The sequence below is a fragment of the Nitrospiraceae bacterium genome (assembly GCA_035623075.1).
Classification (GTDB): Bacteria; Nitrospirota; Nitrospiria; order Nitrospirales; family Nitrospiraceae; genus DASPUC01.
This window is the reverse complement of sequence record DASPUC010000020.1, coordinates 115,344-173,014: the sequence shown is the minus strand read 5'-3', so window position 1 is coordinate 173,014 and position 57,671 is coordinate 115,344. Positions and strand designations below refer to the sequence as shown.

General features: G+C 52.9%; 57 protein-coding genes (2 of these 57 cut by a window edge). 10 read left to right on the top strand and 47 right to left on the bottom strand.

The genetic code is table 11. The annotated features are described in order from the left end of the window. The 26 genes from wecB to VEI50_04505 all read right to left on the bottom strand — a co-directional run. On the bottom strand, nt 1-772 hold the 5' portion of the coding sequence (gene wecB / locus VEI50_04630) for a UDP-N-acetylglucosamine 2-epimerase (non-hydrolyzing) (GenBank protein ID HXX74391.1). It extends 344 nt beyond the left edge of the window; the window shows 772 of its 1,116 coding nt (coding positions 1-772); it begins with the start codon at nt 770-772; its stop codon lies beyond the left edge, outside the window. Nucleotides 773-1,093: 321 nt separating this feature from the next. Next, nucleotides 1,094-2,284: a hypothetical protein gene (locus VEI50_04625; protein ID HXX74390.1), complete on the bottom strand. Its 1,191-nt coding sequence runs from the start codon at nt 2,282-2,284 to the stop codon at nt 1,094-1,096. 362 nt (nt 2,285-2,646) lie between these two features. Further along, nucleotides 2,647-4,149 (bottom strand): lipopolysaccharide biosynthesis protein, encoded by a 1,503-nt coding sequence (locus VEI50_04620; GenBank protein HXX74389.1) that lies wholly within the window; start codon nt 4,147-4,149, stop codon nt 2,647-2,649. A gap of 93 nt (nt 4,150-4,242) precedes the next feature. Beyond that, nucleotides 4,243-5,163, bottom strand: coding sequence for a glycosyltransferase (locus VEI50_04615; GenBank protein HXX74388.1), 921 nt, complete (start codon nt 5,161-5,163; stop codon nt 4,243-4,245). Between the two features lie 38 nt (nt 5,164-5,201). Continuing rightward, nucleotides 5,202-5,855 carry a PIG-L deacetylase family protein gene (locus VEI50_04610; protein HXX74387.1) on the bottom strand — a complete coding sequence of 218 codons (654 nt, stop codon included), beginning with the start codon at nt 5,853-5,855 and terminating at the stop codon, nt 5,202-5,204. An 89-nt stretch (nt 5,856-5,944) separates the two neighbouring features. Then, nucleotides 5,945-6,718, bottom strand: coding sequence for a sugar phosphate nucleotidyltransferase (locus VEI50_04605; protein ID HXX74386.1), 774 nt, complete (start codon nt 6,716-6,718; stop codon nt 5,945-5,947). A 36-nt stretch (nt 6,719-6,754) separates the two neighbouring features. Further along, entirely contained in the window at nt 6,755-7,681 is a 927-nt protein-coding gene (locus VEI50_04600; GenBank protein HXX74385.1) for an NAD(P)-dependent oxidoreductase, read from the bottom strand. 40 nt (nt 7,682-7,721) lie between these two features. Beyond that, nucleotides 7,722-8,630 carry a hypothetical protein gene (locus VEI50_04595; protein ID HXX74384.1) on the bottom strand — a complete coding sequence of 303 codons (909 nt, stop codon included), beginning with the start codon at nt 8,628-8,630 and terminating at the stop codon, nt 7,722-7,724. Nucleotides 8,631-8,646: 16 nt separating this feature from the next. Then, nucleotides 8,647-9,987, bottom strand: a complete 1,341-nt coding sequence (locus VEI50_04590) for a DUF4910 domain-containing protein (GenBank protein ID HXX74383.1) — start codon at nt 9,985-9,987, stop codon at nt 8,647-8,649. A 47-nt stretch (nt 9,988-10,034) separates the two neighbouring features. Continuing rightward, nucleotides 10,035-10,595 (bottom strand): dTDP-4-dehydrorhamnose 3,5-epimerase, encoded by a 561-nt coding sequence (gene rfbC, locus VEI50_04585; protein ID HXX74382.1) that lies wholly within the window; start codon nt 10,593-10,595, stop codon nt 10,035-10,037. A gap of 41 nt (nt 10,596-10,636) precedes the next feature. Next, nucleotides 10,637-11,827 (bottom strand): L-2-hydroxyglutarate oxidase, encoded by a 1,191-nt coding sequence (gene lhgO / locus VEI50_04580; GenBank protein ID HXX74381.1) that lies wholly within the window; start codon nt 11,825-11,827, stop codon nt 10,637-10,639. Further along, nucleotides 11,827-13,080 (bottom strand): class I SAM-dependent methyltransferase, encoded by a 1,254-nt coding sequence (locus VEI50_04575; GenBank protein HXX74380.1) that lies wholly within the window; start codon nt 13,078-13,080, stop codon nt 11,827-11,829. Before VEI50_04575 ends, lhgO begins: the two co-directional genes overlap by 1 nt. 82 nt (nt 13,081-13,162) lie before the next feature. Next, nucleotides 13,163-14,248, bottom strand: a complete 1,086-nt coding sequence (locus VEI50_04570; GenBank protein ID HXX74379.1) for an SDR family oxidoreductase — start codon at nt 14,246-14,248, stop codon at nt 13,163-13,165. Between the two features lie 53 nt (nt 14,249-14,301). Then, a complete protein-coding gene (locus VEI50_04565; protein HXX74378.1) occupies nt 14,302-15,372 on the bottom strand; it encodes a hypothetical protein in 1,071 nt (356 codons plus the stop codon). A 789-nt stretch (nt 15,373-16,161) separates the two neighbouring features. Continuing rightward, nucleotides 16,162-16,299: a hypothetical protein gene (locus VEI50_04560; GenBank protein ID HXX74377.1), complete on the bottom strand. Its 138-nt coding sequence runs from the start codon at nt 16,297-16,299 to the stop codon at nt 16,162-16,164. Between the two features lie 195 nt (nt 16,300-16,494). Further along, complete coding sequence (locus VEI50_04555; protein ID HXX74376.1) at nt 16,495-16,647, bottom strand: DUF5989 family protein; 153 nt, start codon at nt 16,645-16,647, stop codon at nt 16,495-16,497. A 21-nt stretch (nt 16,648-16,668) separates the two neighbouring features. Further along, complete coding sequence (locus VEI50_04550) at nt 16,669-17,064, bottom strand: SxtJ family membrane protein (GenBank protein ID HXX74375.1); 396 nt, start codon at nt 17,062-17,064, stop codon at nt 16,669-16,671. A gap of 13 nt (nt 17,065-17,077) precedes the next feature. Next, the gene (locus tag VEI50_04545) at nt 17,078-18,952 is read right to left on the bottom strand and encodes a carbamoyltransferase (protein HXX74374.1); all 1,875 of its coding nucleotides are present in this window, start codon (nt 18,950-18,952) and stop codon (nt 17,078-17,080) included. Nucleotides 18,953-19,454: 502 nt separating this feature from the next. After that, nucleotides 19,455-19,949 carry a transcription termination/antitermination NusG family protein gene (locus VEI50_04540; protein HXX74373.1) on the bottom strand — a complete coding sequence of 165 codons (495 nt, stop codon included), beginning with the start codon at nt 19,947-19,949 and terminating at the stop codon, nt 19,455-19,457. 50 nt (nt 19,950-19,999) lie between these two features. Next, nucleotides 20,000-21,019: an XrtA system polysaccharide deacetylase gene (locus VEI50_04535; GenBank protein HXX74372.1), complete on the bottom strand. Its 1,020-nt coding sequence runs from the start codon at nt 21,017-21,019 to the stop codon at nt 20,000-20,002. A gap of 22 nt (nt 21,020-21,041) precedes the next feature. Continuing rightward, complete coding sequence (locus tag VEI50_04530; GenBank protein ID HXX74371.1) at nt 21,042-22,127, bottom strand: TIGR03013 family XrtA/PEP-CTERM system glycosyltransferase; 1,086 nt, start codon at nt 22,125-22,127, stop codon at nt 21,042-21,044. Further along, nucleotides 22,099-24,426, bottom strand: a complete 2,328-nt coding sequence (locus VEI50_04525; GenBank protein HXX74370.1) for an XrtA system polysaccharide chain length determinant — start codon at nt 24,424-24,426, stop codon at nt 22,099-22,101. Before VEI50_04525 ends, VEI50_04530 begins: the two co-directional genes overlap by 29 nt. A gap of 8 nt (nt 24,427-24,434) precedes the next feature. Further along, nucleotides 24,435-25,802: a hypothetical protein gene (locus tag VEI50_04520; GenBank protein ID HXX74369.1), complete on the bottom strand. Its 1,368-nt coding sequence runs from the start codon at nt 25,800-25,802 to the stop codon at nt 24,435-24,437. A 64-nt stretch (nt 25,803-25,866) separates the two neighbouring features. Next, nucleotides 25,867-26,394, bottom strand: a complete 528-nt coding sequence (locus tag VEI50_04515; GenBank protein ID HXX74368.1) for a polysaccharide biosynthesis/export family protein — start codon at nt 26,392-26,394, stop codon at nt 25,867-25,869. 169 nt (nt 26,395-26,563) lie between these two features. After that, on the bottom strand, nt 26,564-27,229 hold the full coding sequence (locus VEI50_04510) for a polysaccharide biosynthesis/export family protein (protein HXX74367.1): 666 nt from the start codon (nt 27,227-27,229) through the stop codon (nt 26,564-26,566). Between the two features lie 157 nt (nt 27,230-27,386). After that, nucleotides 27,387-27,734, bottom strand: coding sequence for a PilZ domain-containing protein (locus VEI50_04505; GenBank protein HXX74366.1), 348 nt, complete (start codon nt 27,732-27,734; stop codon nt 27,387-27,389). Nucleotides 27,735-28,097: 363 nt separating this feature from the next. Between VEI50_04505 and VEI50_04500 the strand changes: the two genes are divergently transcribed. Both VEI50_04500 and VEI50_04495 read left to right on the top strand, forming a co-directional pair. Further along, nucleotides 28,098-28,706, top strand: a complete 609-nt coding sequence (locus VEI50_04500) for a LuxR C-terminal-related transcriptional regulator (protein ID HXX74365.1) — start codon at nt 28,098-28,100, stop codon at nt 28,704-28,706. 195 nt (nt 28,707-28,901) lie between these two features. Further along, nucleotides 28,902-29,381: a hypothetical protein gene (locus tag VEI50_04495; GenBank protein ID HXX74364.1), complete on the top strand. Its 480-nt coding sequence runs from the start codon at nt 28,902-28,904 to the stop codon at nt 29,379-29,381. Between the two features lie 37 nt (nt 29,382-29,418). On the opposite strand, the gene glgA is transcribed toward VEI50_04495, so the two are convergent. The 17 genes from glgA to VEI50_04410 all read right to left on the bottom strand — a co-directional run bounded on the left by glgA (nt 29,419) and on the right by VEI50_04410 (nt 45,290). After that, entirely contained in the window at nt 29,419-30,927 is a 1,509-nt protein-coding gene (glgA, locus tag VEI50_04490; protein HXX74363.1) for a glycogen synthase GlgA, read from the bottom strand. Between the two features lie 20 nt (nt 30,928-30,947). Further along, nucleotides 30,948-31,403, bottom strand: a complete 456-nt coding sequence (locus tag VEI50_04485; GenBank protein ID HXX74362.1) for a hypothetical protein — start codon at nt 31,401-31,403, stop codon at nt 30,948-30,950. 59 nt (nt 31,404-31,462) lie between these two features. After that, nucleotides 31,463-31,819: a DUF971 domain-containing protein gene (locus tag VEI50_04480; GenBank protein ID HXX74361.1), complete on the bottom strand. Its 357-nt coding sequence runs from the start codon at nt 31,817-31,819 to the stop codon at nt 31,463-31,465. A 46-nt stretch (nt 31,820-31,865) separates the two neighbouring features. Further along, nucleotides 31,866-32,618 (bottom strand): DNA repair protein RecO, encoded by a 753-nt coding sequence (recO, locus tag VEI50_04475; protein HXX74360.1) that lies wholly within the window; start codon nt 32,616-32,618, stop codon nt 31,866-31,868. A gap of 61 nt (nt 32,619-32,679) precedes the next feature. Next, nucleotides 32,680-34,140 carry a magnesium transporter gene (gene mgtE, locus VEI50_04470; GenBank protein ID HXX74359.1) on the bottom strand — a complete coding sequence of 487 codons (1,461 nt, stop codon included), beginning with the start codon at nt 34,138-34,140 and terminating at the stop codon, nt 32,680-32,682. A gap of 10 nt (nt 34,141-34,150) precedes the next feature. After that, a complete protein-coding gene (gene era, locus VEI50_04465) occupies nt 34,151-35,035 on the bottom strand; it encodes a GTPase Era (GenBank protein HXX74358.1) in 885 nt (294 codons plus the stop codon). 4 nt (nt 35,036-35,039) lie between these two features. Beyond that, nucleotides 35,040-35,390, bottom strand: a complete 351-nt coding sequence (locus tag VEI50_04460) for a septum formation initiator family protein (GenBank protein ID HXX74357.1) — start codon at nt 35,388-35,390, stop codon at nt 35,040-35,042. Between the two features lie 17 nt (nt 35,391-35,407). Further along, nucleotides 35,408-36,694, bottom strand: coding sequence for a phosphopyruvate hydratase (gene eno / locus VEI50_04455; protein ID HXX74356.1), 1,287 nt, complete (start codon nt 36,692-36,694; stop codon nt 35,408-35,410). Between the two features lie 20 nt (nt 36,695-36,714). Then, nucleotides 36,715-38,172, bottom strand: a complete 1,458-nt coding sequence (gatB, locus tag VEI50_04450; GenBank protein HXX74355.1) for an Asp-tRNA(Asn)/Glu-tRNA(Gln) amidotransferase subunit GatB — start codon at nt 38,170-38,172, stop codon at nt 36,715-36,717. Between the two features lie 2 nt (nt 38,173-38,174). Continuing rightward, the gene (locus VEI50_04445) at nt 38,175-38,492 is read right to left on the bottom strand and encodes a YtxH domain-containing protein (GenBank protein ID HXX74354.1); all 318 of its coding nucleotides are present in this window, start codon (nt 38,490-38,492) and stop codon (nt 38,175-38,177) included. Continuing rightward, on the bottom strand, nt 38,482-38,889 hold the full coding sequence (locus VEI50_04440; protein HXX74353.1) for a DUF948 domain-containing protein: 408 nt from the start codon (nt 38,887-38,889) through the stop codon (nt 38,482-38,484). The genes VEI50_04445 and VEI50_04440 overlap by 11 nt, the downstream gene beginning before the upstream one ends. Nucleotides 38,890-38,930: 41 nt before the next feature. After that, nucleotides 38,931-40,397 (bottom strand): Asp-tRNA(Asn)/Glu-tRNA(Gln) amidotransferase subunit GatA, encoded by a 1,467-nt coding sequence (gene gatA, locus VEI50_04435; GenBank protein HXX74352.1) that lies wholly within the window; start codon nt 40,395-40,397, stop codon nt 38,931-38,933. 14 nt (nt 40,398-40,411) lie between these two features. Next, nucleotides 40,412-40,762 carry an aspartate 1-decarboxylase gene (gene panD / locus VEI50_04430; protein ID HXX74351.1) on the bottom strand — a complete coding sequence of 117 codons (351 nt, stop codon included), beginning with the start codon at nt 40,760-40,762 and terminating at the stop codon, nt 40,412-40,414. 20 nt (nt 40,763-40,782) lie between these two features. Further along, a complete protein-coding gene (gatC, locus tag VEI50_04425; protein ID HXX74350.1) occupies nt 40,783-41,076 on the bottom strand; it encodes an Asp-tRNA(Asn)/Glu-tRNA(Gln) amidotransferase subunit GatC in 294 nt (97 codons plus the stop codon). Between the two features lie 91 nt (nt 41,077-41,167). Then, nucleotides 41,168-42,997: a glutamine--fructose-6-phosphate transaminase (isomerizing) gene (gene glmS / locus VEI50_04420; protein ID HXX74349.1), complete on the bottom strand. Its 1,830-nt coding sequence runs from the start codon at nt 42,995-42,997 to the stop codon at nt 41,168-41,170. A 2-nt stretch (nt 42,998-42,999) separates the two neighbouring features. Continuing rightward, entirely contained in the window at nt 43,000-44,625 is a 1,626-nt protein-coding gene (gene glmU / locus VEI50_04415; protein HXX74348.1) for a bifunctional UDP-N-acetylglucosamine diphosphorylase/glucosamine-1-phosphate N-acetyltransferase GlmU, read from the bottom strand. Beyond that, a complete protein-coding gene (locus VEI50_04410; GenBank protein HXX74347.1) occupies nt 44,622-45,290 on the bottom strand; it encodes a DUF502 domain-containing protein in 669 nt (222 codons plus the stop codon). Before VEI50_04410 ends, glmU begins: the two co-directional genes overlap by 4 nt. Before the next feature lie 132 nt (nt 45,291-45,422). On the opposite strand from VEI50_04410, the gene tmk reads away from it, so the two are divergent. The 7 genes from tmk to VEI50_04375 all read left to right on the top strand — a co-directional run bounded on the left by tmk (nt 45,423) and on the right by VEI50_04375 (nt 52,877). Next, nucleotides 45,423-46,100, top strand: coding sequence for a dTMP kinase (tmk, locus tag VEI50_04405; GenBank protein ID HXX74346.1), 678 nt, complete (start codon nt 45,423-45,425; stop codon nt 46,098-46,100). Beyond that, the gene (holB, locus tag VEI50_04400) at nt 46,101-47,129 is read left to right on the top strand and encodes a DNA polymerase III subunit delta' (GenBank protein ID HXX74345.1); all 1,029 of its coding nucleotides are present in this window, start codon (nt 46,101-46,103) and stop codon (nt 47,127-47,129) included. A gap of 38 nt (nt 47,130-47,167) precedes the next feature. Further along, a complete protein-coding gene (metG, locus tag VEI50_04395; protein ID HXX74344.1) occupies nt 47,168-49,264 on the top strand; it encodes a methionine--tRNA ligase in 2,097 nt (698 codons plus the stop codon). Continuing rightward, nucleotides 49,261-50,115 carry a hypothetical protein gene (locus tag VEI50_04390; protein ID HXX74343.1) on the top strand — a complete coding sequence of 285 codons (855 nt, stop codon included), beginning with the start codon at nt 49,261-49,263 and terminating at the stop codon, nt 50,113-50,115. The genes metG and VEI50_04390 overlap by 4 nt, the downstream gene beginning before the upstream one ends. An 8-nt stretch (nt 50,116-50,123) precedes the next feature. After that, nucleotides 50,124-50,822, top strand: a complete 699-nt coding sequence (locus VEI50_04385) for a class I SAM-dependent methyltransferase (protein HXX74342.1) — start codon at nt 50,124-50,126, stop codon at nt 50,820-50,822. Between the two features lie 62 nt (nt 50,823-50,884). After that, nucleotides 50,885-51,835: a cation diffusion facilitator family transporter gene (locus tag VEI50_04380; GenBank protein ID HXX74341.1), complete on the top strand. Its 951-nt coding sequence runs from the start codon at nt 50,885-50,887 to the stop codon at nt 51,833-51,835. An 82-nt stretch (nt 51,836-51,917) separates the two neighbouring features. Next, nucleotides 51,918-52,877, top strand: a complete 960-nt coding sequence (locus tag VEI50_04375; protein ID HXX74340.1) for a GTP-binding protein — start codon at nt 51,918-51,920, stop codon at nt 52,875-52,877. Here the strand turns inward: VEI50_04375 and VEI50_04370 are convergent. The 4 genes from VEI50_04370 to VEI50_04355 all read right to left on the bottom strand — a co-directional run bounded on the left by VEI50_04370 (nt 52,874) and on the right by VEI50_04355 (nt 56,930). Continuing rightward, a complete protein-coding gene (locus VEI50_04370) occupies nt 52,874-53,467 on the bottom strand; it encodes a phosphatase PAP2 family protein (protein HXX74339.1) in 594 nt (197 codons plus the stop codon). The genes VEI50_04375 and VEI50_04370 overlap by 4 nt on opposite strands. A 75-nt stretch (nt 53,468-53,542) precedes the next feature. Continuing rightward, nucleotides 53,543-53,980, bottom strand: coding sequence for an energy transducer TonB (locus VEI50_04365; protein HXX74338.1), 438 nt, complete (start codon nt 53,978-53,980; stop codon nt 53,543-53,545). A 106-nt stretch (nt 53,981-54,086) separates the two neighbouring features. Next, complete coding sequence (locus tag VEI50_04360) at nt 54,087-56,501, bottom strand: TonB-dependent receptor (GenBank protein HXX74337.1); 2,415 nt, start codon at nt 56,499-56,501, stop codon at nt 54,087-54,089. A gap of 96 nt (nt 56,502-56,597) precedes the next feature. Then, entirely contained in the window at nt 56,598-56,930 is a 333-nt protein-coding gene (locus VEI50_04355; protein ID HXX74336.1) for a hypothetical protein, read from the bottom strand. Between the two features lie 237 nt (nt 56,931-57,167). On the opposite strand from VEI50_04355, the gene VEI50_04350 reads away from it, so the two are divergent. Next, nucleotides 57,168-57,671 carry the start of a 3-deoxy-7-phosphoheptulonate synthase gene (locus tag VEI50_04350; GenBank protein HXX74335.1) on the top strand. Its footprint extends 555 nt past the window's final position, so 504 of the gene's 1,059 nt are visible here — the first part of the coding sequence; its start codon is at nt 57,168-57,170; its stop codon lies beyond the right edge, outside the window.

The window sequence follows — 57,671 nt, the reverse complement described above, 5'->3', positions numbered from 1 at the left end:
CGACAGATTGCAGCAAGGCTTTCAATTCATCTGTTTCTTCAAGCCGTTTTCGAGTTCGAGGATGAATTGGAAAAATGATGGGTTGTTCACGGCCGACTTCGGCAATGGCTCCCAGTAATCGGCGCAGAACAAAAGGTTGGTCCACATTCGAAGGCCTGTGCAACGTCAAAACAGCGTATTGTCCTTTCGTCACGCCGAGGTGCTCTTGAATCGATGACTGCTGCCACATACGGCGAGACGCCTCCAAAGAATCAATCATGACGTTCCCGACGTAGAACACCTTGGCCATATCAACACCTTCCGCAGCAAGGTTCCGCATCCCGCTTTCCTCACTTACGAAGAGATAGTCGGACACGGCATCGGTCACCAGTCGATTGATTTCTTCCGGCATGGTCCGGTCAAAACTTCGCAATCCTGCCTCTACATGAGCCACTGGAATTTGGAGTTTTGCGGCTGTCACTGCTCCGGCCAAAGTCGAGTTGACATCGCCGACCACCACTACCAAGTCTGGCCGCTCCTTTTCAAGAATTGGTTCGAGTCGCTTCATGACTTCCGCTGTCTGCCAAGCATGCGATCCCGAACCAACCTCCAAGGAGATATCTGGAGGAGGAATCTTGAGATCATCAAAGAACTGGCCTGCCATACCTGCATCATAATGCTGGCCTGTGTGGACGAGGAGAGGCACTATCTCGGCAGATCTCTTCATTTCTCTCATAAGAGGGGCAATCTTCATGAAGTTTGGGCGAGCTCCAACAACGTTAATAATTTTCATAAGTTTACTGCCAGCCTCCCCATAGAATCGTCAGAAAGAACCTCTATCGTAACAATCCAGCCGTGGAAGGATTACTGCAAAAGGACCCTGTGAAAGGAGCGTTCTGTGTAAACATACATTTCCAAATGATCCCGTCCGAAGCTGCGTGAATAATGCAGGAGAAAGCTCAGCGTCAGCGATGTCTTCGTCTTTTGGATTTGGTGATCATACGCACGTTGCCAACCTCTTCCTGAGAAACGTGCTAACTGGCTATCGAATGGCTGGGTATGAGTTTGGCCTAAATAAACATCGATCTTTCCCACATACCAGCTGAATTGCTTATCATTTGATTTCGGGGAAGACCGAAGCAGCGTAGCTCTCCTTATTGTGATCCGGAAGCAACCTGGACCCTGTCAAAACATCATGAAGAACTTTTGCCATCAATTGATGGCCATATGGAGTGAAGTGACCAACGTTGTTCCAGAAGATGGGCGGACCTTTCGAAGCCTCCTGAAATTCTTTGTAAGGTTGAATTAGTGGAATGTGCTGCTCACGCGTAAACACCCTCAGTCGATTCTCAGGACCCTCTGGGTCCCAATCTGCACCCATCATGGAAGGATAGGTAGCTATAACACTTTGCCACGCGCCGCCGTTCACCACATAGGGGGAAGGGACACTTAACAGCACGAACTGAGTCTGTTGACGTTTGGCTTCTTCGGCAAACTCGAGAAGAGCCCGCTGGGAGAAACTCCAAGCTTGCTCCCATTTAGCTTGTATAGCTTTCTGATAAACCTGATAGCGTTCTGGGGCGGTGTTCCTAGGTACTGCTTCGCTCCTTGCTTGTTCTCCTCGGCGCCAGAGCCAAGTGCTTACCAGTCTATAGATCCCTGAATGGCTTCGTAGCCAGAAAAAGGGCTGCCTCTGATAATCTTCGACGGATTGGTTTGTCCGTGCAAAGTCAAATTCAACAGCTTCACCATTCATTGCCAGGAAAGGAGGCCCACTTCGGCTAGCTGACAGTTGGGGGTGGCTATCACGAATGTCGTTGTCCAAGAAGACAGCTAAGATTACGAGGTCCGGATGATACCGAGGCCCCTCCTGTTTAAATAGAAGCAGCTCTTGGATCGGCGAGTAGCCGCTTACGCCAAAATTAAGAACCTCAACGCGGTGGCCGGATTTGCCGAGACTTTCCTCCAGCAAATGAGTAAACGTCTGGTCTAGGTTCACCTGAAAGGCTTCCGTCATGGAATCGCCGAAGACGGCTATTCTAAAAGTGCCGGGGTGCTTCTCTAACGTTCGTTCATGATCCCTGTAGCCGAGCTTATTAATCTCGACCCACCCTCTTCCCTCTTCAGTCCAGAGCTTACGAGCTCCTGGCACGTGGCGCCAGCCAACTCTTTGATCAGGTTGCCACACCAGCGCGTAATCCAAACCAGCAAGGTACATACTAAGCTCTACCATCGCAATTCCGAAAAATAAAGACCCGATCACAATAACAAGATTCAGTAGTAGCTGATGGCTCCATTTAGACATATGCTCACCTGAGATATCCTCTCTCCAACCATTGGATTCGCTGGATAATACTTAGTGCATTAAGATCTCTGCCAAGGATATCTGTAATCCTCCATAGAACCGCTAAATCAGACTGGCAATGTAGCACCCTCTGCAGCACGGACCTCCGTAAGGCAACTTTCGAAATACATTCGGATCTGCTTGATCAAGAAAGTAATCCTAGTATACTTTGAACGGCTCTCTACTGAATTTAAAACGACGATCTCCACACAGATACCTTCAAATGTATAACTTTTTACATGCGTCAGGATAAGTCAAAAGCGCTTGACATGATTCAGTAGCACTTCACAACAAATGGAACTGGTGTATGAAGCCTGCTGGTCTCAACTTCGTAGCGAATTGATGAGTTGTAAGAACCGATTGACGCGATCACGGTGGAGGAGCAGTATCGAAAGAGCAAACGCTGCGCATCCACCAATCACTTGAAAACCAAGGTGAATCGGAAGTGGCCATGGTGGTAGAATCTGCTTCACTAACAAGACGACAGCCGCCATCAGAACCGATCCGCTGAGAGCCGGCCATAGAGCTCTGAGGTACTGGTTGACGGGTAGGCCGATTGATCGAAACACATGCCAGTAGATCGGAATGGTAGTAAAGGGAAAGGTGACAAGCCAGGCAACGGCAATCCCAACGATGCCCCACTTACTGCCAATATAGAATGCCGGCACAAGCAGGACAACGGACCAGAAACCATTGAGCATTCCAAGTCGCGATTTGCCAGTTACCAGCACTGTCGGGGAGAGAACCGTCATGATAGAATTGTACGCAGCGTACAGAGCAAGCACTCGTAATGGGGCCACAACGCTCTCCCAGCGTTCACCCAGAACCAGAGGCACAAACTCATCGGCGACAAGTGCTAGGCCGATTGTTGTTGGGAATGTAAACAAGGCCAGGCCCTCCGTGAGCGTAAGTAGATAGCGCCGCAAATCGGCATGCTCGGTCTGGATAGCAGAGAATACTGCGGGGGTGACACGGTTGATCAATCCGGCCACTTTCTCGACCGGGACGCTCGCCAGTGTAGATGCAAACGTATAGGCGCCAAGCGCAGCCTGGCCCAGCAACTTTCCAGCTATGAGGCGATCGGCATTACTATACAGATACCATGTGAGACGCATAAGAATTAGGTGCCAACTGAACGTGATTGCTTCCCTGATTGATTGAAAAACTGGTTTTACAAAACGGTGGCGGCGGAGGATAAGCGTGAGAACGGTCCAGACCGTAGTCGATAAGAGCCCGCCAAGCACAAGCGCCCAGTAGCCGAATCCGCTAAGAGCCATAGCGACCACGCCGAGAGAGCCCGTCAGTGCTTGTGCCCCCTCCATGAGCGCCAGCAGCCTGAACTGAAGATCCTTCTCGATCAACGCCGCAGGGACAGTCCTAAACCCGGTCATCAGGAACCCTATCGCCGTTACGACAACTACCCAACCGAGATCCGGCATTCCAAAGAATCGACTGAGAGGAACCGCAATAGCACCTGATATAACAAAGGCAACAACGCCGAGGATTACAGCTAGGCAGTTTAGTTGCGCGATCTGCTGATCACTAAGGTCGCGCTTGGTAATGACGGCAGTCCCTAAACCGAACTCGTTAACCATGGTCACAAATCCGAAGAAGGTGATGGCAATGGCGACTAAACCGTAATCCGCTGGAGTAAGCAACCGGGCAACGACGATCGTCGATGCCCAAGACAGAATTTGCGTGCCCCATTTTACGACGCCCGTCCACGCGATGCCTTGTGCGAGGGAGCGATCAAGAGTCTGTCTTTCGCTCTGGATAGCAGAATCGGGTTGGACTCTTGCTGCAGTCAGAGTTTGTGTGCCGGGCATTCTGCTCTCTTCTGTAGAAGTCCGTTATTTGACTCACTTGCGACGAAATAGACAGAACGGAAAGTCGTAGTTCTCGAATCCACTGGGAGGATGTCAGCGCGATGCGGTTCTTGTGCCCCCACGACATGCCACTCGGATCTTTCGGCTAAAACCCGCCCCAAGCTCTGTCAGCAGTTGCTGACGATTCCATATGGCTGTGCGGGCCACGATGCCTAGCAGGCGGGCCTTCTCCATAGACTGCAGCGGGCTGCGGAGAATTGAGACTAGGTGGTGGAAATAATGGGTCCATAAACGCAGGAAGATCTTGCCCCTCGTTTGAGGATCATGGAACTCCTGTTGATCTTGCAGGCTCCGCTTGCTACTCGACGCTTGGGCATGGACGCGCCTGAAATACAGTCGTTCTGGTACTTCCCACAACTGACCATATAGCGTGAGCTCAACGAGCAAGATTTCGTCGGCTCCGGGGAAGTTTCCCATCACTGAAGTTTTCCGTAACACGTCACGCCGGATAAGACCATACATGGGATTACACAAGTTCGTTCGAAAGAGAGCCACTTTGAAACGCTCTACAACACTGTAGGAACGGATATCCAGGTTGTCTTCGTGGGGTCGTACGATCTGACTGTTCTCATCGATGATCAAGGACTTCGGATAGCAGAGAACTACTCCTGGCTGTTCATCAAGAACAGTCACACACTTTTGCAAGTAGTCGGGAGCACAGAGATCATCTGCGTCCCACCATTTGAAGTACTCGCCTGAGGATAGTGCAAAGACTCGCTTATGATTTCTGGATGAACCAACGTTTGTTTCATTTCGAAAGTAGCGTATCCGTCTGTCTCTGCGTGCGTATTCGTGACTGATCTCTGCGGTATCATCCGTAGAAGCGTTGTCTGAGATAATTAGTTCAAAATCGGTAAAGCTCTGGGCCAAAACAGAATCCAAGGTCTCTCTGAGAAACCGTTCGCCATTGTAAACAGGCATTCCAATGCTCACTCGAGGGCTCTGATCACGCATCATCGGTGCCGTTAATCCTAGCAGTGAAGAATACATGTCTAGATGACCATCTTCCGACCATAAAACCCTTCTGCATACTTGCTGGGGGCATTCGACTCAATTCCTCGGAGTCTCATCATCGACATAAAGGCATCTTCCGTAAACCAGTGTTTTGTTCTCTGGGTCTTAAAACAGTTTATGATGTACTGCGTTTTCATTCGGCAATGCGATTCATCCAAATGGACAAAGCAATTGGGTGCACCAACATCTCCATCGTATTTGAGAATTTCATACTCTAGGACAAGATGATTTCGAAACGTATTCCAGGTCAGTTCAGAGATCACACGATGATCCTGGTGTAGATCATTTCTATAATGAGTGAAGATTATGTCGGGGTTACATTCTCGTTTGATTTGTTCAAAGCATTCCTTAATCCGCTCGCCACAGAAGGGAAAAAAACTTCCCCTAAAATTCTTCACCAGCACGGTCTTTCGCTTGATATTCCTGAGAAATCGATTGGCACTTTCCTGTGCTTCGCGTCTCCTTTCTCCTTCAGAACTAAATACCACCCAGTGAACTCGGAGCTTCTTATAGGTTTCCGAAAGTCGAAGAATCGTGCCCCCACACCCAATCTCGATATCATCCGAATGTGCACCAAGGCAAAGCACCTTTGGGTCCGCTCCATCTTTGTTATCAAAAGTTATTCGAAGCACGAGGTTCTCCTCATCGTTTGGACAGTTCTTGATTCAAATAAGGAGCTCCAGAGTAGTTCTGGACAACCTCAAAAATGTTCTATAGATGACTATTTCCACACTTCCCAGGGGGTTTCTCCCCTGGAATACATGTCGTCCAAGCGTTGCTTGTCCTTAAAGGTGTCCATGCTGATCCAGAAACCGTCATATTTGTAAGTGATCAGTTGGTTCTCCTTAATGAGTCGTTGAAACGGCTCATGAACAAGCTCCTCTCCTTCTCGCAGATAGTGAAAAATGTCCTTTCGGAGAACGAAGAAACCACCGTTGATCCAGATGCCAGACTTTGCCAAGTCCTGAATATCTCCGACATAACCATCAGGACGAATGTCCACTACGTGAAAGCTATGATGTGGCGTTACGCTGAGGAAGGCAGCGGTCTTCTCCTGCTTGAGGCAATGGTCCACGAGGTTGGGGAGGTAGAGGTCTGTCAGACCGTCCGTGTAGTTCGCCAGGAAGACGTCCTCCCCTTCCAGATGCTTTTCTACTCCCTTAAGCCTTTGACCAATGTTCGAAGTTAAGCCAGTGTCCGCAAAGGTGATGTTCCAATCCTGGATGTCCGTATTCGACAAGTGCACTGTCTTGCCGCCATTTGAAAGAGTGAAGTCGTTTGAAAGGCATTCGTCATAGTTCAAGAAATAGTTTTTTATCATATCTCCCTTGTGCCCAAGACAGAGAATGAAATCTTTGTGGCCAAAATGGGCATAATACTTCATCAGGTGCCACAGGATGGGACGATACCCGATATTCACCATGGGCTTGGGAATAGAATCCGAGTATTCGCGTAACCGCATTCCTAACCCTCCACAAAACAGCACCACCTTCATTGGATACTCTCCTTGTTTTTCGTTGAGGTGGTCGACCTACGCAGAAACTGTGGACCTTGTCATATTCTCGCGGTACCATTGTATGGTCAGCTTCAGTCCATCGGCGAGCGAGGTATATGGCTGCCAGCCCAACTTGCTATAGGTTTGGGCAATGTCCGCAACGCGCGCCCATTCCAGCGGTCGATCCGATAACGCACCGTAGTCAGGTTCAATCGACAACCCGCTGAGTTCGACGATCTTACGGACGATGTCTTGCATGGACACTAATGTGCCTGAACCGAGATCGAGCGAGCAGCCTTCCACGCCCGGTTTCCAGGCTGCAGCCAGTAAGCCGTCAATCACATCTTGGACGTAGATCCAATCTGCTTCCCATTGCCCGCTCGAAAGTCGTGGTTTTTCCCCCCGCAACAGAGATTGGATCACTTGCGGGATGATCTTCTGTTCTTCCTGCCCGGGACCATAGGTCATAAATGGGCGAAGAATAACCACGGGAGTCCGATACAAGGCGTTGAACATTCGGGCGTATGCGTTGCTCGCCCATTTGGCTGTGGCGTAGGGCGAACCTGGGGCCTCGTCAGTCCTTGTTCCCGCTGGTTCCGTCAGCGATCCTGCCAAGACTATTCGTCGGCACCCTCGATCGTTTGCAACGGACAACAGATGAACGGTACTCATGAGGAGACTGCGGAACGTGGGTATGACATGCTCGATCTTAGGCGAAGCTGTCACATGACCCGACAGGTGAAAAATTATATCTGGCTTGATGCATTCCATGAGATGCCGCGCAGTCGATAGGTCCTCGAAAGATCCTTGCCACCACCGAATCTTAATGTTACCGGAGGTCTGTGTTGCTCGGGAGACGCCGTGCACCTGGGCTCCCACTTTGTCCAGACGTCGCATGAGATGGGAACCGAGAAATCCGGTGGCACCTGTGACCATAACTTTCAAGTTCGACAACTGTTCCATAATAAGCTGTCCTTGCCTCCAGAGAATCCCGAGGCGCCGATCACAAAACGGGTTTCGTGATCTGAGAGCCCCTCTGATCGTATTCCAGCACGATCTCTTCAGGAATATGAGCCAAATCCACAGCCCGCAAATAATCGTTCATCGTAGTTCCGGTGCACGCCGCATCAACATTCGGTGCTCCACGAAAAGCTGTGACATCATCGATGTGCACAGTTCTGAAATCGATGCTGAACCGCGTGACGCCGGATGTGTTCGGGACGCTCGAGTGCATCTGCGCAGCTGAAAACAAGATAATTCCCCCGGCCGGACAGATAAGCCGGATCTGCGGGTTCAGCTCCATCGGTTCGGTCGCGCGCGGAAGTGGCCGCGGATCCTCTTTGAGGTATTGTGCCGCGTTATAACGGAAAGTTTTATTCCATTCGGTGTAGTTGTATTTCGCGGAATCGTTAACTATTGGCTGCGTCCAATACCGAGGATGGAAAGCCATAGTGTTTTCTGAGACGATTTCGCAAATTGGAATCCACCAGTTAATCTGACAAGTCGGGGCTGAATACCATGTATCCCGATGTGGGTGCCACGCGTAGGCAATTCCGGTAGTGAGGTAGCCGTCGCTCGTGGAACTCCTCATTCGGGGAACATCGAAGTAAGTTTTCTCAAGATCGCAACCCATTTCGACGAGAAGTTTCTGAATGTACTCTTTCGATTTTTGGTGATGTATGAAGTTTGGCTTTATTTTTCCGAGAATTGCTGCATATTCCTCGACAGGCATCATTCGCTGTGCCACACGTGGGTCGAGACCTCCAAATCCTTCTTTGATGATTGTCAGCGCGAATTCGCAGAACGCTATGCTACTCGGGCGTGGTGAATAAACGAACAGTTGGCCTTCATAGAGCTGTTGTCTTCTGATGTCATCGCTGGCCGGCGAGTCAAAGTACACCGTGTTCATCATAACGGACCTCCGAGTCTTAAGAGGTATGGGAGCCGCTGCAATTCCTTAAAAGTCCTCGACCGACTAGTGCATCTGCCGCAGCAAGTATAACTCTGAAGGGTAGGCCTGCACGTTCTGCAATGTCCAAGAGGAAATGCTGTCCGTCCGATAAGTTAAGCGTCCACAGCATTGCAGATTCATTCAGCGGTTGATCGGTCTGTCCTCCCATGGAGCGATAGAGTCCGCGTTTCCCTAATTGGGGTTCGCATTTGGGATTCTGGTTGAGATAGCATTGGTTTTGATCCAATACCTGCATGACGTTGAGATACATTTCGAGCGACTCCCCCAGGGAGTCGGGCTGGACAAACTCCAGATTGTCCGCTGAGGTATGGTACTGGGGGAACTCAGCGTGAGGAGTTCTGGTCAGCGATCCAACCGCAAGGTTGAATCCAGGGGAGCAGTATTGCCGTTCGTCATATCCGTAAGGTGAGAATTCCCGAATTTGGTACCGTTGACCAGAATGCTTCAAGACATGTTCGACCGCCCTATCAATTTCGGCATTCCCATGACGGCTCTTCTTATAGGTGAAAGGTCCGGAATCTCCCACGCAGGCAACGACGAGGCCGTGCTTGATTCGGGCACAACGACTTTCATTGCGCGAAAGCCAGGTGATGGATCCAATTGCGCCAGGAATGAACAGAAACCGGAAAGAGTGGTGCCTGTCACAGCCCGATAGATTTACAGCGAGAAAGGTAGCCAATGCGAGGCCTGAAAGATTATCGTTGCACAACGAGGGGTGGCAGCTATGACATGAAATCAGGATTTCGTCGGCCTTTTCTCCTGGAAGGAGGTATTCCCCGTAAGTGAGATGTCCATCAGTGAGCGTTGAATCGATAACGACCTCGTAATCTCCTGGTTCAAGGGTTTCCAGTTGCGCGTTGCTGAGACAAAAGCCCCAGTTTTCCTTATAGTAGGAAGTCCGATAAGGGATCCAGTTAGGGTGTAGCGGAAGAGAAAAAAGGTGTGGTTTCAGTTCTTCAAGCGACACCCTAGCCCGAATAGGAACGCTGTAATTGACCACATGGAGATTCGACTGTTTGAAGTCGACGATTTTTTCTCCTTTTGGATCCCTTATGTAGGCGTCCCGGATATTCCATTCCTTGGGTACTATCCAGTCAAACACCTGAGTGCCGGACGGCACTTCGTGAACCTGCAGGGGAATATGTCGCTGGAGCACCCGTAGCGTATCCCGCACTCCATCTCCGGTGATGCTTCTGCAGATCGGGTAGAGTTCGGCGGCAAGCCTGTGCATATCCGTCCCGTTTTTTTTCCGATCAAAGCGCTCAATTAAATTGGTTAAAAGCATTGGGTTGGTCACCCCTCACATGGGGCTCATTTATGAGGCCACTGGGGCCATGCCGATTCTTATTCCAAGCCTGCCGCAGTCAAGAACTGGCCTTTCGAAGAATCCTGATACTTTTGGTCTTTCGGGGAAATGATGCTGGGAGCTTCGGGCCACTGGATCTGGAACAGCGGATCATTCCAACGAACCCCGCGTGCATAATTGGGTGAGTAGAACTCAGATATTTGGTAGAACACTTCCGTGTCCTCCTTAAGGGTCAGAAACCCGTGGGCGAAAAGCTTTGGGATGTACAACATTCTCCTGTTTTGCGATGTAAGCTCGACACTCAGCCACTGGAGAAAGGTCGAGGAATCCTGGCGAAGGTCAAGAATAACGTCGTAGATCGCTCCCTTGGTGCAACGAACCAGTTTGGATTCTGCGAATGGGGGAACTTGATAGTGCATCCCGCGTAGCGTCCCCCTCTTCTTGTTGAATGAGACACTGCACTGGACCAGGTTAGGATCGAGGCCGTATTTGTGGAACTCGCGCCGGCACCAGGAACGTGCGAAGAAGCCGCGATCGTCCTCCAAACGTTCCATTTCGACGATGTACGCTCCCTTGAGCTTGGTTTCAGTAAAGAACATGTCCGTCACGCGGTTCGAGACAGATAGGTCTCCGCGAAAGACTACTCCATAATCTGGCTCACGATCGCCTTGCCGATTGCGATAGAGGCGGTGGCCGCTGGCGACGGTGCGTTGCAGACGTGAATGGACTTTTGTCCTCGAATAAGCACGAAATCGTCTATTAGTCGCCCATCACACATGAGAGCTTGTGCCCTGACTCCGGCTTGGCTGGGCACCACGTCGTCTGCCTGAATCTCGGGAATCAGTCTCTGGAGGCTGCGTACAAATGCTCGCTTGCTCCAAGAGCGTACTATTTCTTTCGCTCCCTCCTGCCAATGCTTCTTCGCCAGCTTCCAAAACGCTGGATAAGTCATGACCTCTAGAAAGTCGCGGAGGCTAAAATCCACCTGTCTGTACCCTTCTCGCTTTAAACCGAGCACAGCGTTGGGGCCTGCGTGCACTCCTCCGTCGATCATACGCGTAAAGTGCACGCCCAAAAAGGGAAAGTTGGGGTTCGGAACCGGGTAAATCAGATGCTTGACCAGATAGCGTTTTTCTGGCTTGAGCTCGTAGTATTCGCCTCGGAAGGGGATGATCTTCATCCGGGTAGCCACCCCGCCGAGTTGAGCGACACGATCGCTCTGCAGGCCAGCGCAGTTGACGAGAAAGCCCGTGTGGAACGTGCCCGCGCCCGTGTCCAGCACTGCGCCAACGCTGTTCTGCTTGATTGCTTCCACCTTTGTATTCAATCGCAGGTCCCCTCCTCGCTCCTGCACAATTCGAGCAAGTGTCTCAGCCACTTCACGATAGTTGACAATCCCGGTTGACGGAACACGCAGGGCCGTAATGCCCTGCGCGTGAGGTTCGATTTCTTTTAGCTCGTCTGCCCCAAGTTGTTTAACCGAAAGACCGTTCGATATACCGCGATCGTAGAGATTGAAGAGCAACGGCACCTCGGCCGTCTCGGTTGCCACGATGACCTTACCGCAGACGTCATACTTGATGCCGTGCGTTCTGCAAAATTCCACCATCAAGCGATTGCCCTCGCGGGCGAGAGTTGCCTTGAGGCTTCCCGGTTTATAATAGATCCCGGAATGAATAACTCCGCTGTTGTGCCCTGTTTGATGCTGGGCCAATTGTCGCTCTTTTTCTAGAACCACTATCCGTTTGCGTGGATATCGTTCCCCTAGTGCGAGAGCGACAGAGAGGCCGACGATCCCTCCGCCGACAATGGCAAAGTCGTAAGAGTCCATCAAGGGTATACTCTGACTTCAGGAATTGGCACAACGAACTGTCCTCCCCACTCACGAATATACGCGACTTGGTGCATGATCTCTTCTTTGAAATTCCAGGGCAGAATGAAGATGTAATCCGGCCTCGTTTCCTTGATTTTGTTGGGATGGTAAATCGGAATGTGGGTCCCAGGCAGGAATTTGCCTTGCTTGTAAACGTTTCTGTCGACTGTGTAATCGAGGAAGTCTGTCCTAATTCCGCAATAGTTAAGTAGAGTATTACCCTTGCCAGGGGCGCCGTAGCCGGCGACGGATTTTCCTTTGCGCTTGGCCTCGATCAAAAACTCCAACAGCTTTCGTTTGGTCTCTATAACCTTGTCGGTGAACACCTTATAGGTATCCGTTCGGGTGAATCCCGCTGCCAGCTCTTGTTCTCGGAGTTTTATCAACCGCGCACTGACGGGCTTCGATCGGTCCGTCTCGTGTCGAGCATAGATTCGCAAGGAGCCTCCGTGCGTCGGCAATTCTTCAACGTCGAAGAGGATGAGCCGATGGGCGGCGAAGATCTTTTCGACACTGATCAAGGAGAAATAGGAGAAGTGTTCGTGATAGATGGTATCGAACTGGTTTTCCTCGATCAATCGCATGAGATGAGGAAATTCCATGGTAACCACCCCTTGAGGCTTCAGAATGATCTGCATCCCGCGTACGAAATCATTGATGTCGGGCACCTGGGCCAGTACGTTGTTGCCGATTATTAAATCGGCATATCTCCTCTCGTCTGCCAGCTCGCGCGCAGTCTTTTCGCCGAAGAATTTCACCAACGTAGGAACTCCCTTGGAGTCAGCAACCTTGGCCACGTTGGCAGCTGGTTCGATCCCCAGCACGGGAATGCCCTTCGCGACAAAATGCTGCAGGAGGTAGCCGTCGTTGCTGGCCAGCTCGATCACGAAGCCCTGGGGGCCGAGACTCAATCGCTGACTGATCATCTCCACGTAGTTCTTGGCGTGCGCGACCCAACTCTCCGCATAGGATGAAAAGTAGGCGTACTCGGTAAAAATTTCTGCGGGGTTCACGTATTCCTGCAATTGAACCAGAAAGCACGAGTGACACACGTACACGTGCAATGGATAAAAGGGCTCCATTTGGTTTAATTGATCAGCACGCACGTAGCTTTCACACAGAGGCGACATACCCAGATCGACGAAAGTACACATCAGGGTAGTGCCGCAAAAACGACACTCGGCTCGACCAGAATTTTGCACAGGGTCCATACAAACACCCTTTCTTGCCAGGTTGCGTGTCCTAATGATTTGACGGTGTGGGTATTGCGCCAAAGATCTATGGACAATCCGGCTAATGGGTGGACGCAGCAGTCGCCATGGCGTCGGATTGACTCCATCGAAGCTCGCGGCTCAGTCGCCCGTGCCCGATGAGAAGCTTGATGTGGTCTATTCGTTTGTACCTCTCTCCTTCAAAGTCTTCCAACTTGAGGCCAACTCGTTTGTAGACCTCATAGAGTTGTTGTGCTCCACGGCGAGCGGTCCACTGAGGCTTAAACTCAGGTAACGCGTTGGCAATTTTGCCGAAGTCGGCCCGGTAGCACCGCTTGTCGGGGCCAGCATCTGTCGCAAACTCGATACAGCAGCCCGGCACTGTCTCTTTGACGATCTCGGCGATCTCGCGGATGCGATAATTTTCCTGAGTCTGGCCGACGTTGAAGGCTTGGTTGTGCACGATCTCCCGCGGGGCATGCAATACGGCGATAAACGCGCGGCAAATATCCTCAATATGAACGATAGGGCGCCAAGGAGTCCCATCGCTCTTGAGGTAGACCGTTCCGGAAGTGATCGCCCATGCGACCAGATTGTTCAGCACGATGTCAAAACGGAGACGCGGGGATACTCCGTAGGCGGTAGCACACCGGAGAAAGGTCGGGCTGAAGTCATCATAGGCCAATTTGCTGATATCCTGTTCGGCGCGGACCTTTGAAATGCCATAGGGAGTTACAGGATTCAGGCACGATTGTTCTGTCACAAAATCATCACCGGCTGCGCCGTAGTTGCTACAGGATGAAGCAAATACAAAACGTTTTACTCCGGCAGCTTTCGCCGCTCGTGCGAGGCGTACCGATGCGACATGATTGATTTCGAAGGTCAGCTCAGGATTGAGATCGCCGAGCGGGTCGTTTGACAGGCCCGCGAGGTGGACAACTGCATCAAACCCTTCAAGGTTTGAAGGGGTGACGTCACGAATGTCGTTTCTGAGCGTCGGTACGCTTGAGATTCCGTCTAGGAACGTGCATTGCTTAAACAAACCGGTGTCCATACCAACAACCTCTTGGCCGTCAGCAAGCAACATTGGAACTATTACCGTGCCGATATATCCTTCATGCCCTGTCACAAGCACGCGCATCCTACTATGTTTCTCATTTGATAACACGTGAGCCTCCTGCGTTAATTAGAATAATCAAGTACGTAGAACTCGCCGCGAGCTTATCCCGCCCTTTTTAGCCAGATTTCTCGCCAATATGGGTAGATGCTGCGTGGACAAAAGAACCTTTTCTGGCTATACCAAGCTTGGCATGTCACTCCGTCGAGTACGACGCAATCGTTTGGCAGGTACATCATTTTTCCGGTCCGCTCGTGGATCAGCTTTTCAACGCGCCTCAGGACTTTAAATGTGCGCCCACAATAAGGCACCATTTCAGGATCAAAAGAGAGGCCTCGATTTTTATTCTGCAAGTTCACCGTTTCTAGAATCTCATCGTGTTGCTTGACCTGAACTAGCTCTCCAGGCCGAAGATTTAACGTGATGGCAGGAGCCTTCCCCATCAACTTCCCCTGCTTGTATGGGTAAGGCCAGCGGCCGCGCGATTTTTGTATGAGGTCGTAGGCCCTCACAAGTGCGCGATACCCACCGATACGGAGGAGTTTGGCAAATACCCAGAACATGAATGTTTGGATCAGTTCATCGACTCTCACATTTCTCGAACGGAGATCGCGAATATATTGCCGGGCATCCCACCACTGCAACGGCGATGTTGCCTTAAAAAGTTCTGTGGTTTGGCAAGAAAATATCTCGCCCTCTTCTGGCGTAGTCGTCTGAACCCGTGTCGCTTTGGTAATGGTGTATTCTGAACAGCGCGCAGCTGGGGCTTCTAAGTCGGTTGGACATGGTCTCGCCACATCCTTCGTAGAAGACGGTCCTGCACAAATAGTTGAAGATTCCGGTCTCTTAAGCCAGTCTTCCTTCCAGAAGATAAGGCACCCAGCCTGGCACCCACCATGCGTTTCACCGTCACACCGGACGTCCTCCAGGTGCACGGCGTGCAACATTCTTCTGGCGCCAGTTTGGTTGATGGTGTCACAGGTTTTGTCGGCTCGTTTGATGACTTTGAATCGCTTACCACAATATTTCAGCATCTCCGGCATAAAGGGTAGCGAATCAAGTTTCCCCTGGTCATCCAACGTATACAAAATCTCTTCTCTGCTGCGCACCTCCACCAGATCGCCAGCACGGAGGTTCAAAATCTGTCGGCCCGTGTGTTTAGTGAGCATTGGCATGGCCCATTCGATTGAGAAAATCCACAACAAATCGTCGACTTGCTGAAAATTGGAATGCAATGCGCGAGGTCAAGATGGTGCTGAATTTGCCGACTCCTGAACAAGAAGTACGGCATTGGCTACCACCATTCCAGTGAATCACCAGCTCACCTATGCTTTCTATGATCTCCGGTGCCTGACTCCCTTAACCCCGACTAATCCTCGGGTCAACCGCTTCATGCAAGCCTGACCTATATAAAACCTTCCTTCTTCCTTCGATAACAATACCGCGGAAGAGGGGCGGCACTAGCGGTCTAAACACAGCAACTACACGACTTAGAAACTAACGAGACGCTCGAGATCGACAACGACTCGAGCCTGATAGGCGCGCTTTGAGCAAGAGAACCGCGCATTAAAGACCCGGCATTGACCGCTCAAAGATTGTTTAGACTCCATGAAGCGGGCCATCTTCAATGCGCACAGACTGGCCCGGTGTGAACGATGGTGAATTATGCAGGACGTCTTCATAGTTGGGCCGATTTCTTATGGCTTCGATCATCTTTTTATCGACAATGTCCATGGCTTACAAAACCGCGATGGTGCAATAGAGGCGGCATGGATAATGAACTGAAAGTTACCCATCTCTTATGGAATTGGATGGGTCACGTCGTGCCGTACCAGGATTATATTCTTGCCTCCTTGAAGTCTGGCAGACCAGAGAAGCATTCCTCGCACAAAGCTGTTGTACAAGGTCACATTAATTGGTTCCCCTCCCCGCATTTCTGCCCAGTCGCTCCACTGTACGACCGCCTATATGAAGTAATGTCCAACAAGGCCGGTTCCGCAGGTGACGAGCAAATGCTTGCCGGATACCTGGGAAAACTCTTCCGATAGATTGTTACAGATATATCGAAGATCCTGCTGGACGACCCCTTGGGCACTCATCATTCCCGCATCCCTCAGTTCGGAAACGACCAGATAAAACCCGCTAGAAGTAATTTCGACGGAGTAAAGGCCTAAAGCCGAAAGCGGCTTCAGTCAACCAGCTGGCTCCATCGCAATAATGATGCATCATACGTTGGCAATATCAAGCTGATGTTTGCCTTAATTCATTGCCCAATAGTGATCTGAGGTTTCGCAGAATTAAAAAAGTGTATAGATAAAGGGTGCCACCGCCGAACCTTGCGTCAATGCAATCAGGCTCCCTAGCAACAAAAGAACCATTACAATAGGCAGCAGCCAGAATTTTTTTCGTTCCTTCATAAAGGCCCACAATTCCAACATAAACTCGCCCATATCGCACCTCCTGCGGATTTCTTAAAATTGAAACCTCATGTGTCCTCGAGGTCGAGGCTTTCGAACCACGCGATAGCTTGGACTTGCTTCTGCGATCTCATGCCTCATCGTGTCCTTGCCTATAAGCCGAAACATCAACCCGATGGGCGTCACGAGCCCATAGAATACGATGCCAAGGAGGATTCGCGTATTAATCCATCCTAAAACATGACCAATCCACATCCATACCTTGTGGACCGGCGCCAGAAGCATAGGCAGCACGGCGCCTAAGGCCATTAAGACCACACCCAGACCGAACGCCCAAAGGCGAAGCGACTGTCCGCGAAACATCAAAGGCCACAGCCCGATGACCACCAGGATACCGCCTACCACAAGACCGAAGTCGCGCAATTGTTTCTTGTTTGTATCTTGATTCATTCACGCCCTCTGTTTAATCCAATTCAAATTCCTTCTTCCAATCAGAGTCGCTCCCGAGCGGTTTTTGGTCTTCCTTTATGAGAATGAAGTTTTCCAACACGAGCACATCCATTTCCGTCCGCATGAAACACCGATAGGCATCTTCGGGAGTACAGACAATCGGTTCGCCCCGCACGTTAAACGAGGTATTGACCAGGGTGGCACACCCGGTCTTCTGTTCAAACGCCTTGAGCAACTTGTAATAGCGTGGATTCGTCTCTTCATGAACCGTTTGCACTCTCGCCGAATAGTCGATGTGGGTGACCGCGGGAATATCTGAGCGCGGCACGTTGAGCAAGTCGATGCCCCAGAGTCCCTTCTGATTCGGATTGCACGGCAGTCGCCGCTTTTCGATCACCGGCGCAACCAGCAACATATATGGGCTGTCGCAGTTCATCTGAAAATAATCCGGCACCCGTTCCCGGAGCACCGAGGGGGCGAAGGGCCTGAAGGACTCTCGATACTTGATCTTGAGGTTCATCACTGATTGCATCTTGGTATTCCGCGCATCGCCCAGGATACTGCGTCCGCCGAGGGATCGAGGTCCGAACTCCATGCGGCCCTGAAGCCACCCCACTACTTTTCCTCTTGCTAGATCTTCAGCGACTTGATCATATAAGTCCTCGTCTTCAAGCCGATTGTAGACCGCCCCGATGATTTTCAGCCTGGCTTCAATTTCGTCGTTGGTGAAGGCTGGGCCAAGGTAGCCTCCTTTCATTTGGTCTTTCCTATGGTCGGCTGTCCTTGGCTGATTATCATGCTGATACCACGCACTGAGTGCTGCCCCCATCGCTCCGCCAGCATCACCAGCGGCCGGTTGAATCCAGAGCCCCTTAAAGGGTCCCTCTCGTAAGATGCGGCCGTTCCCGACGCAATTCAGAGCGACGCCTCCTGCAAGGCACAGGTATGCCGCCCCAGTCTCGCGATGCATCGTCCGTGATAGCCGCAACATTACTTCTTCGGTCACTTCCTGAATGGAGCGAGCCAGATCCATCTCGCGCTGCCCAAGTTTTGACTCCGGCGTACGAGGCGGCCCCCCAAATAACTCATCAAACTTGCGGCTCGTCATAGTGAGCCCCGTGCAATAGTTGAAGTAATCCATATTCATCCGGAACGTACCGTCCGGCTTCAAATCCAACAGGTGATCGTAAATGGCCTTCACATACTTGGGTTCGCCGTAGGGAGCCAGTCCCATCACCTTATATTCGCCGGAATTCACTTTGAAGCCGGTGTAATAGGTGAAAGCGGAATACAGAAGGCCTAGGGAGTGTGGGAAGGGGATCTCCCACAAAGGTGTCAAGGTATTGCCCTCTCCCAACCACGCAGAGGTAGTGGCCCATTCGCCAACGCCGTCCATACATAAGACCCCTGCCTTCTGATAGGGAGACACAAAAAATGCCGAAGCCGCATGCGATTCGTGATGTTCGCCAAACAAGAATTCCGGCAAGTCAGAGCGTTCGAGGCCGTCGGCACATGCCAGCACTTCTTTTTGAAGCAGGCTTCTGAGCAGTAGCTTTTCTTTCAACCACACTGGCATTGCCGCTAAGAACGACTGGAGCCCCTTAGGAGCAAAACAGATATAGGTTTCCAGAAGTCGTTCGAATTTGATGAGCGGCTTGTCATAGAACACGATGTATTTGAGATCTTTGATGCCGATATCTGCCTGGGCTAGGCAGTATTGCACTGCTTGGCGAGGGAAGCCTGGATCGTGTTTTTTTCTCGTGAACCGTTCCTCTTGGACGGCAGCGAGAATGTCTCCATCACCTAACAGACAGGCTGCGCTATCGTGATAGAAGGCAGAGATGCCCAGGATATAAGTCGGCGCCCTCACTGTGTTGTTGACCGCCATTTTATTTCCCTGTTCGGTTTTCCCCTATCGCCGTTATATTCGAAGTCAATCTCTTGTTTGCGACCACCCTACTCCTATGTTCAAAAAAGCGTGATTCGTCTGGAATCGAGTAAGCTAACCATTCGCAGTCGCTTGAAGTAGCTGGGCGTCTATATCTCCCAAATATATTTCGCCCGCCATTTGTGAAAGCTGGGAACGGCAGATTTGATGACCTATGCAAGCGTTCAGGAATAGGGTCAAGATCATCTTGTCCATGTCTATACTCATCTATATCTAGACCGTCAATCCCTTCGGGTTTCAGAGGTTCATGCACAAGCTACCGCCATCCCGGTGCACGACCGGTTCTACACTGCTTTGCCATTGAAGACAGCGGTCTTTCATCGCCGACTAGAATCGCTGTCGCCTAGCCTAGGGAAACGGCTTCACTGCAATCCAACTAAAGCTCCCCCGAGATTGCCTCTCGCAAACAACGGGAAGGCATCATCAGCAGAGACTCAAAAATTCAGGCATTCACAACATTCGCCAAATCCACCACAATCCTTGCTTGGTATGATAGCGCTCGCAATAACAGCACTGCTCGCTGGTTGCTGGATACCACCTGGCGCTCAAAGATCGCTTCCAGTCCTCGCAAGGGTCCTTCCTGTATTTGCACACGCTGACCAGATCGAAATGACCGGTTTGGCATGGTTACGTACCTAGTTTGAAGCCTGGACTTAATTGCAGTGATCATTTCGTCATCGACTGTCGCAGGTGTCGATCCGAACGTCACGATGGTACTCACTCCTCTGGCATAAAGGACGGACCGATGCTGGTTTTTCAGATGAAATCTAGCAAACAGGTACCCAGGAAATAGGGGAGCGACGCGGATTCGTTGTCGTCCACGAATCTCCTTGCCTTCCCTGAGAATCGGACAGTAGGTTTCCACACCCAATAGCTGAAGATTCAGTTCCGCGACCCGTTCCTGGTGGGGTTTGGCTTTCACTACGTACCAAAACATCTGGTGCATCCTGTCCGGGCATGGCAGACTCGAATCAACTCTTGTGGAGTTCATAAGTCGACCTGCGCTCCTATGACATTGCTGTATACTGTACCCTCGTCAACACTCTGAAAATGCATCTGACTTTGTGCATTGGCTTTATCAGCAGGCGCTTTAGCTGCTTGATCCCTGGTTCCATTCTTGCGGTCGTACGAGTGGCCACGAACCAATGATCCAAGACGCTCAATGAACATTTGATTGATCGGCGCGATCACTTCGCGAATAGGACCAAACTGGTAGTCGTCCAGGAGACGCGCCAATCGTTCTTCAGTTTTTCCCAAATTAAGGTAATGTCGAAACCGTGAAATGAAGGAGCCCTTCATCTTCGGTTGCTCAGGGTCAAGCTCCCATGGATGGAAGTATAGTACCAACTGACGACCTTGCGTTTCGACTCGCTTCATCAGTCGATGCAGTATTGGATACGGGAATAATCGAAAGTATCCTCCGCCGGCGATGGGCAAGGTTACTCCTCCTAGCTTTACAGTAGAAGGGGGTATCTCCCAAAGCAGCCCCGAATCAGTTTTGAGCTGATGGGACCATGGATACATTCCAGGCATCCCGTACCGATCATGAAGGATTGGGAAGATGCTAGAGTCATACGTGTAACCTTCTTCCGCCAATATGGATATCGCCCATTTAGTCTCCTGCGTTATGGTGAACGAAGGAGCGCGGTATCCATGGACTGCACTACCGAGAAGATCCTCAAGGATTTGTTTGGCCTTCCGCACATCATTGCGAAACATTGTTGGTGTCTGCTCCGTAATAAGCTCATGTGCGTATCCGTGGGACGCGATTTCATGCCCGCATTCCGCGAGCCGACGTATAAGACTCGGACGTCGCTCGGCGACCCAACCCAGAACAAAAAAAGTTGCCTTGACACGCTTAGCTTCGAGCAAATGCAGTATCTTCTCTGTGCTCCGTTCAACCCTGCTTTCGAAGAAATCCCAATGACGACGTCGCATCGGGGACGCGAATGCTGACACCTGAAAGTGTTCTTCAACATCAAAGGAGAGGCAATGTCTGATCGTCATGTTTTCTATTCCGTTAATTAAGCTAGCGCGCACCTTTACAGAAAAGCACGACACTCAGTGTTTCCATCAGGATGAGCAAATCTAAAGCAGGCGACATATTCTTCACGTAGAAAAGGTCATACTGAAGCTTTCTATGGGCATCTTCCGCTGAAGCTCCATATCGGAACCGTACTTGAGCCCACCCTGTGATGCCTGGCCTTACAGTGTGGCGGATGTCATAGTAGGAGATCTTGGCTCGCAAGTCCTGAACAAACATAGGACGCTCGGGTCTTGGTCCTACCAAACTCATTTCTCCCACTAGCACATTAATAAGTTGTGGCAACTCGTCAATCCTTAATTTTCTAAGCCATCGGCCGACTCGTGACACCCGTGGGTCTTTGATCTCGGCCCACTGGGGTCCCCTTTTCTCTGCATCTTTTGACATCGACCGAAATTTCCATATCATGTACGGTTGGCCTCGTAGTCCAACACGCATTTGCCGATAGAATACTGGACCGGGAGAATCGAGCTTGATTAAGAGGCCGACCAAAACAAATAGTGGCAATAGAATAATTAGTCCACCAACAGAAGCAATGAGGTCGAAAAGTCGCTTTGTCAGTCCCGTGAGCATGCGCCTCCGGAAGCCAGTCGAAAAGATGAGAGCGCTGGGCCTCAGACAGTCAATTAAAAGACGGCCAGACCCCTTTTCCAAGAGACGATGGCCATCGACTACTTCGAGGCCCATTGTCTTAATGTCTAGGAGCGTCTGTACCGGCAATGTAGCCCTCTGGTCTTCGAGGCAGACTGCGACAGTATGAATCTGCCAACGCTCCACAATCTCAAACAATCGATCAATTGTTCCGAGAAAGAGCGGACTATGAGAGCGTCGAGCCTCCAAGCCCCGATCTTTATCCACATATCCAACAACTTGGGTAAAGCTGAATCGTCTGGCTTTCAATGCCTGAATTAGGTCAGCCGCTAACATTCCACCGCCTAATACCAGAAGCCGGTTCCTTAAACTAAGAAAAGAAAATCGACCTGCACAATTTTTCTGTTCGGGCACAACCGTATCAAGAATCACGTGCCCTTCCACCCCGTATTCAGTGCTTGGGACTGTCGGCAGTAGCATAATAGTCACCAAATAGGTAATAAGATGGCGATTCGCTCTCCTGCATACCTGTCAGAATAATCCCTGCTTGGGTTTTGTGCTTGAGCGTGCTCATTGCCTTCGTAACTAGATCTCTTCTTGTTTCACATGACCGGATGACTAGAACCAGAATATCGGCCATGCTATCCAGGATGTTCATGTCCGCTAGAGGTAAAATAGGCGGCGCATCCAGTATGATGTACTCATACTGAGAACGCAGATCGGTAAGGAACCGGGACAGCCTTCGCACCTTGAACAACTCGATCGGTCGTTGTCCTGATGAACCAGAGGGCAGAATCCACAGAGGGGACTCATCCACTTGGCGCAGACAGTCTTGCAGAGAGCACCCTTCATCCTGAAGAATCTTAACAAGGCCGGGACCATGCGCGACCCCCGCGTAGACGTTCAGCTTTGGCTTCTTGAGGTCGCAATCAATCAAGAGAGTTGTCTTCCCCAAATCGTGAGCAAGGGCATATCCCAGGTTTAAGGCCGTGGCTGTTTTGCCTTCTCCTTTTAGAGCGCTCGTCACGACGATCACGGTACTCTTCCGCTCCGTACTCATGAGTGCCAATCTGGTTGCTGCAACCCTGTACTGTTCAGCCACCACTGAGAGGGGTCTCCATTTCATGATGAGATTGAGGTCAGGGATCGCTCCTCGACCCACCGTCGGCTGTTCCTTTTTCAGCTTTCCGTTGTTGAGATCTAATGCCCCGCTCGCTCCGGACAAAAGGGTTTTAGACGTCAACTTTTCAGCGCTCGTCGGTTGATCACTCCGAAACATGAGGGCCTTTGTTGGGACATTAAATGCTGTGCGAAATGCTGGGATCTCGGCGAGGATAGGAAGGCCCAGCGAATGTTCGGCTTCTTCACCGAAGCGAAAGCCTCGCCGAAACGATTCCAACCCGACTGCTGTCCCGAAGGCCAGCCCGCATCCGCCAAGAAGTCCCGCCATCATGATCTTCACGAAATCTGGACTCTCAGGTCTTTCTGGCAGATGAGCTGGATCGATGATCCGGAATTGTTCTCCCTTCTGGCGCTTTTCCAAATTCACCGAGATTTGGGCATTGATCCTTTTCTCGAGCAACGACTGATAATTTTTCTGCATATTTTCATAATCGCGAAGCAAAGAGGCCAACTGCTGCTCTCGCATTGGCGTTTTCTCTACTCGTGCCTCGTACACCCTAATCTGTTTTGCGATTCGATCCTGTCGTTCTTTCAGCGAGGCGAGATCCGTCTTGACCTCGTTCCTCTGTCTGAACAATTCTTTCTGATAAGGATCAAAAGTTTTCTTGTCGGACTTCTTCTCGGATTTCCTTTCGGATGCCTTTTCTGCACTTGCTGAGTCTTCACGGAGAATTCTCGTGTCCGTCTCCTCGGTAGACGTAGTCCTTAGCTTCGCAATCTCCTGTTTTAAATGGACGATGTCAGGATATGTGTCTTTATATGTGGCTGAAAGGGCAACCAGAGTTCGTTCCAATTCCTGGAGACGCGATAGCTTTGGCTCCATTTTTCCTGAAGAGCCAGGGATCAGTGCACCGGCGACAGAACTGGCAGGACTCGAAACATCGGCCACTTCGTATTCTTTGATAGATTTTTCAATTTGTCCGAGCCGTTCGTTCAGCTTACTCACTGCTTCAGAAGTTACCGTGAGATCAGTTTGCAGTCGGTCAAGGGAGCGCAAGTTTGCTTCTTCCTGACCTGGCAATTCACCCATATGCTTCAACTTGTATTCGCTGATGGCCCTCTCTTTTGCATCCAACTCTGTTCGGGCAGCGTCGAGTTCGACTTGTAAAAACTCGGTCGCTTCGCCAACAAGCTGCTCACGCGTTTTCAGAGTTTGTTCAATGAAAAGATCCGCCAGCCGTGCTGTGACCTGTTGGGCCAAGGTTGGACTCTCGTCTGCAAAAGAGATTACAAAAGCGTGTTCACGTGTCGTCGCGATCTTGACGCGATTCCGCATTGGCTCGAGAATGTCTTCGGCACTTTTGCCAGCGGGGTAGAGCCTAAATTCTTCAATCACCCTACCTAGTAGTGCACGGCTGAGAATTATCTGTTGTATCGTCGCCATTCGGTCTACAGGTGCTTGGGTGACGACCCCTTTAACGTAGTTCTCGGGAACTCTTTGATTCTCAATAATGATCAAAGTATTGGACCGATACATTTTGGGTAGCACAAGATAGGTCACCCACGCTACTGCAAGCGAAAGGACAATTGTTCCCGAGATAAGCCATTTTCGTCGGCGTACAATTTCCCAGTAATCGTGGACCGTATATGTTGGCATATTCATAGTTACTTCCAGAGCATGGTGATACTTAGAATCCCGGTATACCGATCAAATTTCTGAGACCCCAAAGGCGCAGTAGTTGACCCACCAGTCGTCACCCCCGTGCCCGTGAAGGAATGTGCAGATCCAGAGAGGGTTACGAAGGCCGTACGACCTATCATATGTTGGAGCGCTAGGTTGCCCCCGTAACCATGATAAGAAATGCTTGTCCCAGAAGTTGGGGTAATAAGCGAGTCACTGCGCGCATATTGTCCCATTGCCTGCACGTAGAAAGCCGGAGTAACTCTTCGCGTGACTGAAGCCGTGACCACATTGCTTACTTGTGCACCGCCCCCGCTAACCACGCCGGGGAATACTCCCCCTGTATAATTGAGATTTGCAATCGTCCTGGCACCACCGGCGATAATGCCTCCGATCCCAATCCCCCCTGGTGCTCCACCGACAACAGCGGCTCCTCCCGCCCCCGGACCAACCCCGCCTAATCCGCCACCCGGCAGCAAAGCGCCAAACGGGTTGGGGCCTGGTGCATCGACCCAATTGAGTCCGAACCCCGCGTTGTAGGCAGCGACATCGGTTGAAGAGGTCGATGTACTTCCTGGAGCGGCCGCGTTATTTGCACCCTGATTGACTACGGTGGCTCCGCCAAATAGGGTTGTTTTGAACTCTGGCATCCACGTTCTATTCCAAAAAGCATTTGCCCCATAACTGTGATAGCGAGGGATATTTCCTCCAGGAAAGTCGCCCTGCTGGTATAGGAAGTTGACCCCCATGATGTCAGTGGCGGAGACTTGCACCTGTGGTCCTGCAACAAGACTCTGGAAATTGGTGTCATGCCCTGTGATGCTCGGCTGACTTGCAAAGGAATGGCCAAAACGAACTAGTGAATACGTGTACGTGGCCCGGAGGTTCACAGTCGGAGTCAATGCGTAGTTCCCTGTAAGAAAGGATGCGTTCGTAAACGTATTGGTACGAACAATCTGAATCCCCCTGGCGAAGGGATTCACCTGATCACCAGAAGTCAGATCAGTCGTTGAATACGTCGGCGCCTGTGGAATGTAAGAGGCGCTTTCGGCAATTTGCAGGGATGCTTTAGGTATGAACCGCTGCACTAATTTGTCCAGAATGAATTTACCTCCTCCATATCCCCCGAAATAGCTTAACCCCGGATTATTTATGTACTGCTCCCCGATTCCTCCTGCTACCAGCCCAGCATCCATTCTGTCTCCGAGGTGCACTACAGTTAATTGAGGTGTCGTCCCGGTCACAAAATCATTACTGGTTGTTCCTGGCAAACTGACAGTGTTAAACACATTACTGTCATATCGTTCATAAATCGCGATCGATGGAAGCACCATCGTTTCCCCTTTGGCCACAGAAATGCCTCCCAACCCCATCGTCAGCGAGCCGAAAAGACCTGCTAGACAAATCCCGGAAAGTTTACGGCACGACAATGACATCCCCTGACTTGAGGACAAAGTTTCGCACGGGGCCTTTTCCGGAGACGAGATCATCAAATCCCACTGGAATATGGACTTCGTGCATGTCACCGTTGCCATTCTTAACCATACGAACTACTTGCATCTTGTTCTTTGCCGCAAATGGGGTGAAGCCTTGGGCCAACGAAACCGCCTGCAGAACGGTTGCAAAGGACTTGAGCGGATACTTACCCGGCTTGCTGACCTCTCCAGTTACGAAGATAAAGTAGCTGCTGACCTCCTTGACTTGTACTGAGACGGTTGGAGTCGACATGAATTCCGTCATTCGCTCGGCAATCCGCTTCGCCAGAACATTCGCCGTGAGTCCTGCTGCTTGAACATCCCCAATAAGCGGCATGGAAATCATTCCATCCGGTCGAATGACGACCTCCCGCGAGAGATCCTGGTTTCGCCATACAGTCACGACCAATACATCTTCCGGCCCCAGCAGCCATTCAGTGGGAAAGCTATAGTCCACCTGATACTCCATCTTAGGGGCGGTACATCCCAGACTAAGGCAGAGCAGGCTCAAGATAGAAAACGGTACTATCGCGGTGCGCGACCTTAGAATCGATTTTTCTCTGTCAACTTTCTCGTTCTTCATTAGAGGACTCCCCACAGTGCCTGAGAGCAATGGGTCCAATATCTCAAGAAATGTGTCATCGAGCTGGAATGACAACCATCGTTTCCGATGGGACGACAATCGTGTCACCAGGCTTAAGTTCGATGTTCTGGTTAGTGCCATCTCGCAGAACGATGTCATCATAACTGGCCTTAATTTTCGTTAGAGGTTCGCCCTCTTTAGCGAATCGAAAAATAACAATCTTATTGCGTGACGCAACCGCTGTGAACCCGCTGGCCAATGTGATCGCTTGAAGTAGTGTAGTCTTGCTTTTGAGAGGATACCTTCCTGGTTTCGCTACTTCGCCAAGCACATAAATGGCGTAACTATTCACCTCTTTGACAACGATTGACACCGTTGGATTCTCCATATAGGCTTTGAGTTTATCTGAAATTTCATTTGTAAGCTGCGTACTGGTTTTCCCCACCGCAGGCACATCACCAACAAGAGGTAAGGAGACTCGACCATCAGGTCTGACCTGAACGGTCTTCGAAAGGTCAGCGTTTTTCCAGACGGTAATATCCAACACGTCTTCTGGACCAATGATGTAATCCGCCGTCACAGTCAGAGAGGATTTCTCCTCGAACGACTCTGAAAGAGGCGTCATTACGCTTGAGTTCAACTTGGGCTCAGCCAATGCACTCGCGCACCATGAAACCAGGAGCAGAATCGCAGCAATGAAGCTACGTATCATGATCTTCATACAAACCTCTTCCGACAAAATCGTGGTTATTGGGAGTCTTAACAATAGCCTGCATTAATGATCACCTGGAGGTCATGCTTACGTGCAATTGATGAATGTTCTTCGCCACAAAGCGCCATAGGGCATTCATCATCTCCGTCGCGATAAGGTGCTCGCCTCAGAACATAAACTTCAGGCCAACGAAGTACGTTCCGGTGCCGTTATTCCGACCGAACGGCAATCTCCTTGTCCAACGCACTTCAGCTAAGGTGGGCGTCTCAGCCATCGTGATCGGTGTCGGCACAAACACCTTCAGTACCTGGTCGATAGCTGGTGCCTGATCCATTAAAAGCAACATCCCGCCGTTACTGATGTTGACGGAAAGGGCCTTGCCTTGGCGGGTCCTTGCAACAGGATCATCCACCGGCGAGGTCATCTCGTACGGAATTGGTCGTAAGAGCGCGACCCGTTCACTATGCTTTTGAAAATTTGTCATGATCGGCCATTCCCACTCAATCTGTGCCACGGTGCCCCCCTAAGAGAGATGATGGAATGTGCTGCGCGCCTACAGCAAAGCAGTGCAAGTCTCGAAATTTCGGTTTTCACTCACATCCATTCGATCGAATCTTATGAATAGCCTGCGTGAATAATGATGTTAGGAAAAGGTACAGCGGACGTGAATGCCAGTATAAAAATCCCTAGTCACACCGACAATACCAATGACGTAGGCCTCGTTTCCCGAAAGGTGGGGTGTTGACTCCCTCGAAAGGGTTAGGTACCATTTCACCTCTGGTGAGGTTTCGTGGTGACATCTCATTGTTACATTAGCAGAATTCCTTGGATTGTCTAGAAGACTCCTCATAGAATCCTCGTAGATAATTCCTACGCCATGAGCGATCCAACAGGTATCCCAGATCCAGCCGAAACCCTGGCTGACCAGCGGGCGGGCCCGGGCATTGTTGTGCTCTCGGCCTCCATGCAGTTACTTCACATGAACCGTCAGGCATCCGAATTGTCTAAGCAGATTAATGCCGCCCTGCACGGAGGAGGGGCTTCCAAAGCTGCCCACGGCGTATTGCCAACAGCTCTCACAGAACTCTGCGGCGAGATCGTCAAAGCGCTTCACATTCGTACTGAAGCGAAAGACTGGGAGCAGTTTGAAATCAAACGAGTGACAGGCAACCCGGACCAGCCGGTTTTATTACGGGGATTTGGCTTACCAGATCGAGGCGGTGTGCAATTTGCGCGGCTGGTCGTCACTATGGAAGAGTTGGCCCGACGGCAGCAACTGAACACAGACCAGGCCAAAGAGAAATTCCAATTGACCAATCGGGAACAGTCGGTCGTGGAACACCTGGCAAAGGGATGGACGAATAAAGAAATCGCCAATGCGCTTCAAATCACAGAGCAAACGGTTAAAGAACATATTAAACATATTATGAGGAAAACCAACGCAACGACTCGTACTGGGATCCTCGTTCAAATCTTCAACTCATAATCCAGCACAGTACCTGCCTCAAATATGCCATAGTGGGTTATTTTCAGCACAGCTCAAGTAACTTAATATATTAAATAAATCAATTAGTTATAATGACAATCTCGTCGGCCTATTGATTGCATAACCCGAGAATGAAAAGGCGAACTCTTTATGAGTATGAGAATGAACCGAAATATCTCCCCAATGAAGACACCCATGGCTGTGGTCACGGGTCTGCTTCTCTTGTCATTGGTCGGCTGTCAAACAAGCCAACCCATGAACGCGGCAGTCATAGACAATGCCGGTTTCATGGACCTGTGGAAAACATATTCTCACTGCCAAGCAGGGTCGGACGTTGAAAGCTTGCAAACCGATGTGGTCACTTTGGCCCGTGCAGCCAATGATTCTTCGGCACGGGAATCCTTCGTCCTCCCCTTACCGAAGAAGCTTGAACAATTCGTGGGCCAGCCAACTAATCGCTTCGCCGTGGACGTGAGGGCCATGGCAGCAGCTTGTTCGATTCGAACAGGGCAGCTTGCCGTGGACGCCGGTCATCTCGACGTGGCGAAGGGTCTCTTCAAGTCCGTGATTGCTCAACCAGAAACTGATGATTATAAGTACTACTCTTCGCAAGCGCAGATTTTGCTCGCAGAGCTTGAGGCGAGATTTATTCAGTTAACACAACGCCTCCCCTAACTCGCCGCTTCTCCATCACCACCCGAACGCCAACGAGCTAAGCTTTCCTCTTTTGCTCCCGGAGAAGGGTCAAGAAGAGCTGATTATACGATTGGGCAGATCGGGCCCAAGACACATTCGTCCTCATACCTGCTAGAACCAGCCTCTTCCAGGTTGAGCGATCGTGATACAGAGCGATCGCCTTCGTTATCACGCTGAGCAACGATTCGGCCGTTGCTGCTTCAAACTGAAATCCAGTGGCGGTTCCTGCCTGGGCGTTCGTTGGAGTGAACGGCACGACGGTGTCGGCCAACCCTCCTGTCTTCCTGACGACGGGCACCGTGCCGTAACGAAGACTGTACAACTGGCTCAGCCCGCATGGCTCATATCGAGACGGCATCAGTAAGATGTCAGCCCCTGCTTCGATTCTGTGTGCAAGTGCTTCGTCGAAGCCGATGACGAGCCCGAATTGTGATGGAAAGCGCTTCTGCAATGCGCGGAATCGTTCTTCATAGGCAGGATCGCCAGTCCCCAAAACTACCAGTTGCACGTCCTGTGTCATGAGATCAGGAATGATATCGCCGACGAGATCTGATCCCTTTTGAGAAACAAGTCGGGCGATCACACTGATAAGTGGGACATCTTTCTCTGGCAACTGAAACTCTCGCTGGAGGGACCTTTTGCAAATGTTCTTCCCAGCTTGGTTCGCCACAGAGTAGTGGGCTGGCAAATGGGGATCCGTTTCGGGATTCCATTGCTCGACATCAATGCCGTTAAGAATTCCCGTGAGCCGGTGTCGGCAATGTCTCAACACGCCATCCAACCCAAAACCGAATTCCGGCGACAGAATTTCTCGAGCATATGTTGGACTCACCGTGGTCAGACAATCGGCAAACACAATTCCCCCCTTGAGCAAATTCACTGAGCCGTGGAACTCCAACGTGCTCGGGGTAAACATCGATGGAGGAAGCCCGGTCCTTGAAAAATCCGACGCCGGGAAAATACCCTGATAGCCAACATTATGGAGCGTTAAAAGAATCCGGGAACCCTGCAGATCAACCTGTTCCCGATAGGTCGTTTTGAGATATGGAGCGCAGAGTGAGGTCTGCCAGTCGTGAAGATGGAGGATATCTGGTTTCCAGCTATGCCGGGCATTGAGATACGCCATCCCCTCGAGAACTGCGCGACTGAAGAAAGTAAATCGATCCAGATTATCCGCGTAGTCACCCCCCTTGTCCTGATACAGTCCGACGCGGTCAAAGAAATGATCGTGACGTAACGCCCAGACTCGGATACGGTACCCGTCTTGATCTACCGGAGCCACCTCTTCCTCGATGACCGTGTCGGCTGGGCCATTCGGAGTGGGGACACGGAATGATCCAACGGCTCGAAACGATCGGCCTGAGTCTTTCACACTTCGGTAGTAGGGAAGTATCAAGATGACATCATGACCAAGCTTGGCAAATTCGAGGGACAATGCCCCGACGACATCAGCCAATCCACCAGTTTTCGCGTAGGGAGTTGCTTCGGAGGCCGCGATGAGGATATGCAGGGACGGATGTATCATGAAAGGGTAGCAGTACCGGCCTACCGAGGAGGCCCCGATGGCATGTCCATCCTCGGTTTGAACTGCTCCTCTTTCTTCCATTCCCGCCCCATCGAATGGAGCTTGTCTGCGGGTAACGACTCGCGATACACGAGTCGGTTGTCCAGGAAGACCACCAACCAACCCTGGTCTGGATAGATAAGCGAGAGTCCTTCGCCTACTTCGAAATCCGCCTCCCACCCTTTCGGCGATTCTCCGATGGCGAGACGCGATTGTGGAACCTTGGACCCATCTTTCATCCCAAAAAAATGCATGAATTCTGATCGTTGATAGGCCGGCTTCCCCCACGCCCTGACAAAGGCTCGTGGAGTGAGTTGATTTAATACCAGCTCATTGTTCCTGACATGCTCCGCCTGCTCCTCGATCGGAGGAACTCCGCTACAGCCGATAAGACCGAATACTCCCAACACCACAAACAGGCCTATCCTATTTTTCATCCAATGGAGAAGGATCACTCGCTGAGGTAGCACTGGGGCCCGTCGTACCCGCATCGAGCTCATAGGAGACGCCGGCTCCTCGGCTCGACCGGTTTCACCGGCTGACATTGATCACATTGACACAGCTTTCTCAGAAGGGAGTACGAGTAGATCCCGGTATCATGACCATCACTCCAAGTAAATTGCAGCGCGTATCGCCCGACTGGTGCGATATCCTGAAGCATGATAAGGAGCGGCACATCGTCTGGCTGAAGCCGGCGCTGGCCCGTCCATTCATCGACACAGGCTGCGCAAGGGCAGTGCTGGCGGAGGTAGCGCACCGGATAGACGGCCTTGTGGCCGTCGCTCCATTCAATGCCCAACACCCCTTTGTCGACCCAATCCATGTCCCTGGGCTCAAGAACCGTCTCAGTCATCTTCATAGGCCTCATGCCCCGCACACATTAATTAGTATTCTACACCTCATGATGAGGCGATCAGAAAATCGACAGGAGGCAGCCGTTTCCCAGCAACAACGGTTACATACCCCTCGATTGCATTTTCCAATTCGGCCCGTACTTGCCCCGCAGCTTTCAAGCGTGTGATGACGGATGGTGCAAGCCGCAACGCTTGCTGCAACAATGAAAGACTCCCACGTGAAAGTGGCAGGCAATGGGCTGCTTGATGCATGGCACAAGTTGTACAAACCAGTCCCCCGGACACCGGAGAAAACTGAGGTTCTCCGACCAAACGAGCCTTGCCGCAGGCCGCACACTGATCGGTTTGGGGACGGAACCCTGTTAATCCGAGCAGACGAATCTGAAATAGCAGCGCTGTCATCGCAGGATCTGAACTTGTCATCATGGATTGGAGCCCCTGCTCCAGCGTTTCGAACAACTCCGGGTCCGGATCCCCTTCCGGCGTGACAGCCGCCACAACATTAGCCATCCGAGCTGCCGCCGCCATCACGGTTAAATTCTCGCGACACCGCCCAAATGGTTCCAACAGATCAACCTGTGAAATTCTGTAGAGGGAATCGCCCGATTTCTCGAACAGATTGAGATGAGATAGCGTCAAGGGTTCAAGCGCCGCGCCGAATCGGCTTTTCTTCCGTCTGGCTCCCCGAGCGATTCCACGGATCTTCCCGAGAGACCTCGTATAGAACGTCACAATCCTATCGGCATCACCCCATTTTCGGCTTTTCAGCGTGATGGCTAAGGTCTTAATTAGTGGCATGTGATCGCTGCCGATTCAGACCATACCATTCTCGGTTGATGACCAATGGATGATCGACGCATTACCGGAGGTATTCCATAAACACCGTCGCGAGGGTGAGGTAGATGGTAATACCGGTGATATCGTTCGCCGTCGTAACGAAAGGCCCGGCCGCCACCGCCGGATCAATCCCCATCCGCTTCAACACAATCGGCATGAACGTGGCCATACTCGTCGATACGAGAAATGCGGTGAGCAATGAGATGCCGACGACCACGCCCAGGAACCCCTGATGCCAGATCCATCCGACAGCGGTGAGGATCATCCCGCAGGCCACGCCCATCAGCAATCCGATTCTGACCTCGCGGAAAAACACGGTCCAGACATCAGACAACTCGACGAGACCCGTCGCCAGACCGCGGATGATGAGTGTCGACGATTGCAATCCGACGTTCCCGCCCATCGCGGCAATGACCGGGATGAAACTCACGATGGCGACGACTTCTTGAATCGTATAGCGGAACTCCCACAGGATGGCTCCCGACAGCAGACTGCCCACCAAATTCGTGAACAGCCAGGGAAGTCGAACCTTGGCGGCGGAAAGACTGGAGGACTTCGAGACCGCTTCCTCCTCGATCGCACCAGCCATTTTGAGCATGTCTTCCGTCGCCTCTTCCCTGATGACGTCCACAACGTCGTCAACTGTGATGATACCGACGAGGGTCCCTTCCTTATCCACCACGGGGATCGCCAACAGGTTGTAACTGGCCACCTGGCGCGCGACTTCTTCCTGGTCCATATCCACCGTAACGCTGATCACATCGCGAGTCGCGATGTTTTTCAGTGGTGTAGATGGTGGAACGGTCAACAGTTGCCTGAGGGACAGCACACCAACCAAGTGATCGTCTTTATCAGTGACATAGATATAGAAAACCATTTCCGCATCCGTCGCCTGCTGTAGACGACGGATGGCATCCTGGGCCGTCGCATCCTCCGAAAGCGCGAAGAACTCCGTGGTCATGATGCCGCCGGCCGTGTCTTTTGGATACTTCAGAATATCGGCGACTTCGGTGGAGTGCTCCGTTTTCATCAAGGCGAGAATGTCTTTCGCCCGATCTTCTGGAAGGACGCCAAGAATATAGGCAACGTCGTCGGGACCGAGGTCCTTCAACAACCAGGCGACATCAGAAGGCAACAGGTCCGCCAGCACCTGCATAATGCTGTCGCCATCAAGCTCGCTGAGCACCTGGCCGCGTTTGGACTCCCCGCGAACCAGCTCAAAGACCTCTCGTTTTTCCTTTGGCGAGGAGAGGTGACCGACGACTTTGGCGATGTCCGCGGGGTGCATCCGTCCCAGCATCTTGGCCAGATTTGTAATGGCCCCGCGCCGCAGCAGCCGTTGTACGGAGAGCAAGACGATGTCGGACTTCGTCTGGCCTCGTTCTGCCTGGTCACGCAAGGCCTCGCGCAGTGCGTCCTTCTCCGTTTGACGAGGACGCTGCTCGATCGGTTTTGACTCAGGTATGCGTTCCGTCGGTTGCATCACCAGCTCGCTAATATCCCAGTTCGATCAGTGCCCGCTCGTCTTCCCGCCATGCCTCTCGCACCTTGACCCACATCTCCAGAAACACTTTCTTCCCGAGCAATCGTTCCATATCCCGTCGCGCCTCGGTCCCCACCGTCTTCAGCCGTTCTCCTTGCTGTCCAATCACGATCGCCTTATGGGATTCTTTCTCGACGAAGACTGAAGCGTTGATCCTGACCAACTTCCCTTCCTCCATGAACTGATCGATTTCAACCGCGACCGAATGAGGCACTTCTTCGTACGTTTGCTTGAGAATCTTCTCACGAATCATCTCGGCTGCCAACATCCGCATCGATTGATCCGTAATCGTCTCATCATCATACGCCGCATCGCCTTCCGGGAGATGCGTGACCGTCACGTCCAATAACCGCTCGACATTATCTCCCGTCTCCGCAGACACCGGCATCACTTCAGTCCAGGCAAAAAGTTTGGCATACATCTCCAGCACCGGTAGGAGCTTCAACTTATTGACAGCATCGATCTTATTCACGACAAGAATCACAGGCCGTTGACGCTTGGCCAGCGCGGCCTTTAGATGGTCGATCACAAGGAGGTCGCCAGGCCCTGGCAGACTTGTCGCCTCCATCAATACATACAGCACGTCGGCCTCTTCGAGCGTCTCGACGGCCGTCTTGACCATCCGGCGATTCAACAAATGCTGCGGCTTGTGAAGTCCGGGAGTATCCAGCAGGGCAATCTGCGCGCCAGGAGCATGCACTACTCCTAAGATTCTCGTCCTCGTTGTTTGTGGCTTGTCCGAGACGATCGCAATCTTTTCCTGCAGCAGCCGGTTGAGCAACGTCGACTTGCCGACATTCGAGCGCCCGATGATCGCAACAGTGCCGAATTTCATGTTTCTACGGGCGCGCCCGCTCCTGTGGTGAATCCGGAACCAATTGATAGACCGTTTCGCCTTTCCGCACCAGTCCCAAACGCTCTCTCGCAAGCTGTTCAATCTTCACCGGGTCTCGTTCGAGACGGTCGATCTCGGCGCGGAGAGCCCTGTTGGTCCGTTGTAACTCCATAATATCCAGTTCCAGCTGCTGTGCATGATTCCGCATGGCGAGGTACCGAGGGAGCCCCATTTCACCGAAAAACAAGGCGGCTAACAGGAGCGCACAGGCGCCAAGCCCAACATAGTGAGCGACCGTCACCAGGCGCCGTTGCCAGTCCAACCACTGGCGGCCACGATTTTGCTTAATGATCATGCGTCACGCACTCATCATCAGGAACGCCCCGGGACGGCCTCCAGTCCACGGAAGAGAGCCATCGATCCCAGTTCTTCTTCGATCCGAAGCAACTGATTGTACTTGGCTACCCGATCTGTTCTTGAAAGCGATCCTGTCTTAATCAAGCCACTATTGGTCGCGACCGCGACGTCGGCGATCGTCGTATCTTCGGTTTCACCGGACCGATGCGAAATGATCGCCGTGTAGCCGGACCGCTTCGCCAGCTCGATGGCATCGAGCGTCTCGGTCAATGTACCAATCTGATTGAGCTTGATCAGAATCGAATTTCCAATTCCTTCTTTAATTCCCTTGGCAAAGATTTCTACGTTCGTAACGAAGATGTCGTCTCCCACCAGCTGGACTCGCTTCCCCAATTTCTCCGTGAGCATCTTCCAACCCTTCCAATCCAACTCGCTTAAGCCGTCTTCGATCGACAGAATCGGATACCGATCCAGCAATTTACCATAATAGCTGATCATCTCTTCCGACGAACGTTCCGGGTTCTTCTCGGCCTCGAGCATGTAGCGACCCTTGTCGTATAGCTCACTGGCCGCGCAATCAAGAGCCAGCGCGATGTCCTGGCCGGGCTTATACCCTGCTTCTTCGATCGCCTGCGTGATGAGGCTCAAGGCCTCTTCATTAGATTGGAGATCCGGCGCAAATCCACCTTCATCACCGACCGCCGTGTTCAGACCTTTCTTTTTCAGCAGACCCTTCAGGACATGGAACACTTCGGTTGCCATCCGTAAAGCTTCGCTGAACTGCGTGGCGCCAATCGGCATGATCATAAACTCTTGTAGATCGAGCCGATTGTCCGCGTGAGCGCCCCCATTGATGATATTCATCAGCGGCACAGGCAACACCCTTGCGTTCGTTCCGCCTAGATAACGATAGAGTGGCTGACCTGTCTCAGCTGCAGCTGCCTTGGCCACGGCAAGCGACACGCCAAGAATCGCGTTCGCTCCGAGCTTCCCTTTCGTCTTGGTCCCATCCAGCCGGATCATCGCCTGATCGATACCAGCTTGATCGAAAGCTTCTTTCCCCAGGAGTTCCGGTGCGATGATCTTGCCGATGTTCGTGACGGCCTTCGATACCCCCTTGCCCATCCAACGCTTCTTGTCGCCATCGCGCAGTTCAATCGCTTCCTTCTCGCCTGTCGAGGCCCCAGACGGCACTGCCGCTCGTCCTAAGGCACCACTTTCGAGGGTTACCTCCACCTCAACTGTCGGATTCCCTCTCGAATCCAGAATCTGCCTCCCCTTGATCTCTCGAATTGCGCTCATGCTGTTTGCCCCTCTTTCAATTAAGCTCCCAATTTCTTCTTGAGGAACTCATTCACCTTGGCCGGATTTGCTTTCCCTCCGCTGGCCTTCATCACCTGCCCGACCAGAAAGCCAAGCACTTGCTGTTTCCCTTCTTTGAACTGCGCTACCTGCGCAGGATTCTTTGCCAATACTTCTTCAATGATTTTCTCAATGGCCCCCTCATCAGAAACCTGCTTCAAGCCTCTTGCTTCGATAATCTCGGCGGCGGTTTTTCCGGAATTAACCATCTCTTCCAATACCTTCTTAGCAGTAGCCCCATTGATCGTCCCGGAATGTGTCATTACGACCAATTGGGCCAATGCTTCGTGAGTAACTTGGATCTCCGTGGTTGTTTTGCCGACCTTGTTCTGCAGCCCCCGCAGGTCTCCTATGATCCAGTTCGCAGTCTCAGCACCGATCTCAGTATCGGAAAACCCTCCCTCCTTTACAGCACTTGCGGTTGCAGCCTCAAAATATTCAGCAGTATCCTTGTCAGCCGTCAGTACACTGGCGAGATAGTCGGAAAGGCCGTACCGGTCTTTCAGGCGTTTGTGCTTGGCGGCTGGTAGCTCTGAAACAGTCTTGCTCAGTTCCTCGATCCATCCATCAGAAATCTTCAGCGGCACCAAGTCAGGATCAGGAAAATAGCGATAATCGTGTGCTTCTTCCTTTGAACGCATCACCGCTGTTTCCTCTCGATCGATGTTCCAGAGGCGTGTCTCTTGTTGAATCTTGCCGCCCTCGTTTAGAACCTTTGTCTGGCGTTTGATTTCGTATTCGATTGCATCCTTCACGAATTTGAAGGAGTTGATGTTTTTCAATTCCACTTTCGTGCCAAATTCTTTTTGACCAAGCGGCCGAAGAGACAGGTTCGGCTCACAGCGGAAATTACCCTTTTCCATGTCGCCATCGCACACATCCTGATATATGAGGGTCTCGCGAAGGCTTTTCAAATACGCCACCACTTCATCGGCCGACCGCATGTCCGGCTCAGTCACAATTTCGAGCAAGGGTGTGCCTGCGCGATTTAAATCCACACGGCTGCTGTTTGTACCTGTCTGGTGCACGCTCTTCCCGGCGTCCTCCTCAAGATGCGCCCGGCGGATGCGAATTCTTTTCTTACTGTCGCCAGTTATGAACTCGATCCAGCCGTGCTCACAAATCGGTGCTTCGTACTGAGAGATCTGATACCCCTTGGGCAAGTCCGGATAGAAGTAGTTTTTTCGGGCAAAGCGATTATGAGCGCCGATCGCACAGTTGAGGGCCAGCCCTGTACGGACCGCCATTTCGACCGCCGCCTGATTGATAACCGGCAGGGTTCCTGGCAGACCGAGACATACAGGGCAAGTCTGACTATTCGCCGTGAGACCGAACATCGTGCCGCAGCCGCAGAACATCTTGGACTTGGTCCGCAGCTGTGCATGGACCTCGACGCCGATCACCACCTCATAGATCATGCTTAGCCTTGATCGCCCGACATGCGATCACGTTCCCGGCGCATCGCCTCACGACCCGCTTCGAACGCTTCCCGCAGCACGGACTTCTTGGACTCGACGTATTCACGTCCTTCGCCGACAGCTTCTTCAATCACCTCGCCGGCACGACCTGCCAACTCGCGCAGGTTATCTTCGGCACGGCGCGCATAGCCACGCAGCTGTTCGCGCGACTCCCGTCCAGACTGCGGGGCCAGCAACAGAGCCGCAATCGCACCGAGAGCAGTACCGCTGATGAAGGCCAACAGGACTCCTGCCGCCGAAGACCCACGATCATCCGCCATTGTGAGACCCTCCTTCCTTCCCCAATCGATCCTTCATGACTCTGGTTGCCGCTTTGAATCCGGCCACCACGCTTGCCACATTCATTAACATTGTGCCTCCCGACCCTCGTACGACGTTATGGACCTGCTGGACGGATTCTCCCACTTCTCCCATTGCGTGAAGCAATACCGCGGCATGTTCCACGCCACTCCGTGCCTGCTCCGCCATATCGTTCACATTCTGGCTCATCGCACGCAACTCTGTGATAAGCGGTGGGAGATCCGTGCTCATCTTGGCGAGCAACTGTTGTGACTCCACAACCGTCTTGCGCATCTGAACCAGCACCGGCACAAGATAGCCCACGAGTACCGCGAAACCAACTGCTACGAGACCAGCTGCCATTTCAACCATTGTCATGAGACTCCTCCAGCTATCGTTTCCTTCTCACCCTTGGTGCCCTATCGTACCACCGGTTTCTTCAAATGCCACTGCGTGCTCTGCTCATAGGCATGCGCTGCGCGAAGGATCGTGTCTTCTTCGAAAGCGCGTCCGATCAGCTGCAGGCCAATCGGTAACCCCGCTTGGCTGAATCCGCAGGGCACCGAGATCGCCGGCAATCCGGCAAGGTTGACTGAGATTGTGTAGATGTCGGACAAGTACATCTGCAACGGATCTTCGATTTTTTCTCCCAGCTTGAACGCTGGTGTGGGAGTGACAGGCGTGGCGATCACGTCCACTTCCTTGAAGGCGGCGTCAAAATCCTGCCTGATCAACGTGCGGACAGCCTGCGCTTTACCGTAATAGGCGTCATAATAGCCGGCGCTGAGCGCATAGGTGCCCAGCATGATTCGGCGTTTCACCTCAGGCCCAAAGCCTTCCTGCCTGGTTTTCATGTAGAGGTCGAGCAGATCCTTGGTCTCTTTGGCACGCAGGCCGAACCTCACACCCTCAAATCGCGCGAGGTTGGAACTGGCCTCTGCGGTCGCAATCACATAGTAGGTCGCAACGGCCGCGTCGGTTCTCGGTAAGCGGATCTCTACAACCTCGCCACCAAGATTCTTTAGTTCCTCGATCGCAGCACGGACGGATTGCTCAACTTCCGGGTCGAGCCCTTCCGTAAAGAATTCGACCGGCACGCCAACCTTGAGTTTTCTCAGATCATTTTTTTTGAGCGCTTTGAGATAGTCCGGCACGGGAACATCTGCTGAGGTTGAGTCGAGCGGATCATGGCCCGCAATCACCCCCAACAACAGCGCGGCGTCTGTGACATCCTTCGTGATGGGACCGATCTGATCAAGCGACGAGGCGAAGGCCACTAAACCGTAACGAGACACCCGCCCGTACGTCGGTTTGAGTCCGACGACTCCGCAAAACGCGGCTGGCTGACGAATTGACCCGCCGGTATCAGAACCCAAGGCGGCAGCGCATTCATCGGCCGCGACGGCAGCCGCTGACCCGCCACTTGATCCTCCCGGCACATAGTGAAGATTCCACGGATTCCGGCTGGAACCAAACGCCGAGTTCTCGGTGGATGAGCCCATCGCAAATTCGTCGAGATTTGTCTTGCCGAGCAGGATATAACCCTGATCATGCAGCTTTTTGATCACCGTCGCATCGTAGGGAGGGACAAAGTTGCCGAGCATGCGAGAGGCACAGGTCGTAGGCACCCCTTCGGTGCAGATATTGTCCTTGATCGCCAGAGGCATTCCCATCATGGGTAACGTCTTGCGCCATCCCTTCAGCGCCTCGTCCAGCGCACGCGCCTGTATCACCGCAGTTTCCTTGGTCTGGGACACATAGGCCTTTACCTTGTGCTCAGTTTGACCGATGCGAAGAAAATAGGCACGCACGATCTCGCTGGTCGTAATTTCGCCGGCTATAAATTTCTTCTGGAGCTCGGAAAGGGTGAGCTTATGAATCGACATCAGCGTTTCGTTTTCTACGAGATGATTCGGTTTTTATCGTTGACTTGGATGATCTTTGGCGCGTGCCGTTTAATTTCTTCCTCTCCATAGTACTCGTAACAAAAAATGATGATCTGGTCTCCGACCGCTCCCTTGCGCGCAGTCGGCCCGTTGAGGACGATTTCACCGCTACCCCGCTTGCCGGCCATCGCGTAGGTCATGAACCGCTCTCCGTTATTCAGGTTCGAACAGACAATCGCCTCGTAGGGAAGGATGCCCGCCGCTTCCATCAGGCCCTCGTCGATCGTGAGGCTGCCTTCATAGTCGAGACAGGCCTCGGTCACCGTAGCACGATGGATTTTCGACCGTAACATCTGCCTAAACATCGCTACCTCGTATCAGTCCGCTATCGTTCTTCAATAATCTTCGGGACGATGAAGAATCCCTCTGACGTTTCAGGAGCGTTCGCCACCGCCTTTTCGACCGAGAGAGAAGGTCGAACCTCATCTGGGCGAGAGACGTTGACCTGACCCAGCACCGTCGCCGTAGGTTCCACCCCGGTCGTGTCATACTGTTTCAGCGTCTCCACGTATGTGAGAATCTGACTTAGCTGTTTCGCAAACGCAGTCTTCTCGACTTCGGTCAACTCCAACCGAGCCAGCTTCCCGACATTCTCGACTTCCTGCTTGGTAATTTCCATGGTTAGCTTTCGGCGATCAGCTTTCAGCTCTCAGTTTCAGAACTAGTCGCTCATCAAACTGAAAGCTGACAGCTGATGGCTTCCCTGCTCTTCATTCAACCGTCACACTCTTTGCAAGATTCCGGGGCTGATCCACATCCGCCCCACGCAACACGGCGATGTGATACGCGAGCAACTGCAACGGAATCGTAAACAGAATCGGCGAGATCAACGGATGTGTGTCAGGAATCGTAAAGACGGCGTCGGCCGTTTTCCCTAACTCACGTTCCCCTTCGGCCACCAGCGCGATGACTGGCGCATGTCGAGCCTTCACTTCCATCAGGTTACTGACGGTCTTCTCGTACAAGCGATCCTTCGGAGCCAACACCACGACCGGCATGTCTTTGTCGATAAGCGCGATCGGACCATGTTTCATCTCACCAGCCGCATACCCTTCGGCATGGATGTATGAGATTTCTTTGAGCTTGAGGGCACCTTCGAGAGCGACCGGATAATTGATGCCGCGACCGAGATAGAGAAAGTTCCGCTTCTTATGGTAGCGCTTGGCAATCGCCACGACCTCCGCTTCGCGCTTCAGCACATGCTCCACCAACACAGGTAATCTGACCAATCGATCGAGCCACGCCTTTCCATCAGCCACCGATATCGCATTGCGGACACGCGCCAGATGCAGGGCGAGCAAGTACAAGGCGGTCAGTTGCGCAGTGAACGCCTTCGTCGAAGCTACCCCAATTTCCGGCCCACAATGCGTGTACAGCACGCCATCGGACTCGCGAGCCAATGTGCTTCCGACCACATTGACGATCGACAGGACGTGCGCGCCTTTTCGTTTGGCTTCACGCGCCGCAGCCAATGTATCCGCGGTTTCGCCGGACTGTGAGATGGTGATAAAGAGGTCGCCCTTCTCCACTAAGGGATCGCGATAGCGAAACTCGCTGGCGATATCGACTTGGACCGGCGCACGGACCATCTCCTCCAAGAGGTACCGACCCACCTTTCCGGCATGCCAGGAGGTGCCGCAGGCCACGATCCAAATCCGGCCGATCTGAGCGAACTGTTTTGGAGTGAGACCAATATCCGGTAAGTCTGCTTCGCCAGCCTCGTATGAATACCGCCCGCGCATAGTATCGAGAATCGTCTGTGGCTGCTCGTGAATTTCCTTGAGCATAAAATGCGGAAACCCGCTTTTTTCCGCCGCTGAGGCATCCCACGTAATATGGGTCGGCTTGCGTGAGACTGTGTGGCCATCTGCGTCCGTCAGCTGTATAGCCGTGGACGTCACGACGGCAATATCGCCTTCTTCCAGATAGGTTACGTCGCGCGTGTGGGTGAGCATGGCCATGACATCGGAGGCCACAAACGAGGCCTCCCTGCTCCGCCCCACGACGAGCGGACAGCCGGAACGAGCTGCGACGAGAGTTCCCGGTTCTTTCTCTGAGATCACGGCGATCGCGTAACTCCCACGCACGTCCTTCGTCGCCGCTCGTACCGCATCGGCCAACCTGTGCCCCTTGTGCAGGTATTTATCGATCAGATGGGCCACAACCTCTGTGTCAGTCTCTGATTCAAAGTTATAGCCATCCCGCTCCAGCTGCTGTTTCAACGGTTGGTAATTTTCGATAATCCCATTGTGCACAAGCACGCAGCCTTTGGAGCGATGCGGATGGGCGTTCTGTTCCGATGGTTTCCCATGGGTGGCCCATCTTGTGTGGCCGATGCCGACCGTTCCGTGAATGGCTTTCTCATCAAGTGACTTTTGGAGATTGATCAGTTTCCCGACACTCCGGCGCACTTCGATCGTTTCGCCCTTCAGAATGGCGACCCCTGCCGAGTCATAGCCGCGGTATTCGAGTTTTGCCAGGCCGCCAAGGAGAATCGGTACCGCGTCCTGAGCACCTACATATCCGACGATTCCGCACATAGTTATGTTCTGCTGCCTTTCTTGACTTGTTTCCTCTTTGACGCTGGCAATTGTTTCTTCTTCACGCGTGATGCGTGACGCGTGACGCGGACGGACGTCATTCCACGTTTCACGTTTAACGTTTCATGATTCGCGTCGCTTTCCAACGCCCGCCGCTTCGCAGCCCACCCAGCTCGGTTCACTTGAGGCACCCGCGAGATGACGAGTGCGTCGGCCGGCACATCCTCGGTCACCGTCGTGCCTGCTGCAATCACGGCACCGGCTCCTACCGTCACGGGCGCAATCAACTGAGTATCGCTTCCCAAAAAGACGTCATCGCCAATGACCGTCTGCGACTTCCGAATCCCGTCATAATTGCAGGTGATCGTGCCAGCACCGATGTTGACTCTTTTCCCTATCTTGGCATCTCCCAGATAGCTGAGATGGTTCGCCTTCGACCCTTCACCCAGGTCGGTTTTCTTCATCTCCACAAAATTGCCGACTTTTGCCTTCCTGCGAACCAGGACGCCAGGGCGCAGATGCACAAAGGGTCCCAACACCGCATCGTCTTCAATCACTGAGTCCCGCAGCACACAATGATCGAGCACCTCGACTCGATTCCCCACGGTACAGTCCGAAAGACGAGTGTGCGAACGAATGACACAGTCCTCCCCAATTGCTGTCGCCCGTTCAAGCGTCACATTGGGATGGAGAATCGTGTCTCTTCCGATCGTCACGCCTGCATCGATCCAAGTCGATGGAGGATCCATCATTGTCACGCCGGCATCCAGCCATCGTTCGCGAATCTGTTGGCGAATGATTCGCTCGGCTTCTGCAAGCTGTTGACGCGTGTTCACACCGAGGCCTTCTTCAGGACTATCCAGCGAGACAGCCGCCACAGACCGCCCCTGCGCGACCGCGATGTGAACCAGATCAGTGAGATAGTACTCACCTTGGGCATTGCTCGGATCGAGCTTTTCCAGCGCATCAAACAGGAACGCGCCGTCAACCACGTAGGTTCCGACATTGACCTCCCGAATCGCCTGCTCCTCTGTCGTGGCATCACGATCTTCTACGATGCGGGAGATGTCTCTCCCCGCCGATCGCGCGCGAACCACACGCCCATACCCGTTGGCATCTTTCAGAACGGTCGTAAGGATCGTAACAGCTGCCCGCTCTGCTTCATGCACGCGAAGGAGTTCACGAACTGTCGTTTCGCGAAGCAACGGCGTATCGCCGTTCAGGATGAGATACCAGGAGGGGGCCACCTTTGTGCCGACCGCGAACACAGGCCGGCTTTGCAACACCGCGTGGCCTGTCCCGAGCTGTTCCCGCTGCTCAACGATCCACACCCGCGAACGCAGCTGCTGATCGCTTATCGCAGTTTCGATAAGCTGTCGCACTTGATCATTCTGATGCCCAACCACGACAGCCATGCGATCGCCTGCTACCTGCAAACCGAGCTTGACTGAATAGAGCACCATCGGCTGCCCGGCCACCTGATGCAGGACCTTCGCCTGTTTTGAACGCATGCGTGTGCCAAGACCCGCTGCCATCACAATGACGCCGAGACCCGCAACGGGGGCAAGGGGCTCAGAGAAAATCTGAGAATCAGAGGAGTTTGTCTTCGCCGTGCGCTGGTTCTTCATCCGATCGGCACTCCCGTTTCAGGCTGCTTGACGGCGCCCCACTTGGATTCTGTGTTCAGCATCGACATCGCCGACGGCGTCGGTGAATACAGCCCCCCGGACACAATCAATTTCATCGCTTCCTCTACGCTGATATCGACCGAGGTCACTTCTCGCTCCGGGACGAGCAGAAAATAGCCTGACGTAGGGTTTGGCGACGTTGGCACATACACATGGATGAGCGGTTCCTGGGCCAGGTCCTGCATGTCGGTTTTCGTCACACCGGTGACGAAGGCAAAGCAGTAATGGCCGTTTTTCGGAAATTGGATCAGCACGACACGATTGTACGATCCCCGCTCTGAGAACGACAGAATGTCCATCATGGATTTCAACGTTGAGTAGATCCCGCGCACGAGAGGGACGCGATTCAACAGATCTTCCCACCACTTGACGATCTGCCGCCCCATAAAATTAGCGGCGAGGAGACCCGTCAGGAAGATCAACAGGACCAACGCCACAATCCCAAGTCCCGGCACATACCACTCTGGCATCATGCCGGCGAGAAGGTCTCCTAAGATCCCATCCACCGTCACAAACAACGTTTTCAAAATCAGGATGGTTCCCCAGATCGGAGTGATGACCAGGAGACCTGTCAGAAAGTAGCGTTTTAGTGAGGCTTTTAACATAAAAATCCGGCAGGATCTGTGAAGGCTCATCATACAAAGATTTACGAGGGCGTCGCAAGCCTTTTGTTGCTATTTTCAATAACTTGGACTACCATCCCGCCCGCTTTGCCTACCGACAAATCGTGAGGCCCCGTGAGAACGAGAAGGCACCGTGACAAGGGATTTTTCATCACCCTGGAAGGACCGGAAGGAAGCGGTAAAAGTACCCAGGCTGTTCGCCTCACTGCAGCACTTAAACGGGCCAGCTACTCGGTCGTCCATACGAGAGAGCCAGGAGGGACCCCTCTTGCAGAAGCAATCCGGCGTGTCCTCCTGTCGGCGTCATCGCACGAATCGGTCACTGCTGAAACCGAAGCCTTGCTGATCCTCGCAGCACGTAGTCAGCATGTCGCGCACATCATCATGCCGGCATTACAGCGGGGACAGGTCGTCATCTGCGATCGGTTCTCCGATTCCACTTTTGCCTATCAGGGGTATGGACGAGATGTGAACATGCAGTGGCTACGAACAGCGAACGACGTGGCGAGCGGCGGGATTTCACCCGACCTCACACTCTTGTTCGATCTGCCCGTGTCCGTTGGCCTCGCCCGGCGGCGAAAGGCACGAGGAAAACAGAATCGTCTCGATCGGGAGTCCCAACGATTTCATCGGAAGGTCCGGCGCGGCTTTCTCGCCCTCGCACGCCAAGCCCCACGCCGAATCACAGTGATTAATGCCACGCGACGGCCTGAGGACATCACCAGCACCACACTGGCCCTTGTGTTCAATCAACTCTCAAGGTATCGTCTCGTACGAAAACGAAAGTCCTAGATGCCATTTCGCGACGTCATCGGCCATGAACATCCGATTGCCGCTCTCAAGGCAGCCGTCGCTCATGGACGCCTCGCTCACGCCTATCTTTTCCACGGTGAGTCCTCCATCGGAAAACGACTCACGGCGTTACGATTTGCGCAGGCTCTCAACTGCGAGTCGATCTCCGACAGAAGTGAATTGGACACCTGCGGGTCCTGCCGCTCTTGTCAGCAGATCAACGCCCACACACATCCGGACTTTTTCATGATCGAGCCTGACCCTGAACAAACCACCCCGCAGATCAAGATCGAACAAGTTCGCGAGATCGAACAACAGATCGTGTATCATCCCCTCATTGGCTCGCAGAAGATTTGCCTGATCGACGACGCGGACCGTATGACGATCGGTGCGGCCAACGCACTCCTCAAAACCCTCGAGGAGCCTCCGGATCACAGCCTGTTTCTGTTGATTTCGAGCCGTCCGGCGGCATTGCCGGCCACGATCCGCTCCCGCTGTCAGGCCCTTCGCTTCACCACACCAGGGAGAACACAGGTCGAAGCAGCCTTGATCCTCCAACGTCAAATCCCTCCGGCCGAGGCCAGATTCTTGGCGATGGTGTCCGAGGGTCGCATCGGAGAAGCGCTGACGAGCGACACAAAGGACCTGCGAGCACGACAGACAGAATTCCTGGAACTGGTGCAACCGCGATCACTCCAATCGATTACAGTCATCTTGTCGTCTGCTGAAGCCATCGCGAAAGCCGACCGAGCCCAGGATGTGCTCGGATGGCTCGCCCGATGGATACGAGACCTCGTGCTCATTCAAGTCGCAGGCGAGCGTGACCAGATATTTTTTGTCGACCAGTTAGTGGCATTGGAGAGCTACGCCCGTCAGGCCCAAACGGATGTGCTGCTGGATCTCCTGAAAGACATCGAGACAACGGAGCAGAATGCGACCCGCCACCTCAATTTGCATATGGCATTGGAGACGATTCTTCTCCGCTTACGAGACGCAGTGATGCCGCAGTCCGCGTCGCTCCCAGCCTAGCTTTCGTCGGCACCAACCTGTTATCTTTTCACTCGACTATGAGCGCGCCGAACACCTTCTACATCACCACGCCGATCTATTACGTAAACGACGTGCCGCACATCGGCCACGCCTATACGACGGTGGCAGCCGACGTGCTCGCGCGATACTACAGCCAATTGTTGCCTTACGATGTCTTCTTTTTAACAGGAGTCGATGAACACGGACAAAAAGTGCAACAAGCTGCTGCCAGGGCCGGTATTGACCCGCAAAAGTATTGCGACGTTATGGTGCCGCGATTTCAGGAGCTGTGGAAGCGCTTGAACATCTCGAACAATGCGTTCATCAGAACGACAGATGCCAAACACAAAGAGATCGTTCAGCGCTGTCTTCAACGGCTTCATGACACAAGAGATGAAAATGGCAACCGGCTAATTTATCCGGAATGGTATACAGGCTGGTACTGCACATTTGATGAGAGATTTTGGACTAACAAGGATGTGACAGATGGACTCTGTCCTGAATGCAAGCGCCCGGTCGAACAACTGAGCGAGCGCAACTATTTTTTTCGGATGAGCGACTATCAAAAGAGGCTCCTCGATCATATGAAGGCCCACCCAGGTCTAGCCGATACCCCCACAAGCTTCATTCGTCCGTCGTCCCGATTCAATGAAGTTCTAAGTTTTCTCGAAAAGCATCGGTTGGAAAATCTGTCTATTTCACGGCCGGTATCTCGGCTATCGTGGGGGATTAAACTACCGTTTGATCCCAACTATGTGACCTATGTCTGGTTCGACGCCCTGGTCAACTACATTTCTGCTTTGGAATATCTAAATCCAAGAGACGCAACATTCTGGCCGACCACTGGTAATGCGGAGCACAAGGTTATCCATCTCGTTGGCAAGGACATTCTCACAACTCACGCCGTTTACTGGTCCACGATGCTGATGGCCTTGGGCCTCGAACTCCCGACAACTATTTTTGCTCATGGCTGGTGGACGGTGAACGGTGAAAAGATGTCAAAGAGCCGAGGGAATGTTGTGGATCCGAACAAGATTATCGACGAGTTCGGCTCGGACGCGTTTCGATACTTTCTTCTTCGCGAAGTCCCGTTTGGTCAGGATGGCGACTTCTCACGAGAGGCGTTGATTGGTCGCATCAACAGTGAATTGGCCGATGGCCTCGGAAATCTACTCAGCCGAACACTCACCATGATCGAACGGTTCACTCAAGGCATGATTCCTCCAGGCAGTGCGCCCAAAGATGAGTTGGCCAATCAGTTGGAACATGGCATAGGTGAATTGACTGGGTTGGCGATGTCACACATAAGGGACCTGCGTTTCAATCGGGCCCTTGAAAGCATGTGGGAATTGATCCAGCTATGTGATCAGTACATAGACAAGACAGCGACTTGGACTCTAGCCAAGAGAGCAGAGGACAGAGACCGGCTCCACAGCATTCTACATCGTGTGGCAAAAGCATTGGTATTCATCATCCCGGTATTGTATCCATTCATGCCTACTACAGCAGTTGAAATGGCACGGCAACTGGGGTTGAACCCACGAATTAACGATAGGAAGCTAGAATACGATAAGCTACTCCCGGGCGTTCGAATCGCTAAAGGAAAGCCTCTGATTCCTCGAATTGCAATTGGGACAGAGACTATTCCGATTGGGCTGAAGGAGTCGGCTAAAGTGAAAGAGAAAGGCCTCGCAGATGCTGGAACAAAAAAACCACAAGGAGCTAAGACCGTGAGCGATGTAACCTCTTCACCCCAGTCTCAACCCCTGTCGCCTAGCGCCTCTAGCCCCGCGCCTCAAGCCCCTGCTCCAGCACAGATCACCATCGACGACTTCCAGAAAGTTCAGCTCAAGACCGCCAAGGTCCTGACGGCCGAGCGAGTTCCTAAGTCGGAGAAGCTACTCAAGCTTCAAGTCTCCATCGGGAATGAACAGCGGCAGATCGTGGCCGGTATCGGGAAGAAATACGAGCCCGAAGCCTTGGTCGGGAAAACGATCGTGATCGTCGCGAACCTCAAGCCGGCAAAGCTCATGGGCATTGAATCGCAGGGAATGGTCCTGGCCGCAGGAGATAGTGACGTACGAGGACTGATCACGATTCTCGAAGAGGTCGACCCAGGCACCAAAGTCAAATGAATCGAGGAGCTTTTCTTTTTCTCCTTCTAGCCGCTCTGATTCTCACCCCTCTTCCTTGTCTTGCAATCCCCGCAGAAGGCGAGCCACCTCCCGATCTGCATCTCAATGATCCGAAACCGACGATTATCCTCGTGCGTGTCGTGGCTCATGGCTCGATGGTCTTGGGAAAAGACGTGGGAGGGGCACGAGTCACGATCACTGATGTCGCCACAAAGGAAATTCTCGCGACTGGCCTCCAGCAGGGCGAGGCCGGCGACCAAAACCAAATCATGCGGACACCGCATGTGATGGGTGAACCCCGCTACAGTTCCGGACCAGCTGCCGCTTTCACGGCAACACTCGAATTCACCCGCCCGACCCTGGTTGAAGTAACTGCCGAGGGACCGTTGGCCTATCCAGCATCTGCGCAACGGGTTTCGAAAACCGTTTGGCTGATTCCCGGCCATGACCTGACGCACGACGGGATCGTGCTGCATCTGTACGGCTATATCATTCAAATCGAACATCCCAAACCAGGCGAATCCTTGATCGCGAAGGACGACGTTCTTCTCAGAGCCTCTGTGCGGACACTCTCCGGCGCGCTTGTGCGGCCGCATGGGGATTGGGATTCGCGCAAGGCTCATATCTATGGGGAAGTGTTGATCGGGGATCGGGTGATTGAACGGCTTCAGATGTTTTATAGCGGGGAACAAGCCAGCTTTGAAGCACCGTTTTTTGTGCCGGTTCTCAAAGATGCGCCGGACGGCATTACATTGCGAGTGGTCGCGGCTGATCCTGCCAGCGGGAATTTTGGCGTGGGACAGGCCAAATTTCCTGTCCTCAGCGAACGGCTCCCTCCGAGAAAGCCGTGACCCCCGACATGAGAACTACCTGCCAGAGTCAGTTGTTCTACATCTGCATGGTCCTTGGCTGTTGGACGTTGCTCCCAGACTCAGCCATCGCCCAAGACCAGCATCAGCATCGCCGACCGGACAACATTGCGCAGTACCTGGAACAACTCGACAGCTCCGAGCGCGATCAATACCAGAAGCCACTTCAAGTCATTGAGGCGCTGCATCTGAAACCGGGTCAAGCCGTCGCCGATCTCGGGTCTGGCTCAGGCTACTTCACCAGACGATTGGTCGGAGCCGTGACGGAATCCGGAAAAGTTTATGCGATCGATGTGGAGCCGGAGATGCTGCGATACGTTGAAGAGAGCCTTGTGCACATGCACGCGCCCTACACTGCTGAATTCATCCTGGCGCGGGCCGATAGCCCGAAGCTCCCGGCTGAATCGGTCGACCTTATCTTTGTGTGCAACGTCTTTCATCATTTGGAAGATCGTACAATTTACTTCCGGAACGTAAGATCAGCCCTCAAACCAGGAGCGCGAATCGCTATTATCGACTTCTATCACGACGAGCGATCCGGTGAACTCGGATTCTCCAAAAAACATCTTGTTCCTCGAGAAACGGTCATCGCTGAGATGACCACAGCCGGCTATCGGCTCGAGCGAGAACACAGCTTTCTTCCCCGCCAGTATTTCCTGGAGTTCCTGCCGCAACCTTCCGCTCAATAATCCGACCTGCGGTTTGATGATTCATCCGGACGCTTGCTGTCTTCCACCGTCCATGCGAAACTATGTTGATGCAACCCGCGGCGACCTATCAGGAACTGCGATTCCGGCTCTCTCTTGCTCTCGCGGTGAATGCCGTCATCATCACGGCTGAGTTCACCGGTGGATTCGTCCTCGACAGTATCGGCTTGATGAGCGACGCGGGGCATAATTTGATCGATCAGGGTTCATTATTCCTGGCCCTTTACGCACACCTGCTGACGACGAAACCGGCCAGTGAAACACGTACCTTTGGGTATCATCGAGCCGGCATCATCGCTGCCTTCTTGAACTCGTTCATCCTCCTCCTGACCGCAGTCGGCATCGCACTGGTCGGCCTTAAACGATTGCTTCACCCCGTCCCTGTTGACGGCACCTGGGTGATGGCCATCGCGGCATTGAGCTTCGTGGCCAATCTCAGCATCGCGCTCCTGCTGCAGCACGGGGCCAGAGACGATCTCAACATCCGCAGCGCGTTTTGGCACATGTTGGGAGACGCGTGGGTTTCGCTCGGTGTGGTTGTCAGCGGCGCCACGATCTTGTTGACCGGTTGGACGGTCCTCGATCCCCTCGTGAGTCTCCTCGTAGTAGGAGCGATCGTGAAAGGAGCCTGGCCACTGTTCAAAGAATCGTTGGAGGTACTGTTGGAATCGACGCCGCCGCGGATCAGTGCCTCACACGTCGCCGCCATGGTTGAGTCTATCCCGGGCGTGAAAAACGTCCACGACCTTCATATCTGGGCGGTGGAACCTCGCCTGATCATGCTCACCTGCCATGTGCTCGTCGATGGAGAGGATGACGCGCTTACCAATGAGCTCCTTCGAACGGTCAGAGGTCGGATCGCCTCAGATTTCGGCATCAAGCATATGACCATCCAAATGGAAACGGCCTGCTGCCACCCAGAAGCGGTCCACTGCGACTTGTCGAAACTGGCCGACCAGCACCACGAGTTCGAAGCTGCCTCTCATCATCATTGAGCTTTCCTCTGAACACAGCTCTCGGTAGAATACCGTCGACGTATCATCCATCCGACGACAGACTTTCTATCGAGGTCGAGGAATGCCGGTCCCTTTTTATGTACTCTGCGGGTCGCTCGGCGCAGGAAAAACCACGCTCCTGATGCGACTACTGGAGTACTGGAGCGCACAAGGCCGACGGGTGGGTGTTTTAATGAACGAGGCGGGAGAGGTCAGCATCGACGGGCCACGCGCCGGCACGATGGCTCAGCAAGTGCTCAACCTCGCCGGTGGGTGCGTGTGCTGTGACACGAAGGAAGAACTGTCTTGGGGTCTCGCGCAACTGGTGAAGGACTATAACTCAGACGTGGTGATTCTGGAATGTTCGGGATTGGCAGATCCTGTCGAAGTCGTCGACGCCGTTACCGATCTCTATACGGCCCGTCTCGCTCATCTCGAACGGGTCATCGCCCTTCTCCAGCCCTTCTCGAGGGAGCAAAGCAATTCCAGCGCCTATGTCACATCCCAAGCTGTCCGCTGTGCTGATGAGGTCATTCTCAACAAGCGTGACCTTTACATTGCCGGACTTTGGGATCAGTTCAAAACATCGATCGTGAGCCAGAATCCCTATGCACGATTTTGGGAAACCAGTCATGCGAAAGTTGACCCGAATCTTCTCTTGGCCTCCGTTGCCTCTAGGAAGCCTCCCGTGAGATCCACCATCGTGATCGGCGAACCATCACCACCCGATGGGCATGCCGGAATGGGGCATCATCCCATTGCCACCACAATCCGCTTACCTGGTTCACTCAACCGTGAACGCTTTCTCGCCTGGATCGAGACACTTCCGAAGGAACTTGACCGCGCGAAAGGCTTTTTCAGATTCCAGAACGAGCCGACATTGCAAGAATTCCAGTATTCACCACCAGGCCACGCAACGATCACACCGGTCACCCTCCTGGAAGAACCGGACCCAGCCATCGTACTGATCGGCCGTGGATACGATATCGATCGGCTCAGGGCAGAACTCGTCTCGTGCGTGGAGAATCAGAAGAGACTTTAACTGTTGTGGCTGACAGGTATTTGAGTCCGCGTGGGTGCCGGTGGCGGGACAGAGCGCCGGCGAAACTGAGGCCAGTGCAAGAGCAGCCATGCGACTCCAGCCCCAATGCATCCGCCTATGGCCCACCCACCCAACACATCAGACACGTAGTGGGCTCCGACGTAGATGCGGGAAAAACCCACGAGGACCACGATCGGCCAGGTGACCCAGCCTGACTTCGGGTACAGTACCTGTAGAAATGCGGCTGCGGAAGCGGTGTTCACGGCATGGTTGGAGGGAAAACTGAACAGCACGCCACATTTGCCAGGCCCCACCACGACTGCCTGGTCCAATGCTCGACAAGGCCTGACACGTTCGAACACCCACTTGAGCTGCCCGCCTAAAAAATCCACGAAGCCGACGACGCCCGCGAGAACAGCACCACCAATCAGAGCCTCCCGCCAATTGACCCACATCCAATAACCGGATGCGAGCGCGACCGGAAGATAGAGGGAACTACTACCGCTCAGGAACAGGAAGAACGTGTCGACCGCCGGAACATGGCCGGCTAAACCGTTAATGGCGAGAAACAAGGATTCGTCAACGTTCATGGAGATTACGATAAAGTGTCTTCCGCGATTCGTCAACGGTCGCAGCATCAGCGACCGCGAACAGAGGCACAGTCTTCATCGTGTGCGGAAATGAATGCGGACCGTCAATTCCCCGTCGATCGGGTCATCACCTTTCATTTGAGGGTCGAACGTCCATTTATTGAGAGCCGCAATGCCGGCCTGGGTCAGTTCCCGGTGCTTCGCCGGTTCAAGAACCACCACTGTCACCTGTGCTTCTTTGCTGATCAACATGCGGGCTTTCATCCAGTCATCGATCACCTGCCCGTCCAACGAAGCAGGCATCGCAGGCCACGGGGTTGATTTCGGAACAGGTCCCAGCTGCTGATCTTTATTGAGCGGTAGTCCGTGAACATGGACCTCAGGAAGCTCTAACACATCTTCCTGGTGATCCGCTTCGTGCGTAGCCCGGTCGCCCTCGACCGCCTCTCCCCACACTGGCCACAACCAGAGCACCACACCAATCACATATGCCGGCTTGCACATAGTCTGCATCCTGCTCTCCTTCCTCACAGGTACAACGCCTTCAGCTGTCAGCGTTCAGCTTAGTGAAGCACTCCCGCGCCTATTGCTGAAGGCCGACCGTTTATCGCTTCTTTTATCAAAAGAACCATTGAGCCCGGAAAAAGAACGACCGCGGCATCCCCGCATGGGCCACTCCGAGCCCGATACTGCCTGCGCCCGTGTTGTAGAAGTACTTCTGGTCCAGCAAGTTGATGACATCGAACCCGACTAGCATCTTTTGCTGATCCCACGGCAACGTGAACGTGTGCGTAAGAGAGGCATTATACGTGGTCCAAGACTGGAAGTGAGAAGAGTTGGTGAGCGCCGTGTCATTCGCCGCAGTCCGAAGGCCAGATCCGTAGAGCATCTCGCCAGAAATGGTGGTCCTTTCCCGGAACCGGTAGGCCACCACAGCCGAACTCGTGATCAACTGGGAGTGATCGCAGAAGACGCCGCCCGGTGTATTGATGTCCGTAATCTCCTTTGAGTCCAGCAGATATTGTCCCGACTGTAGCCCGTTGGCCTTGCACCGGCCCCACGCCACATTGCCGCGCGCGCTGACGTCGTCGGTGAGTTGCATTTTCAGGACGCCGTCGATCCCCTCTTGATAGCCCCACTGAAAGGCAAAGAAATTCAGCATCGGGGTGGTGCCAAACTGGCCGGCATCGGACTGGAAGTGACTTCGTTTATAGTAGGCCGTCAGCTCCAAGGTCGCCCAGTTGGTGAGGGCGTGATAACTGCCCACCTCAAAATAGTTGGAGCGCTCCGCCCTGGGACTGAATCCAGTCGGGTCGTCCGGTTGCGCCGTGGTTCCCGCAAGATTCACCTTGGTAAACGCGATCTGCTCGACGTTCGGTGGTGTAAACATCCGGCCGTAATAGGCATGGAAGACGTTCGACTGATTCAGCTTGTAGGTCACGCCGATGCGTGGACTGACCTGCCCCTCATCATAGAAGCTTTGAATCTGGTCGTACCGCACGCCAAGATTGAGGGTCCAGTCGTCCAGGCTCCATTGATCCTGGACCCACACTTCCTCACGTTTCTGGATGTTCGTATTGGCTGCGCTCTGGGTGAGCACCGGTCCGACCGGAAGGCCGGTCGCCTGGTCCACGGCGAAGTCAAACAACTGGAACTGATTCTGCGCGTTCGTATACTCGAGTTGAAATCCTGTCTTGACGAGGTGGCTCTTGTTCGGGATCCAGGAATAATCAAGCCTCGTTCCGACCGAGTAGGCCTTCCGTGTCTGATTCGCAGTCTGCTCTTCAGGCGCATAGGCCAGGGTATTGAATGGGTCGGTGGTGAAGTTCGCATAGGAATTCCTGAAAAAGCCGGCAAGCTGGAAAAAATTGCTGGCGTTGACGTCATGGCGCCAGACCAGGTGGGTGTACTGGGAATTCTCATGCTGGTTCTGGTTCACTCCCTGAGATGGCGCGGGGGAGAAGGTGGGGTCCTGCGTTTGAAGGAGTGGCAGCACATCTTGGTTCACCCCCAATCCCGGAATAGTCGGAATTTGGTACTTTGCCACCGCGTTCAGGAACACCCAACTCAAGCTATTTCGGTTGTCATGCTGGTAATCACCTCGCAGATAGGTTTGATTGCGCTCGCTTTGATCATGAAAAAACGAGTGACCGAGCGTCGGCGGTTCAATACCACGATTAGTTGTCGTATAGCTATTCAGGACGTAGTACCGGACCTTTTCGCCAACCGTCCCTCCGTACTCAAACGACGGGTTTATGGTCTGGTTGGAGCCGCCGAACAGTTGGGCCGAGCCGAACGAGGGCCTTGTTCCGCTCTTACTGGTGATATCTACAAGAATCGCGGTCTTATTACCGTACTGGGCCTCCATGCCTCCCAAGATAATATCAGCGCGCTCCCACATACGGGGGGAGATCACATCGGTGAAGGTCGAACTCACGCCCTCCGGAATCGGCACTCCGTCGATCCGGAACTGTTGGTTGGCATGGTCTTGGCGGATGTGCGTTTGCCCCAAGGCCCCATACACTACGCTCGGAACCGTTTGGAGAACTTCCGCGACGGTATTGTTGTTACCGCGCGGGAGGATCTCCACGTCCTTTCGACTCACCTGATAGGTCTCGCTTGAGGCTTTGTACTGGATTGCTGGCATTGGCGATACGATTTCCAAGGCGATGTCCTGCGTCACGGCCAACGTCAACGTCACCGGAGGGAGAGGCTCGTTGCCGATCCTGACTACCACGAATTCACTTTTGTACGTATCCCGAACCGCACTGACGGAGTAGGTCCCCTCCTGTGGGATTGTGATCGAGAATTCACCGGCCTGGTTCGTGACTCCTTGCGCAACAATCTCGCCTTCCTGATCTCGGACCTGCACAATGGCCTGATCAACGCGACGCAGGTCCTGGTTCTGAACCGAACCCATGATCACATTGCCCTCGGATCCTTGTGCGGCGATCGCCATCGCCTGACCGAACACACTAAGACTGAGTCCGAAAACGACCGAACGACAAATAGAATGAACCCATGCACGTCGCATCGTTTCCTCCTGCCACGATGACAAGTTCAAAGAGAAGAACGCGAGGGATCAGCATCGGGAATGCCAATCCACAAGCATCTGGCCTTGACGAGGAAGCTAGCGACGAGGAGGTGCGCGTGAGGGACCGGGAGTGGAGAGCTCCGTGGAAAGCAGAATCGAATCAATTGGAGGGGCCAGCGAACGAATCAGCTCGCAAGCAGCCAGGATCGGGACTCCGACATCGAGCGACCCAGCGGTATGGTGTTGGACCCACTGACACAAGTCCGTATCCGAATGCTCGTGCCCGTCACTATCGGCAGCGGCCAATTCATGGTGCACATCCTGAGCAACTGCAAAGGGAGCAAGCGCAAGCAGCAGTAGGACCAAGCTGACAGACAGACTGATCCGCACCATAGGGAAGAGCGCTCGTGAAGCGAGAGGTTGGCTCATTGAGGACGCACTGAGTACCACAACGTTAGAGGGGTGTCAATTAGTCACACCTCTTTCCTCTTCTACGTTCCGACCCAGGGTTTCTGCAAGCGGTACCAAGGCAAAGCTCTGCCCCAGGCAAAGATAAAAGACTCTTATTATTCAATTGCTTAGAGTTCACCGTGTAGACTTTTCTTCAAGATTCCGTTAGTCTGTGCCACTTTTCGTGCGTGAGCATCGTCCTGAAAGGGCCGGATCATGAATCGACCGATCGACAATCAACACGTTATAGAAATCAAAGCTCTTCCGTCTCCCCGAACGATCAAGACGAAGCTTCCGATTACGGATCAGGCTGCAACCCTCGTCGTGGAAACCCGCGAAGCCATCCGCCGGATTCTCCATGGGCAAGACCGTGATCGACTCCTTGTGATTGTCGGACCCTGTTCCATTCACGATCCGGAAGCCGCCTATGAGTATGCGGACAAGTTGAAACCGGTCGCTGATGCCTTGCGCGACCGGCTCTTGATTGTCATGCGGACATATTTTGAGAAACCGAGAACGACGGTCGGATGGAAAGGCTTGATCAACGATCCCCATCTCGATGGCACCTGTGACATTGCCACCGGTATGGAGTTAGCTCGAACCATCCTCTTGAATATCAATCAGCGTGGTATTCCTTGCGCCACCGAACTTCTCGATCCCGTGACACCCCAGTATATCGCGGACCTCATTAGCTGGACTGCGATCGGAGCGCGCACGACG

Bases quoted from the DNA above. Each gene is read 5' to 3' on its own strand.
- VEI50_04625 (HXX74390.1), bottom strand. From the start codon at position 2,284: ATGTCTAAATGGAGCCATCAGCTACTACTGAATCTTGTTATTGTGATC.
- VEI50_04620 (HXX74389.1), bottom strand. From the start codon at position 4,149: ATGCCCGGCACACAAACTCTGACTGCAGCAAGAGTCCAACCCGATTCT.
- VEI50_04615 (HXX74388.1), bottom strand. From the start codon at position 5,163: ATGCGTGATCAGAGCCCTCGAGTGAGCATTGGAATGCCTGTTTACAAT.
- VEI50_04605 (HXX74386.1), bottom strand. From the start codon at position 6,718: ATGAAGGTGGTGCTGTTTTGTGGAGGGTTAGGAATGCGGTTACGCGAA.
- VEI50_04600 (HXX74385.1), bottom strand. From the start codon at position 7,681: ATGGAACAGTTGTCGAACTTGAAAGTTATGGTCACAGGTGCCACCGGA.
- VEI50_04595 (HXX74384.1), bottom strand. From the start codon at position 8,630: ATGATGAACACGGTGTACTTTGACTCGCCGGCCAGCGATGACATCAGA.
- rfbC (HXX74382.1), bottom strand. From the start codon at position 10,595: ATGTTCTTTACTGAAACCAAGCTCAAGGGAGCGTACATCGTCGAAATG.
- lhgO (HXX74381.1), bottom strand. From the start codon at position 11,827: ATGGACTCTTACGACTTTGCCATTGTCGGCGGAGGGATCGTCGGCCTC.
- VEI50_04575 (HXX74380.1), bottom strand. From the start codon at position 13,080: ATGGACCCTGTGCAAAATTCTGGTCGAGCCGAGTGTCGTTTTTGCGGC.
- VEI50_04565 (HXX74378.1), bottom strand. From the start codon at position 15,372: ATGCCAATGCTCACTAAACACACGGGCCGACAGATTTTGAACCTCCGT.
- VEI50_04560 (HXX74377.1), bottom strand. From the start codon at position 16,299: ATGATGAGTGCCCAAGGGGTCGTCCAGCAGGATCTTCGATATATCTGT.
- VEI50_04555 (HXX74376.1), bottom strand. From the start codon at position 16,647: ATGGGCGAGTTTATGTTGGAATTGTGGGCCTTTATGAAGGAACGAAAA.
- VEI50_04550 (HXX74375.1), bottom strand. From the start codon at position 17,064: ATGAATCAAGATACAAACAAGAAACAATTGCGCGACTTCGGTCTTGTG.
- VEI50_04545 (HXX74374.1), bottom strand. From the start codon at position 18,952: ATGGCGGTCAACAACACAGTGAGGGCGCCGACTTATATCCTGGGCATC.
- VEI50_04540 (HXX74373.1), bottom strand. From the start codon at position 19,949: ATGTTTTGGTACGTAGTGAAAGCCAAACCCCACCAGGAACGGGTCGCG.
- VEI50_04535 (HXX74372.1), bottom strand. From the start codon at position 21,019: ATGACGATCAGACATTGCCTCTCCTTTGATGTTGAAGAACACTTTCAG.
- VEI50_04530 (HXX74371.1), bottom strand. From the start codon at position 22,127: ATGCTACTGCCGACAGTCCCAAGCACTGAATACGGGGTGGAAGGGCAC.
- VEI50_04525 (HXX74370.1), bottom strand. From the start codon at position 24,426: ATGCCAACATATACGGTCCACGATTACTGGGAAATTGTACGCCGACGA.
- VEI50_04515 (HXX74368.1), bottom strand. From the start codon at position 26,394: ATGGAGTATCAGGTGGACTATAGCTTTCCCACTGAATGGCTGCTGGGG.
- VEI50_04510 (HXX74367.1), bottom strand. From the start codon at position 27,229: ATGAAGATCATGATACGTAGCTTCATTGCTGCGATTCTGCTCCTGGTT.
- VEI50_04500 (HXX74365.1), top strand. From the start codon at position 28,098: ATGAGCGATCCAACAGGTATCCCAGATCCAGCCGAAACCCTGGCTGAC.
- VEI50_04495 (HXX74364.1), top strand. From the start codon at position 28,902: ATGGCTGTGGTCACGGGTCTGCTTCTCTTGTCATTGGTCGGCTGTCAA.
- glgA (HXX74363.1), bottom strand. From the start codon at position 30,927: ATGATACATCCGTCCCTGCATATCCTCATCGCGGCCTCCGAAGCAACT.
- VEI50_04485 (HXX74362.1), bottom strand. From the start codon at position 31,403: ATGAAAAATAGGATAGGCCTGTTTGTGGTGTTGGGAGTATTCGGTCTT.
- VEI50_04480 (HXX74361.1), bottom strand. From the start codon at position 31,819: ATGACTGAGACGGTTCTTGAGCCCAGGGACATGGATTGGGTCGACAAA.
- recO (HXX74360.1), bottom strand. From the start codon at position 32,618: ATGCCACTAATTAAGACCTTAGCCATCACGCTGAAAAGCCGAAAATGG.
- mgtE (HXX74359.1), bottom strand. From the start codon at position 34,140: ATGCAACCGACGGAACGCATACCTGAGTCAAAACCGATCGAGCAGCGT.
- era (HXX74358.1), bottom strand. From the start codon at position 35,035: ATGAAATTCGGCACTGTTGCGATCATCGGGCGCTCGAATGTCGGCAAG.
- VEI50_04460 (HXX74357.1), bottom strand. From the start codon at position 35,390: ATGATCATTAAGCAAAATCGTGGCCGCCAGTGGTTGGACTGGCAACGG.
- eno (HXX74356.1), bottom strand. From the start codon at position 36,694: ATGAGCGCAATTCGAGAGATCAAGGGGAGGCAGATTCTGGATTCGAGA.
- gatB (HXX74355.1), bottom strand. From the start codon at position 38,172: ATGATCTATGAGGTGGTGATCGGCGTCGAGGTCCATGCACAGCTGCGG.
- VEI50_04445 (HXX74354.1), bottom strand. From the start codon at position 38,492: ATGGCGGATGATCGTGGGTCTTCGGCGGCAGGAGTCCTGTTGGCCTTC.
- VEI50_04440 (HXX74353.1), bottom strand. From the start codon at position 38,889: ATGACAATGGTTGAAATGGCAGCTGGTCTCGTAGCAGTTGGTTTCGCG.
- gatA (HXX74352.1), bottom strand. From the start codon at position 40,397: ATGTCGATTCATAAGCTCACCCTTTCCGAGCTCCAGAAGAAATTTATA.
- panD (HXX74351.1), bottom strand. From the start codon at position 40,762: ATGTTTAGGCAGATGTTACGGTCGAAAATCCATCGTGCTACGGTGACC.
- gatC (HXX74350.1), bottom strand. From the start codon at position 41,076: ATGGAAATTACCAAGCAGGAAGTCGAGAATGTCGGGAAGCTGGCTCGG.
- glmS (HXX74349.1), bottom strand. From the start codon at position 42,997: ATGTGCGGAATCGTCGGATATGTAGGTGCTCAGGACGCGGTACCGATT.
- glmU (HXX74348.1), bottom strand. From the start codon at position 44,625: ATGAAGAACCAGCGCACGGCGAAGACAAACTCCTCTGATTCTCAGATT.
- VEI50_04410 (HXX74347.1), bottom strand. From the start codon at position 45,290: ATGTTAAAAGCCTCACTAAAACGCTACTTTCTGACAGGTCTCCTGGTC.
- holB (HXX74345.1), top strand. From the start codon at position 46,101: ATGCCATTTCGCGACGTCATCGGCCATGAACATCCGATTGCCGCTCTC.
- metG (HXX74344.1), top strand. From the start codon at position 47,168: ATGAGCGCGCCGAACACCTTCTACATCACCACGCCGATCTATTACGTA.
- VEI50_04390 (HXX74343.1), top strand. From the start codon at position 49,261: ATGAATCGAGGAGCTTTTCTTTTTCTCCTTCTAGCCGCTCTGATTCTC.
- VEI50_04385 (HXX74342.1), top strand. From the start codon at position 50,124: ATGAGAACTACCTGCCAGAGTCAGTTGTTCTACATCTGCATGGTCCTT.
- VEI50_04380 (HXX74341.1), top strand. From the start codon at position 50,885: ATGTTGATGCAACCCGCGGCGACCTATCAGGAACTGCGATTCCGGCTC.
- VEI50_04375 (HXX74340.1), top strand. From the start codon at position 51,918: ATGCCGGTCCCTTTTTATGTACTCTGCGGGTCGCTCGGCGCAGGAAAA.
- VEI50_04370 (HXX74339.1), bottom strand. From the start codon at position 53,467: ATGAACGTTGACGAATCCTTGTTTCTCGCCATTAACGGTTTAGCCGGC.
- VEI50_04365 (HXX74338.1), bottom strand. From the start codon at position 53,980: ATGCAGACTATGTGCAAGCCGGCATATGTGATTGGTGTGGTGCTCTGG.
- VEI50_04360 (HXX74337.1), bottom strand. From the start codon at position 56,501: ATGCGACGTGCATGGGTTCATTCTATTTGTCGTTCGGTCGTTTTCGGA.
- VEI50_04355 (HXX74336.1), bottom strand. From the start codon at position 56,930: ATGAGCCAACCTCTCGCTTCACGAGCGCTCTTCCCTATGGTGCGGATC.